Genomic DNA, 52,755 nt, shown 5'->3' with positions numbered 1-52,755 from the left:
GTTACGAGGGTATGCAAATAGCTCTGCCAGCAGAGCACTCATCCATTCCGATCCCCGCAGGAGGGCTGGCTCAGTACCTGCTTGCACTCGCTCGAAACATCCAGCCCAAAGCGGTCGTCAAGAGCAAGCGAGGTCCGAAGGTGCCCAAAACAAAGGAGTGGCTTGAAGGCAAAGCCGCGAATGCCCACGTGTCGACGGATCGGGTGCTCAAGGCCGCTAAAGTCAAAAGACCTTGAAAGGGCTGGCTGTAAAAGCGAAACCATAATCAGCCGTTACCGCAGAAACGGATATGTACACGACCAAAAACCCAGTCGGCCCTCAGGCCGCTGAACCAGCGCAAACAAAAACGGCCTCTATATAAATAGAGGCCGTTCCCGGTGCAACTCAAGACGTTATCGCAAGACAGGTCTTATTTGCGGTCTTCCAGCTTGGTAATGTCACGCGACTCGTAGCCGGTGTACAGCTGGCGCGGACGGCCAATCTTGTACGGGCTGGAGAGCATTTCTTTCCAGTGGGAGATCCAGCCGACAGTCCGCGCCAAAGCGAAGATCACGGTGAACATGCTGGTTGGAATGCCGATCGCCTTGAGGATGATCCCCGAGTAGAAGTCGACGTTCGGGTACAGCGAGCGTTCGATGAAGTACGGGTCGGTCAGGGCGATCTCTTCCAGACGCATGGCCAGTTCGAGTTGCGGATCGTTGGTGATGCCCAGTTCTTTCAGCACTTCGTCGCAGGTCTGCTTCATGACTGTTGCGCGTGGGTCGCGGTTTTTGTAAACCCGGTGACCGAAGCCCATCAGTTTGAACGGATCGTTCTTGTCCTTGGCCTTGGCGATGTACTTGTCGATGTTCGACACATCGCCAATTTCATCGAGCATGGTCAGAACAGCTTCGTTCGCGCCGCCGTGGGCAGGGCCCCACAGTGCAGCGATGCCGGCGGCGATACAGGCGAACGGGTTGGCGCCCGAAGAACCGGCCAGGCGTACGGTGGAAGTCGATGCGTTCTGCTCGTGGTCGGCATGGAGGATGAAGATCTTGTCCATGGCGCTGGCGAGTACCGGACTGATCGGTTTGATCTCGCACGGGGTGTTGAACATCATGTGCAGGAAGTTTTCCGCGTACGTCAGGTCATTGCGCGGGTACATCATGGGTTGCCCCATCGAGTACTTGTAAACCATTGCTGCCAGGGTCGGCATCTTGGCAACCAGACGGATCGCGGAAATTTCGCGATGCTGCGGGTTATTGATGTCCAGGGAGTCGTGGTAGAAGGCCGAGAGGGCGCCGACTACGCCGCACATGACGGCCATCGGGTGGGCGTCGCGACGGAAACCGTTGAAGAACGTCTTCAACTGCTCGTGAACCATGGTGTGGTTTTTCACGGTGCTGACGAACTGGGCCTTCTGTTCTGCGGTCGGCAATTCGCCGTTGAGCAGCAGATAGCAGGTTTCCAGGTAGTCCGACTTTTCAGCCAGCTGTTCGATCGGGTAGCCGCGGTGCAGCAGAATGCCGTTGTCGCCGTCGATATAGGTGATCTTCGACTCGCAGGAAGCTGTCGACATGAAACCAGGGTCAAAGGTGAAACGGCCCGTGGCCGTCAGGCCCCGAACATCGATAACATCGGGACCAACGGTGCCGGTTAAAATGGGCAGCTCGACGGGGGCTGCGCCCTCGATGATCAACTGCGCTTTTTTGTCAGCCATGTGGCCTCCTATTTATGCTTGAAATCATCAGACAGACCCCCCACGCAGGGCCCGCACCACTATAGTGAGATAAATTCGAATGTCAATTTGCCTAAAGTCTTGCTCCAGAAGGCTTTAACCGGACTTTTTCCTCGAAATTGACTGCCATTTACGCCTTTTATACGACTTGTGCAATGAGCTATTAGGGGAAGGTGAACGCGTTGTCATTAGTAGCCTAACTGTCTATACTCGGCCACCGACCGCCAGGGGCTTTTGGGCCTGAGTTATTGGGGGTCGCATCCCTGGGTGGTGGTTACCTGACCAGTGCACTCCCCAACAACTTTGCCCTGATTGTTAGGGGCTCTTCAGTGTGAAAAAAAAGCCGTGAAAAGCCAACGACCTGTAAACCTAGACCTAAGGACCATCAAACTCCCCATCACCGGCGTTACGTCGTTTCTTCACCGTGTTTCCGGCATCATCCTCTTCCTGGGCCTTGGCTTCATGCTTTATGCATTGGGCAAATCCCTGGGTTCCGAGGAAGGTTTTGCCGAGGTGAAGGCATGCTTGACCAGCCCGCTGGCCAAGTTCGTAGCATGGGGCCTCCTGTCCGCTCTTCTGTATCACCTGGTAGCCGGTGTGCGCCACTTGATCATGGATATGGGCATCGGCGAGACGCTTGAAGGCGGCCGCCTGGGCTCGAAAATTATCATCGCCGTTTCCGTGGTGTTGATCGTTCTGGCAGGAGTTTGGATATGGTAACCAGCGTTACGAACCTTTCGCGTTCGGGCCTCTATGACTGGATGGCGCAACGTGTGTCTGCGGTTGTTCTCGCGGCTTATTTCATCTTCCTGATCGGATACCTCGCGGCGAATCCGGGCATTGGCTACGACCAATGGCATGGCCTGTTCGCCCACAACGGAATGCGTATCTTCAGTCTGCTGGCCCTTGTGGCCCTTGGCGCTCACGCCTGGGTTGGCATGTGGACCATCGCGACCGACTACCTGACGCCGATGGCGCTGGGCAAGTCCGCGACTGCAGTACGTTTCCTCTTCCAGGCAGTATGCGGCGTTGCGATGTTCGCCTACTTCGTCTGGGGTGTGCAGATTCTTTGGGGTATCTGATTCATGTCTACTACAGTTAATACGCTTTCGTTCGACGCCATCATCATTGGCGGCGGCGGTGCTGGCATGCGCGCTGCTCTGCAGCTGGCACAGGGTGGTCACAAGACTGCCGTAGTTACCAAGGTTTTCCCGACTCGTTCGCACACTGTTTCCGCCCAGGGTGGTATCACCTGCGCCATCGCCTCGGCAGATCCGAACGATGACTGGCGCTGGCACATGTACGATACCGTCAAGGGTTCCGACTATATCGGTGACCAGGACGCTATCGAATACATGTGTTCCGTAGGCCCGGAAGCGGTCTTCGAACTCGAGCACATGGGCTTGCCGTTCTCCCGTACCGAACAAGGCCGCATCTATCAGCGTCCGTTCGGCGGTCAGTCGAAAGACTTCGGTAAAGGTGGCCAGGCTGCACGTACTTGCGCCGCTGCCGACCGTACCGGTCACGCACTGCTGCACACCCTGTACCAGGCCAACCTGAAGGCTGGCACCGTATTCCTCAACGAATACTACGGCGTCGACCTGGTGAAGAACGAAGACGGTGCCTTTGTCGGCATGATCGTCATCTGCATCGAAACCGGCGAAACTTCCTACGTCCGCGCTAACGCCACTGTACTGGCGACTGGCGGTGCAGGTCGTATCTACTCGTCCACCACCAATGCCCTGATCAACACCGGTGACGGCGTCGGCATGGCTCTGCGTGCTGGCGTGCCGGTACAAGACATTGAAATGTGGCAGTTCCACCCGACCGGCATCGCCGGTGCCGGTGTACTGGTTACTGAAGGTTGCCGCGGTGAAGGCGGTTACCTGATCAACAAGCACGGCGAGCGTTTCATGGAGCGTTATGCTCCGAACGCCAAAGACCTGGCTGGTCGTGACGTTGTTGCTCGCTCGATGGTTAAAGAAATCATCGCCGGCAACGGTTGCGGTCCGGATGGCGACCACGTAATGCTGAAACTCGATCACCTCGGTGAAGAAGTTCTGCACAGTCGTCTGCCAGGCATCATGGAACTGTCCAAGACTTTCGCCCACGTCGATCCAGCCGTGGCGCCGATTCCGGTCGTTCCAACCTGCCACTATATGATGGGCGGCGTGCCGACCAACATTCACGGTCAGGCAATCACTCAGGATGAAAACGGCGTTGACCAGATCATCCCGGGCCTGTTCGCAGTAGGCGAAGTGGCTTGCGTATCGGTTCACGGTGCCAACCGTCTGGGCGGCAACTCGCTGCTCGATCTGGTGGTATTCGGTCGTGCAGCCGGCCTGTTCCTGGAGCAGACCCTGAAAGAAGGCGTCGACTACACCCGCGCTCGCCAGTCCGACATCGACGCTGCCCTGGCACGTCTCGATGGCCTGAACTCGCGTACCGAAGGCGAAGACGTCGCCACCCTGCGTAAAGAACTGCAAAACTGCATGCAGAACTACTTCGGTGTATTCCGTACCGGCGAATACATGCAGAAGGGTATTGCTCAGCTGGCTGATCTGCGTGGCCGTATCGCCAACGTCAAGATCAACGACAAGAGCCAGGCGTTCAACACCGCTCGTATCGAAGCGCTGGAACTGCAGAACCTGCTGGAAGTGGCCGAAGCTACCGCCATCGCCGCAGAGATCCGCAAAGAGTCCCGCGGCGCTCACGCCCGTGAAGACTACGAAGACCGCGACGACGAAAACTGGCTGTGCCACACCCTGTACTTCCCGGGTGACAAGCGCGTAACCAAGCGTGCTGTGAACTTCTCGCCGAAGACTGTTCCGACTTTTGAACCTAAGATTCGGACTTATTAAGGGTGGCCGCCATGTTGCAAGTCAGTGTTTATCGCTACAACCCTGATCAGGACGCTGCGCCGTTCATGCAGGAATTTTCGGTCGATACCGGTGGTAAAGACCTGATGGTGCTGGATGTGCTGGCCCTGATCAAAGAGCAGGACGAAGGTTTCTCCTATCGTCGCTCTTGCCGTGAAGGTGTTTGCGGTTCCGACGGCATGAATATCAACGGCAAAAACGCTCTGGCGTGCGTCACGCCGCTGTCCGCTGTCGTGAAAGGTAACAAGCTGATCGTTCGTCCTCTGCCAGGTTTGCCGGTAATCCGTGACCTGGTCGTCGATATGAGCATCTTCTACAAGCAATACGAAAAGGTTAAGCCATACCTGCAGAACGACACGCCGGCTCCGGCCATCGAACGTCTGCAGACCCCTGAAGAGCGTGAAAAGCTCGACGGTCTGTACGAGTGCATCCTGTGCGCTTGCTGCTCGACCTCTTGCCCGTCCTTCTGGTGGAACCCGGACAAGTTCCTGGGTCCAGCTGCTCTGCTGCAAGCGTATCGCTTCCTGGCAGACAGCCGTGACACCAAGACTGCCGAGCGTCTGGCTTCGCTGGATGACCCGTTCAGCGTATTCCGCTGCCGCGGGATCATGAACTGCGTCAACGTCTGCCCGAAAGGCCTGAACCCGACTAAGGCCATCGGTCACGTACGTAACATGCTGCTGCAAAGCGGCGTGTGATTCAGCTGCTGTACCCGTAGGACCGCTGTACCCGTAGATGCTACGGCGCAGGCTTCAACCGGCGCCGTAGTTTTAACCTGAGCAGCAGCTTAAAAGGCTGCGGCTCTTATTTTGAAGAAATGAGACAAGCAGGGGCATCCGGGCTGGTACCCGGACTATCAGCGTGATCCTAAGTGGCTTGTTTTAGTCGCTGCATTCGGACTTCTGCAAGTGTGCTCGGTGTCGACGCCGGTGGTGTTCCCCTAACCGAGGGTGACCAAGCATGCAAGAAAGCGTGATGCAGCGCATGTGGAACAGCGCCTACCTATCCGGTAGTAACGCTGCCTATGTGGAAGAGCTCTACGAGCTCTACCTGCACGACCCTAACGCTGTGCCAGAAGAGTGGCGCACCTACTTCCAGAAGTTGCCTGCTGACGGCAACACTGCCACCGATGTTTCGCACTCCACAATTCGCGATCATTTCGTCTTGCTGGCAAAGAACCAGCGCCGCGCCCAACCGGTTTCCGCCGGCAGCGTGAGCAGTGAGCACGAGAAGAAGCAAGTTGAAGTGCTGCGATTGATCCAGGCCTACCGTATGCGTGGCCACCAGGCAGCCCAGCTTGACCCGCTGGGGCTGTGGCAGCGTCCTGCACCTGCAGACCTGTCGATCAATCATTACGGCTTGACCAATGCCGATCTTGATACGACCTTCCGTGCCGGCGACCTGTTCATCGGCAAAGAGGAGGCGAGCCTACGCGAAATTCACGAAGCGTTGCAGCAGACATATTGCCGCACCATCGGCGCTGAATTTACGCATATCACCGATTCCGAGCAGCGCCAGTGGTTCCAGCAGCGACTGGAAAGCGTGCGCGGTCGTCCAACGTACTCCGTCGACATCAAGAGCCACCTGCTCGAGCGTGTCACCGCCGGCGAAGGTCTGGAAAAATACCTGGGTACCAAATACCCGGGTACCAAGCGTTTCGGTCTGGAAGGCGGCGAGAGCCTGATTCCGATGCTCGACGAGCTGATCCAGCGTTCCGGTTCCTACGGCACCAAGGAAATCGTTATCGGCATGGCCCACCGTGGTCGTCTGAACGTGCTGGTCAACACCTTCGGCAAGAACCCGCGCGAGCTGTTCGACGAGTTTGAAGGCAAGAAGAAGGTCGAGTTGGGTTCCGGTGACGTTAAGTATCACCAGGGCTTCTCGTCCAACGTGATGACCACCGGCGGTGAAGTTCACCTGGCCATGGCGTTCAACCCGTCCCACCTGGAAATTGTTTCCCCGGTGGTCGAGGGTTCGGTTCGCGCCCGTCAGGATCGTCGTAACGACCCTACCGGTGAGAAGGTTCTGCCGATCTCCATCCACGGTGATGCGGCATTCGCCGGTCAAGGTGTGGTCATGGAAACCTTCCAGATGTCGCAGACCCGCGGTTTCAAGACCGGCGGCACCGTGCACATCGTGATCAACAACCAGGTCGGTTTCACCATCAGCAACCCGCTGGACTCGCGCTCCACCGAGTACGCGACCGACGTTGCGAAGATGATCCAGGCGCCGATCCTCCATGTGAATGGTGATGATCCGGAAGCTGTGTTGTTCGTGACCCAGCTGGCCATCGATTACCGCATGCAGTTCAAGCGTGACGTGGTGATCGACCTGGTCTGCTACCGTCGTCGTGGCCACAACGAGGCCGACGAGCCAAGCGGCACCCAGCCAATCATGTATCAGCAGATCACCAAACAGCGCACCACTCGTGAGCTGTATGCCGATCGTCTGACTCAAGGCGGTGTGCTGGATGCAGAGCGTGTTCAGGCGAAAGTCGACGAATACCGCAATGCGCTGGACAACGGTCTGCATGTTGTAAAAAGCCTGGTCAAAGAGCCGAACAAAGAGTTGTTCGTGGACTGGCGTCCGTATCTGGGCCACGCCTGGACCGCGCGTCACGACACTCGCTTCGATCTGAAAACCTTGCAGGAACTGTCCGCCAAGCTGCTGGAAATCCCGGAAGGCTTCGTGGTTCAGCGCCAGGTCTCGAAAATCTACGAAGACCGTCAAAAAATGCAAGCCGGCGGCCTGCCGATCAACTGGGGTTACGCCGAAACCATGGCGTACGCGACTCTGGCGTTCGAAGGTCACCCGATTCGCATGACGGGTCAGGACATCGGTCGCGGTACGTTCTCGCACCGTCACGCTGTCTTGCACAACCAGAAAGACGCGGGTACCTACGTCCCGCTGCAAAACCTGTACAAGGGCCAGCCACGTTTCGACCTGTACGATTCGTTCCTGTCCGAAGAAGCCGTGTTGGCGTTCGAATACGGTTACTCGACCACCACGCCTGAGGCGCTGGTGATCTGGGAAGCCCAGTTCGGCGACTTCGCCAACGGTGCCCAAGTGGTTATCGACCAGTTCATCACCAGTGGCGAGCACAAGTGGGGCCGTCTCTGCGGTCTGACCATGCTGCTGCCGCACGGTTATGAAGGTCAGGGTCCGGAGCACTCTTCGGCTCGTCTGGAGCGTTACCTGCAACTGTGCGCCGAGCACAACATTCAGGTCGCCGTCCCGACTACGCCGGCTCAGATCTACCACTTGCTGCGTCGTCAGGTGATTCGCCCGCTGCGCAAGCCGTTGATCGTTCTGACTCCGAAGTCGCTGTTGCGTCACAAACTGGCCATCTCGACCCTGGAAGATCTGGCCGAAGGTTCGTTCCAGACCGTTATCCCGGAAATCGATGCACTGGACCCGAAAAAGGTCGAGCGCATTGTTCTGTGTAGCGGCAAGGTCTACTACGACCTGTTGGAAAAACGCCGTGCCGAAGGTCGTGACGACATCGCCGTCGTGCGTATCGAGCAGCTGTACCCATTCCCTGAGGACGACTTGAACGAAGTCCTGGCTCCGTACACCAACCTCAAACATATCGTTTGGTGTCAGGAAGAGCCGATGAACCAGGGTGCCTGGTACTGCAGCCAACACCACATGCGCCGCATCGTTGGCAATCACAACAAGTCTCTCGTACTCGAGTACGCGGGCCGTGATGCTTCTGCTGCACCTGCTTGTGGTTATGCATCGATGCACGCTGAGCAGCAAGAAAAACTGCTGCAAGACGCCTTTACTGTTTAACGCCTTCGCGCACCTGAAACCGAATTTAAGGACCCACAGATAATGGCTATCGAAATCAAAGCCCCCACTTTCCCGGAATCGGTTGCCGATGGCACCGTTGCCACCTGGCACAAAAAGCCGGGCGACGCCGTCAAGCGCGATGACCTGATCGTCGACATCGAAACTGACAAAGTCGTATTGGAAGTGTTGGCCACCGCTGATGGCGTGCTGGGCGCTATCGTCAAGAACGAAGGCGACACCGTTCTGTCCGACGAAGTCCTGGGCTCCATCGAAGCGGGCGGCGCTGCTGCCGCTCCAGCTGCTGCCGCTGCTCCGGCCGCTGCACAAGCTGCTGCTCCAGCCGCTGAAGGCGAAGATGATCCTGTTGCTGCACCGGCTGCTCGCAAGCTGGCTGAAGAAAACGGTATCAACATCGCTTCCGTTGCCGGCACTGGCAAAGGCGGTCGTGTGACCAAGGAAGACGTTGTTGCCGCTGTAGCTGCCAAGAAAGCCGCTCCGGCTGCCGCGCCTGCCAAGGCTGCTGCTCCTGCCGCTGCTGCTCCAGTGTTCGCTGCTGGCGATCGCATCGAGAAGCGCGTACCGATGACCCGCGTGCGGGCCACCGTTGCCAAGCGTCTGGTTGAAGCTCAATCGAACATGGCGATGCTGACCACTTTCAACGAAGTCGACATGACCGAAGTCATGGCCCTGCGTTCGAAGTACAAGGACCTGTTCGAGAAGTCCCACAACGGCGTGCGCCTGGGCTTCATGTCGTTCTTCGTCAAGGCTGCCACCGAAGCGCTGAAACGCTTCCCGGCTGTCAACGCGTCGATCGACGGTGCTGACATCGTTTACCACGGCTACGCTGACGTCGGTGTTGCTGTTTCCAGCGACCGCGGCCTGGTTGTTCCGGTTCTGCGTAACGCCGAACTGATGAGCCTGGCTGAAATCGAAGGCGGCATCGCCACCTTCGGCAAGAAGGCTCGTGACGGCAAACTGTCGATGGACGAGATGACCGGCGGTACGTTCACCATCACCAACGGCGGTACTTTCGGTTCGATGATGTCGACCCCGATCGTCAACCCGCCGCAAGCGGCCATCCTGGGCATGCACAACATTCTGCAGCGTCCTATGGCGATCAACGGTCAGGTTGTTATCCGTCCGATGATGTACCTGGCTCTGTCCTACGATCACCGTCTGATCGATGGCAAAGAAGCTGTGACCTTCCTGGTTACCATCAAGAACCTGCTGGAAGACCCGGCTCGTTTGCTGCTGGATATCTGATTTCGTTGCACGGGCCGTTCAGTGATGGGCGGCCTACCTGTAATGACCAGCTTCGTCCCACGACAGTCCCCAAAAGGGACTGTCCGGTTTGATTCGAGAAGGAATGACACATGACTCAGAAATTCGACGTGGTAGTGATTGGCGCGGGCCCTGGCGGCTACGTGGCTGCCATTAAAGCAGCGCAACTGGGCCTCTCCACTGCCTGCATCGAGAAATACACCGACAAGGAAGGCAAACTGGCCCTCGGCGGTACTTGCCTGAACGTCGGCTGCATTCCATCCAAGGCGCTGCTGGACAGCTCCTGGAAGTACAAGGAAGCCAAAGAAGGCTTCGCGATCCACGGTATCAATCACGCTGGCGTGACCATGGACGTGGCGGCAATGGTTGGCCGTAAAGCCAACATCGTCAAAGGCCTGACCTCTGGCGTTGCCACCCTGTTCAAGGCGAACGGCGTCACTTCCCTGCAAGGCCACGGCAAACTGCTGGCCGGCAAGAAAGTCGAGCTGACCAAGCCAGACGGTACCGTCGAAATCATCGAAGCCGAGAACGTGATTCTGGCTTCGGGCTCGCGTCCGATCGACATTCCACCGGCTCCGGTTGACCAGAACGTGATCGTCGATTCGACTGGCGCACTGGAATTCCAAGCCGTACCTAAGCGTCTGGGCGTTATCGGCGCTGGCGTAATCGGTCTGGAACTGGGTTCGGTGTGGTCCCGTCTGGGTTCCGAAGTGGTTGTTCTGGAAGCGCTGGAGAAGTTCCTGCCAGCGGCTGACGACGCCGTTTCCAAAGAAGCCTACAAAACCCTGACCAAACAAGGTCTGGACATCAAGCTGGGCGCTCGCGTCACCGGTTCCAAAGTGAACGGCAACGAAGTTGTCGTGAACTACACCGATGCCAATGGCGAACAGAACATCACCTTCGACAAGCTGATCGTTGCCGTTGGTCGCCGTCCGGTGACCACCGAGCTGCTGGCAGCTGACAGCGGTGTGAACATCGACGAACGTGGCTTCGTTTTCGTTGACGACCAGTGCGCTACCAGCGTTCCGGGCGTTTACGCGATCGGCGACGTGGTTCGCGGCATGATGCTGGCGCACAAGGCGTCCGAAGAAGGCATCATGGTGGTTGAGCGCATCAAGGGCCACAAAGCCCAAATCAACTATGACCTGATCCCGTCTGTTATTTATACTCACCCGGAAATCGCGTGGGTCGGCAAAACCGAGCAGGTCTTGAAGGCTGAAGGCGTTGAAGTTAACGTTGGCACCTTCCCGTTCGCAGCCAGTGGCCGTGCCATGGCAGCCAACGATACCGGCGGTTTCGTGAAAGTCATCGCTGATGCCAAGACTGACCGCGTATTGGGCGTCCACGTGATTGGCCCGAGCGCTGCAGAACTGGTTCAGCAGGGCGCGATCGGTATGGAATTCGGCACCAGCGCTGAAGACCTGGGCATGATGGTTTTCTCCCATCCGACCCTGTCCGAAGCCTTGCACGAAGCAGCTCTGGCTGTGAATGGCGGCGCCATCCACATTGCCAACCGCAAGAAGCGTTAAGACAAGACAATAAGAAACCACGGCGGAAGGCCCGTCGTGAGCCTTGCGTGCAAGACTCACCGCGGAATGTCCGCCGGACGCAGCCTTGCGTAGTCTCACCGGTTATCCGGAACACCTACTCAAGCAGCAGTCACAGGTGGTGCGGCACTTGAACAAGTGCAGCACCGAATGCGCAGTACCTAACGAAGACGGTAATAAGCATGAATCTTCACGAGTATCAGGGTAAGCAGCTGTTCGCTGAATACGGCCTGCCAGTATCCCAGGGTTTCGCCGTAGACACCCCGGAAGCAGCAGCAGAAGCGTGCGACAAAATCGGCGGGACCGAATGGGTTGTCAAAGCCCAGGTTCACGCAGGTGGTCGCGGTAAAGCGGGCGGCGTTAAGCTGGTTCGCAGCAAAGAAGACGCCAAAGCATTCGCTCAACAGTGGTTGGGCAAGCGTCTGGTGACTTACCAGACTGATGCCAATGGTCAGCCAGTCACCAAGATCCTGGTTGAGTCGTGCACTGATATCGCTAAAGAGCTGTACCTGGGCGCTGTCGTTGACCGTTCGAGCCGTCGCATCGTGTTCATGGCTTCCACCGAAGGTGGCGTGGACATCGAGAAAATCGCTCACGACACCCCTGAGAAAATCCTCAAGGCCACTATCGATCCACTGGTTGGCGCTCAGCCATTCCAGGGTCGCGAGCTGGCATTCCAGCTGGGTCTGGAAGGCAAGCAAGTTGCTCAGTTCGCCAAGATCTTCGTAGGTCTGGCCAAGCTGTTCAAGGATCACGACCTGGCTCTGCTGGAAGTGAACCCGCTGGTGATCAAGGCTGACGGCGATCTGCATTGCCTCGACGCCAAGATCAACATCGACGCCAACGCCATGTACCGTCAGCCTAAGCTGAAGACTTTCCACGATCCGTCGCAAGACGATCCGCGCGAAGCGCACGCTGCCAAGTTCGAACTGAACTACGTAGCGCTGGAAGGCAACATCGGTTGCATGGTCAACGGTGCTGGCCTGGCCATGGGTACCATGGACATCGTCAACCTGCATGGCGGCAAACCAGCCAACTTCCTCGACGTGGGCGGCGGTGCTACCAAAGAACGCGTTACTGAAGCGTTCAAGATCATCCTGTCCGACACTAACGTCGCTGCAGTATTGGTCAACATCTTCGGCGGCATCGTTCGTTGCGACATGATTGCCGAAGGCATCATCGGCGCTGTGAAAGAAGTCGGCGTGAAAATCCCGGTTGTTGTTCGCCTTGAAGGCAACAACGCTGAGCTGGGCGCTAAAGTACTGGCAGAAAGCGGTTTGAACATCATCGCTGCTACCAGCCTGACCGACGCTGCTCAACAAGTTGTCAAAGCTGCGGAGGGCAAATAATGAGCGTCCTGATCAATAAAGACACCAAAGTTATCTGCCAGGGTATTACCGGTTCGCAAGGTAGTTTCCACACCCAGCAAGCCATCGAATACGGCACCAAGATGGTTGGTGGCGTAACTCCTGGTAAAGGCGGCACCGAGCACCTGGGTCTGCCAGTGTTCAACACCGTGAAAGATGCTGTAGCTGCCACTGGCGCCACCGCCAGCGTGATCTACGTTCCAGCTCCTTTCTGCAAGGACTCCATCCTGGAAGCAGCATTCGGCGGCATCAAGCTGATCGTTTGCATCACTGAAGGCATTCCTACCCTGGACATGCTGGATGCCAAGGTCAAGTGTGACGAGCTGGGCGTAGTCCTGATCGGTCCTAACTGCCCAGGCGTGATCACTCCAGGCGAATGCAAGATCGGCATCATGCCAGGTCACATTCACTTGCCAGGCAAGGTCGGTATCGTTTCCCGTTCCGGCACCCTGACCTACGAAGCTGTTAAGCAAACTACTGACGCCGGTTTCGGTCAGTCGACTTGCGTCGGCATCGGCGGTGACCCGATCCCGGGCTCGAACTTCATCGACATCCTGAAGCTGTTCCAGGAAGACCCGAAGACCGAAGCGATCGTGATGATCGGTGAGATCGGCGGTTCGGCTGAAGAAGAAGCGGCTGCCTACATCAAGGCACACGTGACCAAGCCGGTTGTTTCCTACATCGCTGGTGTGACTGCCCCTGCGGGCAAGCGCATGGGCCATGCTGGCGCAATCATCTCTGGCGGCAAAGGCACTGCAGACGAGAAGTTTGCTGCCCTGGAAGACGCAGGCGTTAAAACCGTGCGTTCGCTGGCAGACATCGGCAAGGCTTTGTCCGAGCTGACCGGTTGGGCGATCAAGTAAGCCTCGCGCTTAACTGACGCTTCACCAAACAAAGGCCACCTTCGGGTGGCCTTTGTCATTTGCGAAGATCAAAAGATCGCAGCCTCGTTGTATCCCCTGTAGGAGCTGTCGAGTGCAACGAGGCTGCGATCTTTTGACCTTTATATATGTAAACGCGACACGAAAATGTCGCGTATCGGATAGATCGCACCCTAACAGTGCGTTTGTCGGGCAAATTCGTTAGGCTAGCAGCCATTTTTGCGTCCGCGGCCCACAAGGTTGCTACGCGCTAAACGGGTCGGTCCTATACGGACCGACAGCATTTCCCTCACCCCTCAGGGAAATCCCTCTCTAAATTCCGATTCAGTAGTGTGGTATTTCCTTAATGAAAGTGTTGAAAGGCCAGGACATCCTGGCACTTGGTTTTATGACGTTTGCCCTGTTTGTCGGGGCTGGCAACATCATCTTCCCGCCTATCGTCGGTCTGCAGTCCGGTCCAAATGTCTGGATGGCGGCGCTGGGCTTTCTGATCACTGCGGTTGGTTTGCCGGTGATCACCGTCGTCGCCCTGGCCAAGGTCGGTGGCGCCATGGATGCCTTGAGCAGCCCGATCGGCAAAGTCGCCGGTGGCCTGCTGGCGGCCGCGTGCTACCTTGCTGTCGGCCCGCTGTTCGCGACACCGCGCACCGCCACCGTGTCGTTCGAAGTCGGCCTGGCGCCGCTGACCGGCGAGAGCCCGCTGGCGCTGTTCCTCTACAGCTCGGTGTACTTCCTGCTGGTGTTCTTCATCTCGCTCTATCCGGGCCGGCTGCTGGATACCGTCGGACGTTTCCTCGCACCGCTGAAGATCATCGCCCTGGCCGCACTTGGCATCGCCGCGTTTGCATTGCCGGCCGGGGATGTCGGCGTGGCCACCCCGGAATACGTGGTGGCACCGTTCTCCCAAGGCTTCATCAATGGTTACCTGACCATGGATACCCTGGGCGCGCTGGTATTTGGCATTGTCATTGTCAACGCAATCCGTTCCCGTGGCGTCGAGTCGCCGGTGTTGATTACCCGTTACGCGATCATCGCCGGGCTGATTGCCGGCGTGGGTCTGGCGCTGGTTTATGTCAGCCTGTTCCGTCTCGGTTCGGGCAGCCATGAAGTGGCCGCGGGTGCCACCAACGGTGCGGCGGTGTTGCACGCTTACGTGCAACACACCTTCGGCTCTCTGGGTAGCGGTTTTCTGGCGGTGCTGATTTCTCTGGCCTGTCTGGTGACGGCGGTGGGTCTGACCTGCGCCTGCGCCGAATACTTCAGCCGTGTGCTGCCGCTGTCCTACAAGACGTTGGTCATCATCCTGGCGGTGTTCTCGCTGTTTGTGTCTAACCTGGGCCTCACCAAGCTGATTGCGTTCTCGATCCCGGTGCTGACCGCGATCTACCCTCCGTGCATTGCCTTGGTCGCCCTGAGCTTCTGCAAGGACTTCTGGCATGAGCAGGGCCGCATCGTCGGTCCGGTGATGCTGGTGTCGTTCATCTTCGGTTTGATCGACGCCCTCAAGGGCGCGGGTCTGGCGGACTGGATGCCGACTCAGTTGTCCCACCTGCCGCTGAGCGAGCAAGGCCTGGCCTGGCTGGTGCCGTCGGTCATGACCCTGGTCGTCGCGGTGGTTTGCGATCGCATGCTGGGCAAGCGCGAAGAAGTACTGGCTTAAGCCGCTTCATGGCCCGCCACAAGCGGGTCGTGAACACACATGGAAATGCCCCGTATCAGTCGATACGGGGCATTTTTTATGGGCATGATGCAGTGTCTTTTTTTGTGAGCTAACGTCGAAGCACTGCGAAGATCTCATGTGGGAGCGGGCTTGCTCGCGAAGACGGCTTATCATTCAACATTGATGTCGACTGACCCACCGCTTTCGCGAGCAAGCCCGCTCCCACAGGGTTTTGGTATTCCGTTCACACATCACAAGGACCTGCATGTCGTTCATCCACGCCAACATGATCCACATCCTCGCCGCGCTCTGGTTCGCCATCTGCTGGGGCGGTTACACCCGTTATGCGACGTGGAAGGGCCGCGACACCGCGTGCCTGGCCAGCGTGCTGCACCTTTATCGCGAAGACTGGATGCGCCGCATGCTGTTGCGCGACAACCGTATCGCTGACGCCAGCGTGATCGGTAACCTGGAGCGCAACGCCTCGTTCTTCGCCTCCAGCACACTGATTATCCTGGCCGGTATTCTCACGGTGCTCGGAGCCTCCGAACGGGCGGTGTCGTTGTTGGCGGATATCCCGATGGTGCAACAGGCATCCCAGGGGATGTCGGAGATCAAGTTGCTGTGCCTGGCGCTGGTCTTTGTCTATGCGTTCTTTACGTTCAGCTGGTGCATGCGCCAATACAACTTTGCGGCCATTCTGGTGGGCTCGGCACCTATGGTCGGTGAGCGTCACGTTTCCGAACAAGAGCGCAAAGCCTTTGCTGCCCGGGCGGCCCGCGTCATTTCCATGGCCGCCAACCAGTTCAACTTCGGACTGCGCTCTTACTACTTCGGCATGACCATGCTGGCCTGGTTCGTCAGCCCGTGGTTGTTCATGTTGATGAGTACCGGCGTGGTGCTGGTGTTGTATCGCCGGGAGTTTCATTCCGACGTTCTCGACGTGATGGTCTATACACCTACAGAGGCGCCATTGCCCGAGGCGATTAAAGAGGCTGTTTGATGAGTATTCCGTTCTGGTGTGTATTTATCAGCGCACTGCTGATTTATGTGGCGAGGATTCCGGTCGCCAGGGCGATGAGCGAGCAGGGTGGTTACGACAACCACTTGCCGCGCCAGCAACAGACGCTACTGACAGGCTTTGGTGCCCGTGCGTTGGCGGCTCATCAAAACTGCTTCGAGGCGTTCATTCTGTTCGCGGTGGGGGTGTTGATGGCGCACACCACGCAAACGGCGGGGTGGCTGATCGACTTGCTGGCAATCATCTTCGTGATTACACGAATCATTTATTTGCTGTGCTATTGGGTTGATCTGGCGTGGCAGCGGAGCCTGGTATGGTTCGTCGGACTAGTGTGTTCGTTGCTGTTGATGATTAGTCCGACTTTTAAAACTATTTTGCTGTAACACCTGCTTTGCAAAAAACAGGCAAAAGAAAACCCGCACTTGGCGGGTTTTCTTTATCACGCTAAAAACTGTTTTAGTTTTTAGGTGCTTCTTTTGCTGCAGCTTCGTTCGATTCAGCCTGAGCTTTGGCAGCTTCGGCGTTTTCTTTCGCAGCGTCGTTCACTTTATCCTGAGCTTTGCTCATGTCTTGCTGAGCTTGCTCAGCATGTTTGGCTGCATCTTGAGCTTTGTCCTCGGATTTTTTATCGCAGGCTGCGAGACCGAGGGAAGCGGTCAACATCAAGGCAATAGCTAAAGTCTTACGCATGGGGTGTTTCTCCTTATGGAAAATATCTACTGGCCTTTCGAGCGCAGCCCATAGCGTTAAGTTCCTCAATTCATACAGATATATAAGTTTATTCCGACGGGAACTTTTACTAAAAACGCCTAGTGCGTTGCCTGAACACTAAGAAGAGTTTTATCAACATGGCCGAAAACCCCGTTTTTGAGCGAGCTACACGATTTCTATCGGCGCTGCGACATTGTCAGGTACTTGGGCTGCGGGTTCACAGCGCCAGCGGTGATGGACTAACGGTCATCCTGCCGTATAGTCCGCAAATTGTTGGCAACCCGCAAACCGGCGTGATTCATGGCGGGGCGCTGACTTCGCTGATGGACACGGCTTGCGGCATGTCCACCCTTTGCGTGCTGCCCGAGTTCGAAGTGTGTCCAACCCTCGACCTGCGCATCGACTACATGCACGCCGCCGAGCCGCATAAAGATGTCTACGGTTTTGCCCAGTGCTACCGGGTGACCACAGATGTGATCTTTGCTCGCGGTTTCGCCTACCAGGACGATCCCGAGCAGCCCATTGCCCATGTAGTGGGCACCTTCATGCGCATGGGCAAAGCCATCAAGGGCACCAAAGGCTTTGGCGGCGTCATCGCCGGAGGTGCGAAATGACCGATTCCTTCAAGGAACAACTTCAGCAGGCACATGAGCAGGGCGACTACGCCTCGCTGCTGCACCTGATCCCCTACGCCAAACTGATCGGCGTCGAATGTTCGCGGGTGGGGGATGATCTGCTGTTTCGTTTGCCGGCCAACAAGGACAACATTGGTAACCCTTTATTGCCGGCGATCCATGGCGGGGTGATTGCCGGGTTCATGGAGCTGTCCGCAGCGCTGCACCTGCTGATTTTCACCGGTTCGCCGGGTGTGCCGAAGATCATCGATTTCTCCCTCGATTATCTGCGCGCCGGGCAGTTTCGCGACACCTGGGCCAGATGCCAGGTTTGCCGGCAGGGGCGCCGGGTGGCCAACGTTGCGATTACGGCCTGGCAATGCACTGAAGCCGAACCGATTGCCACAGCCCGCGCTCATTTCAAAATTGAAGAGCCCTTGAAATCCTGAACTCAGCCCCCAACTTTGATGACAACCCGCCGCCGACCCTTCAGGTCGCGGCCACTGCCATCTGATTGGAGTTTGATGACCATGAGTGTGGAAACTCAAAAGGAAACCCTGGGCTTCCAGACCGAGGTGAAGCAGCTGCTGCACCTCATGATCCATTCGCTGTATTCCAACAAGGAAATTTTCCTTCGCGAATTGATCTCGAACGCCTCTGACGCTGTCGACAAATTACGTTTCGAAGCCCTGTCCAAGCCTGAGCTGCTGGAAGGTGGTGCCGAACTGAAAATCCGTGTGAGCTTCGACAAGGACGCTAAAACCGTCACCCTCGAAGACAACGGCATCGGCATGAGCCGTGAAGATGCGATCACCCACCTGGGTACCATCGCCAAATCCGGCACTGCCGATTTCATGAAACATCTCTCCGGCGATCAGAAAAAAGACTCGCACCTGATCGGTCAATTCGGTGTGGGTTTCTACTCTGCATTCATCGTCGCCGATAAAGTCGACGTGTTCAGCCGTCGTGCCGGTGCTGCTGCCAGCGAAGGCGTGCACTGGTCGTCCAAGGGCGAAGGCAATTTTGAAGTTGCCACCGTTGATAAAGCCGAGCGCGGCACCCGTATCGTCCTGCACCTGAAATCCGGTGAAGACGAGTTCGCCGATGGCTGGCGTCTGCGCAACATCATCAAGAAGTACTCCGACCACATCGCTCTGCCGATCGAGTTGCCGAAAGAAGTGGCAGCCGTTGAAGGCGAAGAGCAACCGGCCGTTGAATGGGAAACCGTCAACCGTGCCAGCGCGCTGTGGACTCGCCCTCGCACTGAAGTGAAAGACGAGGAATACCAGGAGTTCTACAAACACGTCGCTCACGACTTCGAGAACCCGCTGAGCTGGAGCCACAACAAGGTCGAAGGCAAGCTCGAATACAGCTCGCTGCTCTACGTGCCGGCCCGTGCTCCATTCGATTTGTACCAGCGTGAAGCGCCGAAAGGCCTGAAGCTGTACGTGCAGCGCGTGTTCGTGATGGATCAGGCAGAGTCGTTCCTGCCGCTGTACCTGCGCTTCATCAAAGGCGTAGTCGATTCCAACGACCTGTCGCTGAACGTGTCGCGGGAAATCCTGCAGAAAGACCCGATCATCGATTCCATGAAGTCGGCGCTGACCAAGCGCGTTCTCGACATGCTGGAAAAGCTGGCGAAGAACGAGCCTGAGCAATACAAGAGCTTCTGGAAAAACTTTGGCCAGGTCATGAAAGAAGGCCCGGCAGAAGACTTCGCCAACAAAGAGAAAATCGCTGGCCTGCTGCGTTTCGCATCGACCAACGGTAAAGAAGGCGAGCAAGTAGTGGGTCTGGCCGAATACCTGGCTCGCGCCAAGGAAGGTCAGGACAAGATTTATTACCTGACCGGCGAGAAGTTCGAAGCGGTTAAAGACAGCCCGCACCTGGAAGTCTTCCGCAAGAAAGGCATCGAAGTGCTGCTGCTGACCGACCGCATCGACGAGTGGCTGATGAGCTACCTCAGCGACTTCGACGGCAAGAGCTTTGTCGACGTGGCACGCGGTGATCTGGACCTGGGCAACCTGGATTCGGAAGAAGACAAGAAAGCTGCGGAAGAAGTCGCCAAGTCCAAAGAAGGTCTGGTTGAGCGTCTGAAAACTGCACTGGGCGATTCCGTCGCTGAAGTGCGGGTTTCACATCGCCTGACCGATTCCCCGGCGATTCTGGCCATCGGCGAGCAGGACTTGGGCATGCAGATGCGTCAGATCCTCGAAGCCAGCGGTCAGAAGGTTCCTGAATCGAAGCCGATCTTCGAATTCAACCCGGCTCACCCGCTGATCGAGAAGCTCGACAACGAGCAGAGCGACGAACGCTTCGGCGACCTGTCGCACATCCTCTTCGATCAGGCGGCCCTGGCTGCCGGCGACAGCTTGAAAGACCCGGCCGCCTACGTGCGCCGTCTCAACAAGCTGCTGGTTGAACTGTCGGTTTAACTGCGTTGTACAAAAACCCGCTTCGGCGGGTTTTTTTATTCTGGTGTCTTTTACTGGGAGTTAGTCATGAGCCAAATCACTGTTCGTTCCGTCGCTTATCAGATTGATGGCCAGTCGTATGAAAGCCGTCTGGCGTTCGATGCCGACCACAAGGGCCCACGCCCCGGTCTGTTGATGGCGCCGAACTGGATGGGCGTCAGCGCCGGTGCCGAGGAGATCGCCAAGTCTGTTGCGTCCAAGGGTTATGTGGTGCTGATCGCGGACCTCTACGGTCAGTCGGTCCGTCCGCAGAACGGTGACGAGGCGGGTGCAGCCATGATGCCGCTCAAGCATGATCGGCCGTTGTTGCGAAAACGCATGCAAGCAGCGTTCGATCAGCTGCAAATCCAGGACGAAGCGGCTGTCGATACCTCGAAGCTGGCGACCTTTGGTTTCTGCTTCGGTGGTTGCTGCGCGCTGGACCTGGCGCGCACCGGAGCGCCAGTGAAGGCTGCGGTGTCGTTCCACGGAACGCTGGATTCGCCGAATCCGGCGGATGCCAGGAACATCAAAGGCTCGGTGTTGGTGCTGCACGGCGCATCCGATCCATTGGTGCCGAAAGAGCAGCTGCCGGCGTTTGAAGCTGAAATGAATGCGGCGGGCGTGGATTGGCAACTGCTGAGCTACGGCGGCGCGGTGCATTCCTTCACCGATCCGCACGCCAATGTGCCGGGCATGATGATGTATGACGCGAAGACGGCGGGGCGTGCGTTTACCTCGATGCACAACTTGCTGGATGAAGTGTTTAAAGGCTAAAAGCAAAAAGCCCCTCACCCTAACCCTCCCGAAACGTCGGACCGCCCGGAGGGAGAGGGGACTGACGAGGGGGGCTGTAGATATTTTGCGACCGGGGAAATAGAGTCGAACTCAGGAACTAAAAGCTATGGAGATCGGCTCCCTTTCCCCCTCTCCCCCGTGGGGAGAGGGCTGGGGTGAGGGGTGATTTTTCAGCCAGCCATAACTCTTAACCCCGACGCTATCTACCGCGGCAATTCGATCCTTTCGCTTTCCCCCGGCACCGTCGGCCAATCCCCGGCCGCCCAGCGTCGCCGCGCTTCATCGATCAACGCCGGATCGCTCGCCACAAAATTCCAGTTGATCCGCCGCGGCCCATCCAGCGGCGCCCCGCCAAACAGCACGGCATGACAGTCGCTTTCAGCGAACAGTGTCATCTCTTCCCCGACCGGCAACACCACCAGCGAATGCGGCTCTATCAACTCGCCATCCAGTTGCACCTCGCCGTCCAGCACATACAACGCCCGTTCTTCATGCTCGGTGGGAATCAGCAATGTGGTCGCCGTTTGCAGGTTCAATTCGGCATACAGCGTAGGAGAAAGCACCGGGACCGGTGATTCCAGGCAAAAGCCTGACCCGGCAATCATCCGGATCTTCACTCCCAGGTTATCGCTGACCGGCAGCGTGGCCGCCGGATGGTGGCTGTAGTGTCCGGGACCGTGCTCTTTATCTTTCGGTGAGGCCAGCCAAATCTGCAAACCGTGCATCGTGAAGCCGCTGTCCTTCAATGCCTCAGGCGTGCGCTCGACATGGGCAATCGCGCTGCCCGCCGTCATCCAGCTGACATCACCGGCCTCCACCACCTGATCGGAGCCGAGGCTGTCCTTGTGCTGGATTTTTCCTTCGAACAAGTACGTGAGGGTCGACAGACCTATGTGCGGATGCTGACGGATGTTCATGCCTTTTCCCGCCTCATAGCGGGTTTCGAGCATGTGGTCGAAAAACACGAAAGGCCCGACGCTGCGGCATTTGGCTGACGGCAGCGGGCGAAGAATCGGCTGGCCTTCGACATCTTCGGCGCGGGGACGGATCACGAGCGGAGTGTTCATGCTGCATTCCAGGCTGAGCGGGTAATGCGTGGAGCATAACCCGCTTGCGCAGCCCTTGCCGCTATTGGCTGAAGGCACCTTCAGACAGGTGCGTTTCGATGCTGACGTCGGTGGTGGTCATCAACTTGTGGACCGGGCAACGGTCGGCCACGCGGTGCAGCTCATCGCGCTGGGCATCGGTGAGCACACCTTTGAGGGTCAGTTTGACGTGCAGGGCATATTTACCTTTCTGCTCTTCGCTGTTGTCACGTTTGACTTCGACTGTGACACCGGTCAGCGGGATGTCTTTCTTCTTTGCGTACATCTTCAGGGTCAGGGCCTTGCAGGCGCCGAGGGCCGCGTCGAAGTAATCGTGTGGCTCGGGCGCCGAGCCTTCGCCGCCGGCGAGTGTCGGTACGTCGGCAAAGAGTTGATGGTCATCGATCTGTACGCTGTGACGAAAACCTTCGGTGGAGACGGTGTTGACGGTGACAGTCATGGGAAACCTCGCAGGTAACAGGAAAAGTCATTCGATCAAAAAAGACCTTGAAGGTATAGAGCACTCCTCCTGTTACGCGTTCCACTTTCTTACAGCGCATTCCCATGCGGTCTGAACGCCGAGCGGATTTGTCGCACCCGTGACGCTACCGGCTGGCTGTGCAAGGTTGCGGGTGGCGCCATCCCGGCCTATGGTCCAAGCGATACTTTGCCGCGACTGGCGCGCAATGATTCGACGCCGGTCGCTGTCCATCCAGTGCTGATTTGCGTAGCGAGGTGACGACATGCCCACCGACTCCCGACCCGCCGTACTCGAACTGATCGGCAATACGCCACTGGTGCGCGTCAGCCGTTTCGATACCGGCCCGTGCACGCTGTTCCTCAAGCTTGAATCGCAGAACCCCGGCGGCTCGATCAAGGATCGCATCGGCCTGGCGATGATCGACGCCGCCGAGCGCGATGGCAGCCTGCGCCCCGGCGGCACCATCGTCGAAGCTACCGCCGGCAACACCGGCCTTGGCCTGGCCCTGGTCGGTCGTGCCAAGGGTTACCGAGTGGTGTTGGTGGTGCCGGACAAGATGTCCACCGAGAAGGTCTTGCACCTCAAGGCGATGGGCGCCGAGGTGCACATCACCCGCTCCGACGTCGGCAAGGGCCATCCCGATTACTACCAGGACGTTGCGGCGCGGCTGGCGCAGGAAATTCCCGACGCTTTCTTCGCCGATCAATTCAACAACCCGGCCAACCCGCTGGCCCACGAGTGCAGCACCGCGCCGGAGATCTGGGCGCAGACTCAGCATGATCTGGACGCCATCGTCGTCGGCGTTGGCTCAGCCGGTACGCTGACCGGGCTGACCCGTTTCTTTCGCCGCGTGCAACCGGACCTGGTCATGGTGCTGGCCGATCCGGTCGGCTCGGTGATGGCCGAATACAGCCGCAGCGGCATCATGAGCACGCCCGGCTCCTGGGCGGTGGAGGGCATCGGCGAGGACTTCATTCCGTCGATTGCCGACCTGTCCAGCGTGCGTCACGCCTACTCGATCAGCGACGAGGAAAGCTTCGATCATGCCCGCCAACTGCTGCGCGCCGAAGGCATACTCGGCGGCTCTTCGACCGGCACACTGCTGGCGGCGGCGCTGCGTTATTGCCGCGAGCAGACCGAGCCGAAGCGGGTCGTCAGCTTCGTCTGCGACACCGGCACGCGCTACCTGTCGAAGGTCTACAACGACCAGTGGATGAACGATCAGGGCCTGCTGCAGTACAAACATTACGGCGATCTGCGCGACCTGATCTCGCGGCGCTTCGAGGATGGCCGGGTGATCAGCGTGGGCCCGGACGATACGCTGCTCACCGCGTTCCAGCGCATGCGCCTGGCGGATGTGTCGCAACTGCCGGTGCTGGAGGGCGGGCAGCGGCTGGTCGGGGTGATCGACGAATCCGACATTCTGCTGGGCATGCAAGAAGATGCTTCGCACTTTCGCGCGAGCGTGGCCAGCGCGATGACCGATAAGCTGCAAACCCTGCCTCCAGGCGCCAGTCTGGCTGAACTACGGGCGGAGCTCGACCGTGGGCTGGTGGCGATCATCGCCGACGCTTCGGGCTTCTACGGCTTGATTACTCGAGTCGACATGCTCATTCACTTACGGAGATCCCTTACATGAGTCAACACGATGAAAACGCTGTGCCACGCGCCTTCGCCACCCGTGTGATCCATGCCGGGCAAACGCCCGACCCTTCCACCGGGGCGCTGATGCCGCCGATTTACGCCAACTCCACCTATTTGCAGCAGAGCCCCGGTGTGCACAAGGGCTTCGACTACGGGCGCTCGCACAACCCGACGCGCTTTGCGCTGGAGCGTTGCGTTGCGGACCTCGAAGGCGGCTCCCAGGCCTTCGCGTTCGCGTCCGGGCTGGCGACGATTTCCACCGTGCTCGAATTGCTCGATGCTGATTCGCACATCGTCTCCGGCAACGACCTGTACGGCGGTACTTTTCGCCTGTTCGACAAAGTGCGCCGGCGCAGCGCCGGGCATCGCTTCAGCTTCGTCGACCTGACTGATGTGTCGGCCTTCGAAGCGGCGCTGCAGGACGATACACGGATGGTGATGGTCGAGACGCCGAGCAATCCTTTGCTGCGCCTCACCGACCTCGTTGCGATCGCGCGCATCTGCCGCCAGCGCGGCATCATTTGTGTGGCTGACAACACCTTTGCCAGTCCATGGATACAGCGCCCGCTGGAGCTGGGCTTCGACATCGTGCTGCACTCGACCACCAAGTACCTGAACGGCCACTCCGACGTGATCGGTGGCATCGCGGTGGTCGGACAAAACGCAGACCTGGCAGAGCGCCTGGGCTTTCTGCAGAACGCGGTAGGCGCGATCGCCGGGCCGTTCGACGCTTTCCTCACCTTACGCGGCGTTAAGACCCTGGCGCTGCGCATGGAGCGCCACTGCAACAACGCGCTGGACCTGGCGCAATGGCTGGAGCGTCAGCCGCAGGTGGCGCGCGTCTATTATCCGGGCTTGCCGTCGCACCCGCAGCACAACCTGGCGCAGCGGCAGATGCGCGGTTTCGGCGGGATGATATCCCTCGACCTGAACAGCGACCTGGCCGGTGCCACGCGTTTCCTCGAGAGTGTGCGGATCTTTGCCTTGGCCGAGAGCCTGGGCGGGGTGGAAAGCCTGATCGAGCACCCGGCGATCATGACCCACGCCACCATCCCCGCGGATACTCGTGCGCAACTCGGCATCGGCGATGCGTTGGTGCGGTTGTCCGTGGGGGTCGAGGATGTCGAAGACCTGCGCGCCGACCTGGCACAGGCGCTGGCGCGGATCTGAGTTTCAGCAGGCAAAAAAAATCCGGAACCCTTAGCGGATTCCGGATTTTTGTGTCGAGCCGGATCAGCTGCCTTTGACAGCCTTGCCGTTGACCGTACCGTCGAGGAGCATGATGTTGTACTCCTTGCCGTCGGTTTCAACCTGTTGCAGACGAACCAGCAAGTAGTCCCAGTCCTTGGCGAACCAGAGGACGGTGATGCGCTTGCTTTGTGTCGGGTCGCGCACGCGCTCGACCTTGATTGCATCGATCTGGCCAGCTTTGGTGTCGACCTTTTCCGAACCCAGCACGCGGAAATCATAGGTATCGACTTCACCGTCGTCGACGACTTGATAGCTCATGCTTTTCTTGCCAGCGGCCACGTCGTGCTGCAGGGCCAGCTGATAAGTGGATTTGTCGACCATGCCGCGGTTGAGCGGGATCTTGACCGGGTCACCGCGATCGGTGCCGGTGACCATTTTGTTGGTCCAGTCGAAATCCAGGTCAGCCTTCTTGGCTTTACCCAGGCCGCCACGTTCGAAGTGGTAGGACTGCGGCAGCAAGGTGTCCTTGTCAAGCGTCAGGGTGCTTTCTTCGGTCAGGCTGGCGATCATCATCGAGGCCTTGAAGCTGAGCTTCCAGGCGCCGTTGGCTTGCTTGGTCAGGCTGCGTTCAGCGGTGCCGCTCATGGGCAACTGCTTCCAGTCAGCGGTATAGCTGGCGGAGAAAGGTTGAAGTTCTGCAGCCTGCGCAAATGGCAGTGCGAGCAGAGCGCAAGCGAAGAGCAGGGCACGACGCATAAAATCTCCTAGGTTCGAATCAAGTGGCCGCTGGCCGCGAGTAACTTTCCATCCAGTAAAGCACCTTGCTCGCCGAGTGATAAACGACCTTCGGCAAACCAGCGTACAGCCAACGGGTAGATCAGGTGTTCCTGGGTATGAACTCGCTGCGCCAGACTCTGCGGCGAATCGTGCAACTCTACCGGTATTACTGCCTGTACGACCAGTGGTCCGCCATCGAGTTCCTCGGTGACGAAGTGCACGGAGCAGCCGTGTTCGGTATCGCCGGCTTCCAGCGCGCGCTGATGCGTGTGTAACCCTTTGTATTTGGGTAGCAGCGAGGGATGGATGTTGAGCAGGCGACCCGCGTAGTGGCGCACGAAGTCAGCGCTGAGAATGCGCATGAAGCCGGCCAGTACCACGAGTTTGGGGTTGAACGCGTCGATCAGTTCGATCAGCGCGGCATCGAAGGCCTCGCGGCCTTCGAAAGCCTTGTGATCCAGGGTGCGGGTGTCGATACCCGCGTCCCTGGCGCGTTGCAGGCCGTAAGCGTCGGCGCGGTTGGAAATCACCGCAGCGATGCGGGCCGGGCTGTCGCCGGTCCGCGTGCTGTCGATCAAGGCCTGCAAGTTACTGCCGGTGCCGGACAACAGCACCACCACATCACAGGTCTGGGACATCAATGAGCCTTGAGGTTCTTCAGTTCAACCTGAGCCGCGCCTTCGGCGGCGGTGGAGATCTGACCGATGACCCAAGGCTGCTCGCCGGCTTCACGCAGCACGTTCAGCGCGGTTTCAACGTGCTCTTGAGCGACGCAGATGACCATGCCCACGCCGCAGTTCAGCACGCGGTGCATTTCGTTTTCGTCAACGTTGCCTTTCTCTTGCAGCCAGTCGAACACGGCAGGACGGGTCCAGCTCGCGACGTCAACCACCGCTTGTGCGCCTTTTGGCAGAACGCGCGGGATGTTGTCCAGCAGGCCACCACCGGTGATGTGGGCCATGGCTTTGACGGCGCCGGTTTCCTTGATCAGCTTGAGCAGCGGCTTCACATAGATACGGGTCGGGGCCATCAGCAGGTCGGTCAGCGGTTTGCCGTCGAGCTGGATGTTTTCGATGTCGGCACCGGACACTTCGATGATCTTGCGGATCAGCGAGTAGCCGTTGGAGTGCGGGCCGGAAGACGGCAGGGCGAGCAGGGCATCGCCGGCAGCGACTTTGGAACCGTCGATGATTTCGGATTTTTCCACGACGCCGACGCAGAAGCCGGCCAGGTCGTAGTCTTCGCCTTCGTACATACCTGGCATTTCAGCGGTTTCGCCGCCAACCAGGGAGCAGCCGGACAATTCACAGCCAGCGCCAATGCCGGTCACGACCTGGGTCGCGGTTTCGACGTTGAGTTTGCCGGTAGCGTAGTAGTCGAGGAAGAACAGCGGCTCGGCGCCGCAGACCACCAGGTCGTTCACGCACATGGCAACCAGGTCGATGCCGATGCTGTCGTGCTTGTTCAGGTTCAGTGCCAGGCGCAGCTTGGTGCCAACGCCGTCAGTACCGGAAACCAGCACTGGCTGTTTGTAGCCGGCCGGGATTTCGCAGAGGGCGCCAAAACCGCCCAGGCCGCCCATGACTTCCGGGCGCGCAGTGCGCTTGGCGACGCTCTTGATGCGTTCGACCAATGCTTCACCGGCGTCGATGTCTACACCGGCGTCCTTGTAGCTCAGGGAGGGTTGCTTGCTCATGATCCAGGCCTTTAGGGGGGATTCAGGGGTAACGACCGAGTCCAGTGGGACCACCGAAACTGACGAAGGCGATTGCCATCCGCGAATTTCAGGGTGCCCGGCTGTTGCCGGTCTGCGAAGGCGCGCGATTTTATCAGGCTTGAGGGGCAGCGGCCATCCTCAGGCCGACGGCAGGGGCATATCAGCTTAAAAAAACCTTCATTGCCCGTGTTGGTCGCCTCCTTCATGGCTGTATAAGGTATCGCTATTAACCGTCTATCGTTAGGACAGTGCAAAAACTTACCAGGGTCAGGTGAATGTTTTGCTTGGGGGCGTGGTCACAGCCTTGCTCAATCCGGTTCACGCGGCCTGTTCCAGCCGCTCTTGTCGTCAGGAATCTTCCATGCGCTTTTTTTCCAGATTTTTGTTTGCGGGCTGTTTGTCATTGGTCAGCCTGGCGAGTCATGCCGAGACCGTCAAAAACCTGTATCAGGTGCGTCAGCCTGTCAGTGGTCAAACCCCGGAAGAGCGCGATCAAGCGACCCAGCAAGCGCTGGATACGCTGGTGTTGCGTCTGACCGGCGATCCCAAGGCCGCGCAAAGTCCGGGGTTGGCGGCGCTGCGCAAGGACCCGCAGCAAATCATCAGTCAGTACGGCTTTGACGCTGGCCCGCCGGAAGTGCTGAAGGTCGATTTCGACCCGGCCACCACCGAGCAAGCGTTGCGCCGTGCCGGGCTCTCGTTGTGGGGGGCGAACCGGCCTTCGATCCTCGGCTGGTGGTTGAACGACTCCACCGAGGGTTCGAGTCTGGTCGGCGATGGCCAGGCCAGTGCTGCACCGCTGCGCCGAGCAGCGCAACACCGTGGTTTGCCGCTGCGCTTGCCGCTGGCTGATCTGAGTGAGCAGATTGTCGCCACGGCACCGAATCTGGAAGGTACGGACGCGACGCCACTGCGCGGGGTATCGGAGCGTTACAACGCTGACGCCTTGCTCGCGGTGCATGCTCGTGAAGAGGGCGGCCAATGGCAGGCCAAGTGGCATTTGTGGCTGGGCGACAAGAAGGAGGCGGGCAGCGTAGAGGGTGCGGATCAGGCAGCGGTGGCCGATGCGGTGATGCTGGCGGTCAGTCAGCGGCTGGCGCCTCGTTTTGTCGTCAAACCGGGTGCTTCGGGCGAACAGTTGCTCGAAGTACAGGGCATGAATCTGGAACACTACGCGGCGCTTGGGCGTTTGCTGGAGCCGTTTGGTGCGCGCCTGCAAAGTGTCGACGGCGACCGGATTCTCTATCGGGTCAATGGCAGCGCCGAACAGTTGAAGGCGCAACTGTCGCTGGCGAATTTGCAGGAGGTTCCGGCCGGTGAAGCGCCGGCGCCAGTCGCACCGGTTCAGCCGGCCGAGGGTTCGGCGCCGGTAGTAGCGCCGACTCCGGCACCTGTGCCGCAGTTGCGATTCCGTTGGTAACGGTTTTCTTTCTTTATATAGATGCATATGGAGTGGTACATGGCCGATACGCGGCGTTGGTTCTGGTTGGGTGGGGTGGTTCTGCTCTGCGTGTTTGTCTGGTTGTTGCATCCGATTCTGACGCCGTTCCTGGTCGCGTTGCTGCTGGCCTATCTGTTCGACCCGCTGGTGGATCGGCTGGAGAAGGCCGGCCTGTCTCGGACCTGGGGCGTGGTGGCGGTGTTTGCGCTGTTCACCCTGATCTTCACGACCTTGCTGCTGGTGTTGATACCGATGCTCGCCAAGCAGTTGTTTCGTTTGTACGAACTGACGCCGCAGATGCTCGATTGGTTGCAGCACACCGCACTGCCGTGGGCGCAATCGAAATTTGGACTGTCGGATAATTTCTGGAAGTTCGACAAGCTCAAGGCTGCGATCAGTGAGCACATGGGCCAAACCACTGACATTGTCGGTGTTGTGCTGAGTCAGGCAACAGCCTCCGGCCTCGTATTGATTGGCTTGCTGGCGAATCTGGTGCTGATCCCGGTGGTGGTCTTCTATTTGCTGCGGGACTGGGACCTGATGATGGCCAAGATCCGCGGCCTGCTGCCCCGTGATCGCGAAGAACGCGTTGTGATGCTGGCGGGTGAATGCCATGAAGTGCTGGGTGCGTTCGTACGCGGGCAGTTGCTGGTGATGGTGGCGTTGGGCGTGATCTACGCCGCCGGCCTGATGTTGGTAGGGCTGGAGCTGGGGCTGTTGATCGGTTTGATTGCCGGTCTGGCGGCGATCGTGCCGTACATGGGGTTCGTCATCGGGATCGGCGCGGCCTTGATTGCCGGACTGTTCCAGTTCGGCGGCGATCTGTATCCCATGTTCGGTATCGTCGCGGTATTCATGGTGGGGCAGGCGCTGGAAGGCATGGTGCTGACGCCATTGCTGGTGGGGGACAAGATCGGTCTACACCCGGTGGCGGTGATCTTCGCGATTCTGGCAGGGGGCGAGCTGTTCGGATTTACCGGTGTGCTACTGGCACTGCCGGTGGCGGCGGTGATCATGGTGCTGGTGCGCCATGTGCATGATTTGTATAAAGATTCTGGTATGTACAGCGGTGTTGATGAGCCCGAGATTTAAGAGGGCCTGATCAAGCATCGCGGGCAGCGTGGTTCCATGCCAGGCTGACCCGGATCCCTCGTGCGGCTGTCACATGCGCCGCCAAAGAAACTGGCATAAAACCAGTGTGTTAACGCAAACCTTTGATTTTGCTTGTGGTCTGTCGCATTGTGCGACCCGTCTCACGGGTATAAACTTCGCAAACTTTACACAGAGGCCACTAACGGTTCCTTTGGAACTGTTCAGTCAGCATGAAACCGATTCAGCTGCCCCTAGGTGTGCGTCTGCGTGATGACGCTACCTTTATCAATTACTATCCAGGCGCCAATGCCGCTGCACTCGGCTATGTCGAGCGGCTATGCGAAGCCGACGCCGGCTGGACCGAAAGCCTGATTTATCTCTGGGGCAAGGACGGGGTAGGGCGTACGCATTTGTTGCAGGCGGCCTGTCTGCGCTTCGAGCAACTGGGGGAGCCTGCGGTGTATTTGCCGTTGGCCGAACTGCTTGATCGCGGCATCGCCATCCTCGACAACCTCGAACAGTACGAACTGGTCTGCCTGGATGATTTGCAGGCGGTGGCTGGTCGGGCGGATTGGGAAGAGGCGCTGTTCCATCTGTTCAACCGTCTGCGTGACAGCGGTCGACGGCTGCTGATCGCCGCTTCGACATCCCCGCGTGAACTGCCGGTGAAGCTGGCGGACCTCAAATCCCGTCTGACGTTGGCGCTGATCTTTCAGATGCGCCCGCTCTCCGACGAAGACAAGTTGCGTGCCTTGCAACTGCGCGCCTCTCGTCGCGGTCTGCACCTGACCGATGAAGTCGGGCATTTTATTTTGACCCGCGGTACGCGCAGCATGAGTGCACTTTTCGAGCTGCTTGAGCGTCTCGATCAGGCCTCCCTTCAAGCTCAGCGCAAGCTGACGATTCCCTTCCTGAAAGAAACGCTAGGCTGGTAAAGCCAAGGCCTGTAGCGGGTTACGGCATATTTCAGGCGTCAAGAATTCCGCTTTCCTACAGGGTTGCAGGCTGCGCGAGCGTCTAAAACGGGCTTAAGCGCTTAGATGTAAACGCGAAACCAAGAAGTCACATAAAGTTCGATTGAATTTGCAAATGAGGATGATAGCGGGCATAGTCTCGGCTTCTTTAGAACTATCAGCCACGGTCGTGCCCATGCTAAATCGCTTTGCACCCCTCGTGCCCCTCGCACTCGTCACCCTGTTGTTCGGTTGCGCTGCTCACTCTCCAGTGTCCCAGCAAGAGCAACAACAGCAGGTTAAAAATTCTGCTACCGCCCAATCTTCCGCTCTTTATCAGCAAGCTCTTTTCCAGGAAGAGGCGGCCACCGAAAAAGAACTGGCAGACTTCGCCGGCGGCAAGTCGTACCAGCTTCCGGTTCTGGCTGACAGCATCCTCGAACGCGGCATGTCCCTGATCGGTACCCGTTACCGTTTCGGCGGCACCTCCGAAGCTGGCTTTGATTGCAGTGGCTTCATCGGTTACCTGTTTCGTGAAGAAGCCGGCCTGAACCTGCCACGCTCCACTCGCGAAATGATCAACGTCGACGCTCCGCTGGTTTCTCGCAGCAAACTGGAGCCGGGCGACTTGCTGTTTTTCGCCACCAATGGCCGTCGCGGCCGCGTCAGTCACGCCGGGATCTACCTGGGTGACAACCAGTTCATCCATTCGAGCAGCCGCCGCAGCGGTGGTGTCCGGATCGATAGCCTGGGCGACAGCTACTGGAGCAAAACTTTCATCGAAGCCAAGCGCGCACTGGCGTTGGCACCGACTGCGTCTCCGGCGATCGTCACGGCACGCAAGTAAGCGGACTTTTTGTAAGGTGAACTTAAAGTCTTACTTGAAGTTTGCCGCATAGCCGCTAGAATCCTGATCTATTATTGATGGCAAACCGCCTGCGTCCTGCGCAGGCGGTTTTCTTTTCTGCGCCTCCTGCAGAAAAAGCCGCAGCCAGATCAGGATGCTCTGCATATGTCGACCTCGGCCCGCCTCGCAATCATGTTCTTCGCAGCGCTGCTCAGCGCCTGCGCCAGCCGGACACCGCCCCCTGCGCCGGTGGTTCGCGCGCCCATTGTTTTCGGTTCCTCCCAAGCATTCTCCCCTGAAGCGGAAGACGTCTTGTTCCGCGCGCTCGGCCTGGTGGGCACGCCGTATCGCTGGGGTGGCAACACGCCGGATTCGGGTTTCGATTGCAGCGGGCTGATCGGTTATGTCTACCGTGACGTCGCCGGCATTTCTCTGCCGCGCACCACGCGCGAGATGATCAGCATGCAGGCGGCCAGTGTGGGCAAGGAAGGCCTGCAAACCGGTGACCTGATCTTCTTCGCCACCAATGGCGGTTCTCAGGTCAGTCACGCCGGGATCTACGTCGGCGAAGGTCGCTTCGTCCACGCGCCCGCCACCGGCGGCACGGTGAAGCTCGACAGCTTGTCCAAAGCTTACTGGCAGAAAGCCTATCTGAGCGCCAAGCGCGTCTTGCAACCTGAGCACTTGGCACATAACCCATAGTTCGCGAGGTTGTCATGACCGCCCGCACACTTAATCTCGACGATTCCCTGTATCAATACCTGCTCGACGTTTCCCTGCGCGAAACGCCGTTGCTCAAGCGTTTGCGTGACGAAACCCAGGCGCTGCCCATGGCCCGCTGGCAGGTGGCGCCCGAGCAAGGTCAGTTCCTCGCGCTATTGGTGAAGCTCATCGGCGCCAAGCGTTTGCTGGAAGTGGGCACCTTTACCGGTTACAGCGCGTTGTGCATGGCGGCTGCATTGCCGGATGACGGTTCGCTGATCTGCTGTGACATACCCGGCGACTACAACGCCACCGCGCGCCGTTACTGGCAGGAGGCGGGGCTTGCCGAGCGGATTGATCTGCGTCTGGCGCCCGCGCTGGAAACCCTGGCTCAGCTGGATCAGCAAGCGCCATTCGACCTGATCTTCATCGATGCCGACAAAGCCAACTACCCACGTTATCTGGAGCACGCATTGCGTTTGCTACGCGTTGGCGGTCTGGCGGTGTTTGATAACACGCTGTGGAGCGGACGGGTGCTTGAGAACAATCCCGAGAGCGAAGACACCCGAGCCATCCAGGCGCTCAATCGCGCCTTGAAGGATGACTCGCGTGTGGACCTGTCGTTGTTGCCATTGGGTGATGGGTTGACGTTGTGCCGTAAGCGCTAGACGTTTACTTGGCCGCCGAAACCCGCCACACCTTGTTGCCCACGTCATCCGCCACCAACAAATCACCCTGCTGATCAATCACCACACCCACCGGCCGGCCCATGGCTTTTTCTTCGTTGTTGAGGAATCCGGTGAGGACATCAACCGGCTGTCCGGCCGGTTTCCCTGCGCTGAACGGTACGAAAATCACTTTGTAGCCACTGTGCGGTTTACGGTTCCACGAGCCGTGCTGGCCAATGAATGCCCCTTCCTTGAACTGCGCCGGCAGTCTGTTGCCTTCAGCAAACGTCAGGCCCAACGAGGCGGTATGCGGGCCGACCGCGTAGTCCGGCGCAATGGCCTTGGCCACCAGGACGGGGTTTTGCGGCTCGACGCGGATGTCGACGTGCTGACCGTAATAACTGTAAGGCCAGCCGTAGAACCCGCCGTCCTTCACTGATGTGATGTAATCCGGCACCAGGTCGCTGCCGATCTCGTCGCGCTCGTTGACCGCCGTCCACAGTGCGCCGCTCCGAGGTTCCCAGGCCAGGCCGTTGGGATTACGAATCCCCGAGGCGAAGATTCGATGGTTGCCGGTGGCGCGATCCACTTCCCAGATCGCTGCGCGACCTTCTTCCATGTCCATGCCGTTTTCGGCCACGTTGCTGTTGGAGCCCACCGTGACGTACAGCTTGCTGCCGTCCTTGCTGGCGATGACGTTTTTGGTCCAGTGGTGATTCAGCGTACCGCCCGGCAGGTCGATCACCTTCATCGGCTGTGACTTGATCGCCGTCTCGCCGTTTTCATAGTGGAAGCGCAGCAAGCGGTCCGTGTCGGCGACGTACAGGTCATTGCCGACCAGGGTCATGCCGAAGGGGGAGTTGAGATTTTCCAGGAACACCGTGCGGGTTTCGGCGATGCCGTCGTGGTCCTTGTCCCGCAGCAGCGTGATGCGGTTCGGGCTCGGTACTTTGGCGCCGGCACGGCCCATGACTTTGCCCATGACCCAGCCACGAATGCCTTTGCCGTCATCGGGTTTGGGTGGTGCGTTGGTTTCGGCGACCAGCACGTCGCCGTTGGGCAGCACGTAGAGCCAGCGCGGGTGATCGAGACCTTCGGCAAAAGCCGCCACCTGAGTCCCTGTCGCGGCGATCGGTTTCGCACCGTCCGGCCAGCCGATCGCCGGGGCGATGTTCACCGTCGGGATCAGGGTTTTGTTCGGTTCTGGCAGCTTGGGCGACGGGCCGGTGCCGTCGGAGACTTGCAGCCTGGCGGTTTCACCACAGGCCGCAAGCCCTCCGGCGAGCACGATGACGAGAGCGAGCTGGGGCTTGCGCATGCTGATCTTCCCTATGAATGCATTGACCTATTCAATAGAGAAGCGCAGGTGCGCGATGGTTCAACGGGTCAGCCGCGGGCTTCCTTGAACAGCACGGCTATGCCCGGGTGATAATTGCCGGCTTCGTTGCGCAACTTGCGATAGGCATAGGGGAAGTACCAGGCCACCGCGCAGGTGTGTTCCTTTTGCAGGTCGTCGACCATGTCCTGGAGTTCTTCCGGGGTGGAGCTTTGTTGGGCTTTTTGTGGCGCGACAAACAGGCAGCCGAGTTTCAGGTCGCTGGCGTAGCTGATGCGCTTGGCGTCGCTGGTGATGTCCTGCAATGCTTGAGTCAGGTTCAGGCTGTTGACGCGTGGCCAGCGCTGGGTCGCCTGAAGGTAAGCGCGTTCTTCGGTGGTCGCGATAAACAGGTCGGCGCGGCCATTGCGTTCGCCTTCTTCGGTCTGTTTGCGGGTCGGTGTTTGTTGCAGCGTGACCATTTCCGCCATCCAGGCCGCGGCGGACAGCAGGCTCAGGTTGGCTTTTTCGTCGAACCAGTAAGGCGTGTCGTTATCGCCGCGCACGGCGTTGTAGCGGTCGATACAGTCAAACCAGCGTTCCAGCACCGGGCGCAGGAATTCCAGCTTCGGATTGCTGATGATCATGCCTTGCATGTGGCTCACCCTTGTTATTTGTGTTGTGAGGTTGTGGCTCTTTGATATCACTGCTGAGAGTGTGGCACAAGATTGGCGTCAGATAATTGATCGACGGCAGTTAATCGCTCGCAGGCCGCCCGTCTTCAATTGACGCTCCATCCCCAACCCTCTAACCTTCGCGGCTTGTTTCAGGTGCTCTGTGACCTTGGTCGACAGAGTGAAACAGGGAAGCCGGTGAGTGATTCTCTTCAATTGATGAAGGCTCACGATCCCGGCGCTGCCCCCGCAACGGTAAATGAGTGAAGACTGCGCCTTGAGCCACTGTGTCGTATGACATGGGAAGGCGCGCAGTCAGGCGAAACGCCGCTCATGAGCCCGGAGACCGGCCTGATCCATCCAGCGGCATCACGGTGGGCGATGCCAGGCTTTTTGCCGTCTATTCTTGTGCCTGCCCGCCGTTATCCAGCCTCAACGGAGAGCTCCCCCATGACTGATACCCCCGATCGTGACGAACGTCATCTGGCGCGCATGCTGCGCAAAAAAGCCGTGATCGACGAACGCATCGCCAATTCCCCGAATGAATGCGGCCTGCTGCTGGTGCTGACCGGCAACGGCAAAGGCAAAAGCAGTTCGGCCTTCGGCATGCTCGCCCGGTCCATGGGGCACGGCATGCAGTGTGGCGTGGTGCAGTTCATTAAAGGGCGCAGCAGCACCGGCGAAGAACTGTTCTTCCGTCGCTTTCCGGAACAGGTGCGTTTTCATGTGATGGGCGAGGGCTTTACCTGGGAAACCCAGGATCGCCAGCGTGACATCGCCGCCGCTGAAGCCGCGTGGGCGGTGTCCCGCGAATTGCTGCGTGATCCGTCGATCGGCCTGGTGGTGCTGGATGAATTGAACATTGCGCTCAAGCACGGTTATCTGGATCTCGATCAGGTGCTCAGCGACTTGCAGGCCCGTCCGCCGATGCAGCACGTGGTGGTGACCGGTCGCGGCGCCAAGCCGGAGATGATCGAACTGGCCGACACCGTCACCGAAATGGGCGTGATCAAGCACGCATTCCAGGCCGGGATCAAAGCGCAAAAAGGCGTCGAATTGTGAGTCAGCCACGTCATTGCCCGGCGGTGTTGATTGCCGCGCCGGCCTCCGGTCAGGGCAAGACCACCGTCACCGCCGCACTGGCCCGTTTGCATCGCAATCAGGGGCGCAAGGTGCGCGTATTCAAATGCGGCCCGGACTTCCTCGACCCGATGATTCTCGAGCGCGCCAGCGGTGCGCCGGTGTATCAACTGGACATGTGGATGGTCGGCGAGCAGGAAAGTCGTCGACTGTTGTGGGAAGCCGCCGGCGAAGCCGATCTGATTCTCATCGAAGGCGTCATGGGTCTGTTCGACGGTACGCCGTCCAGCGCTGATCTGGCGCGACATTTCGGTGTACCGGTGCTGGGTGTGATCGACGGCACTGCCATGGCGCAGACCTTTGGTGCACTGGCGTTGGGGCTGGCGCGCTATCAGCCGGACTTGCCGTTTGCCGGTGTGCTGGCCAACCGCGTCGGCACCCTGCGTCACGCGCAATTACTGGAAGGTAGTCTCACTGAAGGTTTGCGCTGGTACGGTGCCTTGTCCCGGGAAACCGGGATCGAATTGCCGAGTCGACACCTCGGGCTGGTTCAGGCCAGTGAGTTGAACGATCTCGATCTGCGCCTCGATGCAGCGGCCGATGCACTGGCCAGCAGCTGCGAGGTCGCGCTGCCACCGGCAGTGGAATTCGCCGCGCCTGATGTGATCGCAGCCGAGCCGTTGCTGGCCGGTGTGCGAATTGCCGTGGCCCGTGACGAAGCGTTTGCCTTCACCTACGGCGCCAGCCTGGATTTGCTGCGGGCCATGGGCGCCGAATTGTCGTTTTTCTCGCCGATCCGTGACGCGCAATTGCCGCCGGCAGACAGCCTCTATCTGCCGGGCGGTTATCCCGAATTGCACCATGTGGCGCTGTCGCAGAACACCACGATGCTGGACGCTATTCGCGCTCATCATGCGGCGGGCAAACCGTTGTTGGCCGAGTGCGGCGGCATGCTGTATCTGCTCGATTCGTTGACCGATGTCGAGGGCACTCGCGCTGAACTGGTCGGCTTGCTGGCCGGTGATGCGGTGATGCAAAAGCGTCTGGCCGCGTTGGCGTTGCAGGCGGTCGAGTTGCCGGAAGGTTCGTTGCGCGGACACACCTATCACCATTCGCTGACCAGTACCGAGCTTGAGCCGATTGCTCGTGGCTTGAGCCCGAACGGTGGGCGAGGGGCGGAGGCGGTCTATCGTGAAGGGCGGATGACGGCCTCTTATGTGCACTTTTATTTTCCGTCCAATCCATCGGCGATTGCCGCGCTGTTTGCGCCTGACCTTGAGGACGCCTTCGCGAGCAAGCCCGCTCCTACAGTTGACTGCGTTTCGTCAGGCAACACGCCATCCAATGTGGGAGCGGGCTTGCTCGCGAAGAGGCCATGACGGACAACGCATTTTCCGAAGCCGAACGCGCGGCGGTCTACCGAGCCATCAGCGAACGCCGCGACATGCGTCATTTCAGCGGTGGCACCGTCGAGCCCGAGTTACTGCGGCGCCTGCTCGAAGCTGCGCATCAGGCACCGAGTGTCGGCCTGATGCAGCCCTGGCGGTTCATCCGCATCAGCGATCGAGCCCTGCGCGGCAAGATCCAGTCACTGGTGGAAGAAGAACGCATCCGCACCGCCGAAGCCCTCGGCGAGCGCACCGACGAATTCATGAAGCTCAAAGTCGAAGGCATCAACGATTGCGCCGAGGTGCTGGTCGCTGCACTGATGGACGATCGCGAGCGTCACATTTTCGGCCGTCGCACGATGCCGGAAATGGACATGGCCTCGCTGTCCTGCGCGATCCAGAACCTCTGGCTGGCCTCCCGCGCTGAAGGATTGGGCATGGGCTGGGTGTCGCTGTTCGAGCCGCAAGCACTGGCGGACTTGCTGGGTTTACCCGCTGGAGCCAAGCCCTTGGCCGTTCTATGCCTGGGGCCGGTCAAGGAATTTTATCCGGCGCCGATGCTGGTACTCGAAGGCTGGGCGCAGGCGCGTCCGCTCAGTGAGTTGCTGTATGAAAATTATTGGGGAGTGAGTCAATGAGTGTGGCGTTGTTGAGTGTCGCCGCGGTTGCGCTGGATGCGCTGCTGGGTGAACCCAAACGCTGGCATCCGCTGGTGGCGTTCGGCCGCTTTGCCAACCGCATCGAGCAACGTTTCAATGGCGGCGGTGGCCGCGGCTGGCGCAGCCATGGCGTGACTGCCTGGGTGATCGCAGTATTGCCGCTGACCCTGCTGGCCACGGCGTTTTCCTGGGCGCCCTACGTCGGCTGGATCGTCGAGATACTCGTACTCTATTGCGCCCTCGGCATGCGCAGCCTCGGTGAACACGTTACGCCTGTGGCCAAGGCGCTGCGCAGTGATGATCTGGAAGAGGCGCGCAAACGTGTCAGTTATCTGGTCAGCCGCCAGACCAGCGAACTGGATAAAACCGAAGTCGCCCGCGCCGCCACAGAGTCTGTCCTGGAGAACGGCAGCGACGCGGTATTCGCTGCGCTGTTCTGGTTTGCCGTGGCCGGTGCGCCCGGTGTGGTGCTCTACCGTTTGAGCAACACGCTGGATGCGATGTGGGGTTACCGCAATGAACGCTTCGAGCGTTTCGGCTGGGCCGCGGCAAAGATCGACGACGTCCTCAACTACATTCCTGCACGCCTGGTGGCATTGACCTACGCGCTGTTGGGCAAAACCCGCCTGGCGCTGAAATGCTGGCGCACCCAGGGCCCGACCTGGGACAGCCCGAATGCCGGTCCGGTGATGGCGGCCGGTGCCGGTGCGCTCGGCGTCGAGTTGGGCGGGGCGGCGATTTATCACGGTGAACTGCATCAGCGTCCGCCACTGGGTGAAGGCGTGCCGGCGGACGCCGACTCCATCGACCGTGGCTGGCAATTGGTCCAGCGCGGGGTATGGTTATGGTTGCTGATCCTCTGCGTGGGGGCTGAATTTTATGCTTGAGCACGGTGGTCGGTTACGCAAGGCGGCGCTCGATTACGGCATCGCCGAAGCCGATTGGCTCGACCTGTCCAGCGGCCTCGCGCCCTGGCCGTTTCCGGTCCCGGAGATTCCGTTGCGGGCCTGGGCGCGGTTGCCGGAAACCGATGACGGTCTGGAGCAGGCGGCCTGTGATTATTACGGCGCCGCTCAGGTCCTGCCGGTAGCCGGCTCGCAAATGGCGATCCAGTTGCTGCCGCGTTTGCGCCGGGCCGGCAAGGTCGGCGTGCTCTCGCCGTGTTACGCCGAACACGCCGAAGCGTGGCGCCGTAATGGCTACATCGTGCGTGAAGTGCTGGAGCAGGAAGTCGACTTCTTTCTCGACAGCCTCGACGTGCTGGTGGTGGTCAACCCGAACAATCCTACCGGCCTGAGCCTGACACCGAGACGTCTGCTCGACTGGCACACGCGGCTGGCCCAGCGCGGAGGCTGGCTGGTGGTGGACGAGGCGTTCATGGACAACACACCGCAGCTGAGCCTGGCACCTTTTGCCAATCGGGTCGGGTTGATCGTGCTGCGCTCCTTCGGCAAGTTTTTTGGTCTGGCCGGTGTGCGGCTGGGTTTCGTGCTGGCCGAGCGCAAGTTACTCAAGTTGCTGGCCGAGCAAGTGGGGCCGTGGGCGGTCAGCGGGCCGACGCGGGTGCTGGGGCAGGCCTGTCTGCTGGATACCGAAGGGCATGCCCGGCAACGGGTTCGCGCTGAAGAAGCCAGCGAGCGTCTGGCGTTGCTGCTTGAACAGCACGGTTTCAAACCCCAGGGTGGCTGCGCCTTGTTTCAATGGCTGATCACCGACCGCGCCGAAGTCCTGCATGAGTTCATGGCCCGGCGCGGCATTCTGTTGCGGTTGTTCACGAACAACAGCAGCCTGCGTTTCGGCTTGCCCGCCGATGAAACCGACTGGACACGTCTCGCGCAAGCGTTCGAAGCCTACGCCAAGGAAACCCAATGACTACGTTGATGGTGCAAGGCACCACTTCCGACGCCGGTAAAAGTACGCTGGTGACGGCGTTGTGCCGCTGGGTCGTGCGTCAGGGCGTGAGCGTCGTACCGTTCAAACCACAGAACATGGCGCTTAACAGTGCCGTGACCGCCGACGGTGGCGAGATCGGTCGTGCGCAAGCGGTGCAGGCTCAGGCCGCCAACCTTGAGCCGCACACCGACATGAACCCGGTGCTGCTCAAACCCAACAGTGATACCGGCGCTCAAGTGATCATCCATGGCCGCGCGGTCACGACGATGAACGCGGTCGCGTATCACGACTACAAAGCCATCGCCATGAAAGCAGTGCTGGCCTCTCATGAACGGCTGAGCGCGGCGTATCCGGTGGTTATGGTCGAAGGCGCGGGTTCGCCGGCCGAGATCAATCTGCGCGCCGGCGACATCGCCAACATGGGCTTTGCCGAGGCGGTGGATTGCCCGGTGGTGCTGATTGCCGACATCAATCGCGGCGGGGTTTTTGCGCATCTGGTGGGCACGCTGGAACTGCTGTCGCCCAGCGAGCAGGCGCGAGTCAAAGGCTTCATCATCAACCGGTTTCGCGGCGATATCGCTTTGCTGCAACCGGGGCTGGATTGGCTGGAAGCGCGCACCGGCAAACCAGTGATTGGCGTTCTGCCTTATGTGATGGACCTGCATCTTGAGGCCGAGGACGGTATCGATCAGCGGCAGACTGACAAGGCCGACCAGGTGCTGAAAGTGGTAGTGCCGGTGCTGCCGCGCATCAGCAATCACACCGATTTCGATCCACTGCGCCTGCATCCGCAGGTGGATCTGCAATTCATCGGCCCCGGTCAGGCGATTCCACCGGCCGACCTGATTATTCTCCCTGGTTCGAAAAGTGTGCGTAGCGACCTCGCGTATTTGCGGGCCAATGGCTGGGACACCGCGATCAGTCGTCATCTGCGTTATGGCGGCAAAGTGCTGGGCATTTGCGGCGGTCTGCAAATGCTCGGCGAGCAGGTACACGATCCGCTGGGCCTTGAAGGCGCACCGGGTTCCAGCGCCGGTTTGGGCTTGTTGGCGTTCGAAACGCAGCTCGAAGAAGAGAAGCAATTGCGCAATGTGCGCGGGCGTCTGGCACTGGAAGACGCGCCGGTCAGCGGCTATGAAATTCATGCCGGGGTGACCACCGGGCCGGCGTTGGAAAACGCCGCCGTGCAACTGGACGATGGTCGCTGCGACGGTGCGCAAAGCGTGGACGGGCAGATTTTCGGCACCTATCTGCATGGCCTGTTTGAATCACCCGCGGCGTGCAGTGCCCTGTTGCGCTGGGCAGGTTTGCAGGCGGTGCAGGACGTGGATTATCACGCGTTGCGTGAGCGCGATATCGAGCGGCTGGCGGATCTGGTGGAGAAGCATCTGGATACCCGACTGTTGCGTGAACTTTGTGGGTTTTAGGGTGACCGTGCTGGCCTCTTCGCGAGCAAGCCCGCTCCCACATTGGAATGCGATCACCTGTGGGAGCGGGCTTGCTCGCGAAGAGGGCAGTGGCCTCACCGCCAATTTGAAGGAATGAACCATGCTGCAACTGATCCTCGGCGGCGCCCGCTCCGGCAAAAGTCGCCTGGCTGAAAAACTCGCCTCCGACAGCGGTCTGGTAGTGACGTACATCGCCACCAGCCAACCCCTCGACGGTGAAATGAACGAGCGGGTGGCCCATCACCGCGCCCGTCGTCCAGCCGAATGGGCGTTGATCGAAGAGCCGGTGGAACTCGCCCGCATCCTGCGCGAAACCGCCAGCGCCGATCGTTGCCTGCTGGTGGATTGCCTGACGTTGTGGATGACTAATCTGCTGATGCTCGACGACACCAAGCGTCTGTCAGCCGAGCGTGATGCATTGCTGGACTGCCTGGCGTCGTTGCCGGGTGAAATCATTTTTGTCAGCAACGAGACCGGAATGGGTGTCGTGCCGCTGGGCGAATTGACTCGCCGTTATGTCGATGAAGCCGGTTGGCTGCATCAAGCGTTGGCCGAGCGCTGTCAGCGCGTCGTCCTGACCGTCGCCGGTCTGCCCCTGACTTTGAAAGGAACCGTGTTATGACTCAATCCTGGTGGCTGAACCCGTGCAAGCCGATCGATGCTCAAGCGGTCGTGCAGGCGCAGGCCCGTCAACAGCAACTGACCAAACCGGCCGGCTCCCTCGGTCGGCTTGAGTCGGTGGCCGTGCAATTGGCCGGGCTGCAGGGGCAGGTCAAACCGAGTATCGATCAGCTGTGGATCGCGATTTTTGCCGGTGACCATGGCGTGGTCGCTGAAGGGGTATCGGCATTTCCTCAGGAAGTCACCGGACAGATGCTGCACAACTTCGTCAGCGGTGGGGCGGCGATCAGCGTGTTGGCGCGGCAACTCGGGGCATCCCTTGAAGTCGTCGACCTCGGCACGGTGACCCCGTCGTTGAATTTGCCGGGTGTGCGTCACTTGAACATCGGCCCAGGCACGGCGAATTTCGTCGAAGGTTCGGCGATGACGCCGGCTCAAGGCGAACTCGCTTTGCAGGCCGGCCGCGACAGCGTGCAGCGCGCCATCGCGGCGGGTGCGCAGTTGTTTATCGGTGGCGAGATGGGCATCGGTAATACCACTGCGGCCAGTGCGCTGGCCTGTGCCTTGCTCGATTGTGCGGTGGTGCATCTGACCGGGCCGGGCACGGGTTTGAACGCGGCGGGTGTCAGCCATAAAGCTCAGGTCATCGAGCGCGCTTTGGCGTTGCACAGTGCTCAACGTGGCGATGCGCTACAAACCCTGTTCAACCTCGGCGGTTTTGAAATCGCGGCACTGGTCGGCGCGTATCTGGCGTGTGCCCAGGAAGGCGTTGCGGTGCTGGTGGACGGTTTTATTTGCAGCGTTGCGGCGTTGGTGGCGGTGCGCTTGAACCCTGAATGCCGTCAGTGGCTGTTGTTCGGTCATCGCGGCGCCGAGCCGGGCCATCGTCATGTACTGGAATCCCTGAACGCCGAACCGCTGCTGGACCTCGGCCTGCGTCTGGGCGAGGGCAGTGGCGCGGCGTTGGCCGTGCCTTTATTGCGCCTGGCGTGTGACCTTCACGGGCAGATGGCGACCTTCGCCGAGGCCGCCGTGGCGGACCGTCCGGCATGACCTTGCGCCTGGACCTGTTGCGCCACGGCGAAACCGAACTCGGCGGCGGTTTGCGCGGCAGCCTTGACGATGCGCTGACCGAAAAGGGCTGGGCGCAGATGCGCGCGGCGGTGGTCGAGCAGGGGCCTTGGGATCGTTTGGTCAGCTCGCCACTGCAGCGGTGTGCGCGGTTCGCCGAAGAACTCGGCGCACAGCTGGGTTTGCCGGTGCAGTTGGATAAAGACCTGCAAGAGCTGCACTTCGGCGCTTGGGAAGGGCAGAGCGCTGCGGCGCTGATGGACACTGATGCCGAGGCGTTGGGATTGTTCTGGGCCGACCCTTACTCGTTTACGCCGCCTCAGGGTGAACCGGTGGTGGATTTTTCGACGCGAGTGTTGGCGGCCGTTGAGCGCTTGCAGGCTACCTGCGCAGGCGAGCGGGTGTTGCTGATCAGTCATGGCGGGGTCATGCGTTTGTTGCTGGCTCAGGCGCGAGGATTGCCTCGTGAGCAGTTGCTCAACGTCGAAGTCGGGCATGGCGCGTTGTTTTCGATGACGGTCGAATCCGGCGTGTTGTCAAAGGAAGCGCTCTGACCATGTTGCCGTTCTGGGTCGCCCTGCAATTTTTGAGCAGTCTGCCGATTCGTCTGCCGGGCATGCCGGCGCCACAGGCGTTGGGGCGGTCGCTGCTGTTTTATCCGCTGGTCGGCCTGCTGTTCGGCGGGATTTTGTGGGCGTTCAATTGGCTGTTACTCGGCACGCCGTTGTTGCTTCACGCAGCGCTGTTGCTGACGGTTTGGGTATTGCTCAGCGGCGCGTTGCACCTGGACGGCCTGGCCGATAGCGCCGATGCGTGGCTCGGCGGGTTCGGCGATCGCGAGCGCACGTTGACGATCATGAAGGACCCGCGCAGCGGGCCGATTGCGGTCGTGACGCTGGTGCTGGTGTTGCTGCTCAAATTCGCCGCGTTGCTGGCATTGATCGAGCAGCAACACGCCGTTGTCCTGATCATTGTCCCGTTGATCGGGCGCAGCGCGATGCTGGGCTTGTTCCTGACCACGCCTTATGTGCGTGCCGGTGGCTTGGGGCAAGCGCTGACCGATCATCTGCCGCGTTTGGCGGGCAAACAGGTGTTGGCGGTGAGTGCGTTGGCGTGTGTTTTGATTGCCGGTCTCAGCGGCGTGTTGGCCGTTGTGCTGGCGGCGCTGGTGTTTGTCTGGCTGCGGCAAGTGATGCTGCGCCGATTGGGCGGCACGACGGGCGATACGGCGGGGGCGTTGTTGGAAATCCTTGAGGTCGCGGTGCTGGTGGGATTGGCTATCTGCTGAACTTCCCACATCATGTAACTTGATTTAACACAACCGCGGGTATATACACGCACCATGCTCGACTCCCAATGTTTATGCATCAACCTGCGTCGCGCCGCCCGTGGCGTCAGCAGGCATTACGACGGCGCTCTCGACGGCTTCGGGATCAACGTCGCCCAGTATTCTCTGCTGTGTAATCTGCAGCGTCTGGATAAACCGAGTATTTCCACGTTGGCCGAGGCCATGGGCCTGGATCGCAGCACCTTGGGGCGCAATCTGCGGGTGCTGGAAGGCGAAGGCCTGCTGATGCTGGTTGAGGGCGAAGACATGCGTAACCGCATCGTCATGCTCACCGAGGCCGGTGTTGAACGCCTGAAAGCGGCCTTGCCCGCTTGGGAAGCGGCGCAACAGCGGTTGATTGACCGCTTGGGTGCCGAGAAACGCGAAACCTTGCTGCGACTGCTGGACGAACTGGCGTGATGCCGGTTTTTTCGATCTTAAGCGGGTATATACCCGCTACCGGAGAATAAGAATGACATCGATGTGGCGTACGTGTGGTTGGGTTTTGTTGGGGAGTGCGCTGATTCTCGCGTTGTCCTTGGGCGTCAGACACGGCTTCGGGCTGTTTCTGGCACCGATGAGTGCCGAGTTCGGCTGGGGGCGTGAGACGTTTGCTTTCGCCATTGCCTTGCAGAACCTGATCTGGGGCCTGGCACAGCCATTCACCGGCGCGCTGGCCGACCGCTTTGGCGCCGCGAAAGTGGTGCTGGTCGGCGGTGTCTTGTATGCATTGGGTCTGGTGTTCATGGGCCTGTCGGATTCCGCCGTGACCTTGTCCCTGAGTGCCGGCCTGTTGATCGGCATCGGTCTGTCGGGCACCTCGTTCTCGGTGATCCTTGGCGTGGTCGGTCGCGCAGTACCGCCGGAGAAACGCAGCATGGGCATGGGCATTGCCAGCGCTGCCGGCTCTTTCGGCCAGTTCGCCATGTTGCCCGGCACGCTGGGGTTGATCGGCTGGCTCGGCTGGTCAGCGGCATTGCTGGTGTTGGGCCTGTTGGTGGCGCTGATCGTGCCGCTGGTGAGCATGCTCAAGGACAAGCCGCTACCGGTGTTCGGTCATGAACAAACACTGTCCGAAGCCCTGCACGAGGCCTGTTCCCATTCAGGATTCTGGCTGCTGGCGTTCGGCTTTTTTGTCTGCGGCTTCCAGGTGGTATTCATCGGCGTGCACTTGCCGGCTTATCTGGTGGATCAGCACCTCCCGGCGAGCGTCGGTACGACGGTGCTGGCGTTGATCGGGCTGTTCAATATTTTTGGTACCTACACGGCAGGCTGGCTCGGCGGGCGGATGTCCAAGCCGCGTTTGCTCACCGGCCTGTATCTGCTGCGGGCAGTCGTGATCGGGTTGTTCCTGTGGGCACCCGTCACGACGACCACCGCGTACCTGTTTGGCATGGCAATGGGCTTCCTGTGGCTGTCGACCGTGCCCTTGACCAACGGCACCGTCGCGACCTTGTTCGGCGTGCGAAATCTGTCGATGCTCGGTGGGATTGTTTTCCTGTTTCACCAGCTCGGATCGTTCCTCGGCGGCTGGTTGGGCGGGGTGGTGTACGACCGAACCGGGAGCTATGACTTGATCTGGCAAGTGGCGATTCTCTTGAGCCTGTTGGCCGCAGCCCTGAACTGGCCGGTGCGTGAGCAGCCGGTGGCGCGCCTGCAAACACAGATGAGTGCGATATGAACAGTCTCTGGCCGCGGATCGCTGTTGTCGCTGTCTGCGCCTTGCTGCTGGCCCTGTCGTGGTGGGGCTGGCATCAGGGCGGGCTGGCGTTGATGCAACTGGGCATGGGTGCTTGCTAGCAGGATGTGAGGGCGAGTAACTTCGTTTTTGACGATTACTCAAGGATGCACCGACATGCTGATGCGCTGGCTTGCAGTTCCCGCGTTACTGGTAGCGTTTAGTGGATTGGCTCAAGCGGCCGAATGCCCGGAGCTTTTGCAAGGCTCGTTGCCCAAGTTGCGCGCCAAGGAGTCCATCGACCTGTGCCAGCGCTTCGCCGGCAAACCGCTGGTGGTGGTCAATACCGCGAGCTTCTGTGGTTTCGCCCCGCAGTTCAAAAGCCTTGAGGCGCTGAATTGGCGTTACAAGGATCAGGGGCTGGAGGTGATCGGTGTTCCGTCCAACGACTTCAAACAAGAGTCCAAGGATGGCGAAGAGACTGCCAAGGTCTGCTACGTGAACTACGGCGTGACGTTCACCATGACTGAGCCGCAGAAAGTCCGCGGTAATGACGCGACGCACTTGTTCAAGATCATCGCCAAGCAGAGCACCGCGCCGAAGTGGAACTTCTACAAATACGTGGTCGATCGCAAGGGCAAAGTGATCGCCAGTTTTTCCAGCCTGACCAAGCCTGATGATCCCGAGTTCATCGAAGCGGTGGAGAAGGCACTGGCCTCGCAGCCCTGATCGACGTCCATTAAAAAGCCCCGCCTCTGTACAAGAGAGCGGGGCTTTTTCAATTCAGGCGGCGAGCGGTTCAGGTTCGCCGTGAATCATCAGAAGCGGTAGGTCGCGCCAACACCGAAACCGTTCGCATAGTTTTCATACTCGGCGCTGTAGTTCTGGCGGCCGTTGCTGTTGTTGACCTTGACCGACTCTTCGCGCAGGTACGAATACGCTATGTCGATGGTCAGGTCGTCGGTCGGGCTCCAGCCAGCGCCCAGGCTGAAAATCTTGCGATCGCCAGTCGGAATACGTGGGGAGCGGTTTACGTTATTGGTTGGCGACTGGTCAACCGACAGGCCGGTACGCAGCACCCATTGCTTGTTCAGCTGGTACGAAGCACCGATGGCGTGAGCCCAGGTGTCGTGCCAGTTCTGTTCTTCAGTGATGGTGCCAAAGCCGCGTGCGGCCAGGGCGGCAGGAACGCCTTCGTTCTCGACGGAGATTTCTTTCAGGCGGCTCCAGCGAGTCCAGGTGCTGCCTGCGTAAAGGGTCCACTGATCGTTCAGCTGATGAGTGACCGAGAAGTCCACCGACTCAGGCGTGGTGATGTCCAGCGAAGCGTCGAACTTCTGGTTCGGGTTCTGGCCCAGCGCCGAGAGCAGGCCGTAGTTGACCTTGGTGTCACCTTCGAGCTTGTACTTCACTTTCGAGTGATAGGTCAGGCCGAGGCGAGTGCTTTCGAGGGCTTGAACCATGATGCCGATGTTGTAACCCAGCGCGGTGTCGTCACCTTTGATCTTGACGGTACCGTCTGCTGCGCGAGGGTTCAGCGACAGGTTCGATTCCAGGGTGCCGTCAATGCGGTTGATGGTCGGACCGAAACCGATCGACACCTTGTCGTTGAAGGCGTAGCTGACGGTTGGCTGGAGAGTCACGATTGTGACTTCGCTCTTGCTGCCGAAGTAACGGCCGGCAAAGCCGTTCTCATAGTCGGTCACCAGGCCGAATGGAGCGTAGACGCCGAAACCGACTGCCCACTGGTCATCGATTGGCTTTACGTAGTAGCCCATGGGCACGCCCATGAAAGGGACCATGTCACCTTTGTTGGTACCACTATTCGGGCGGGAACTGGCATCACTGATATCAGCATGCGCGTCGATAAATGCAACACCACCGGTCACTTGTTCGCGCTTGAGGCGAGACATGCCGGCAGGGTTGCCAAAAACGGTGGATGCGTCGTCGGCAGAAGAAGATCGCCCGGCAAAACCTGTCCCCATCCCGCTGATGCTTTGTTCGTTGAGGGCAAAGCCACTTGCGAAGATCTGGGTGGATGCCATGGCAACGGCGAGGCTAAGGGTGGTTTTGAGCATTACTTTTTTCATTATTAGAACTCCTGGTGATCACCGGGGCGAAAATTACCAACATTTTCGTCCCAGCGCCATAGGCTGTAATGCTTGATTTAGAGCGGTTTTGTAGGACAATCCGACCAAAATCGCAGCAGTTGCGCGATCTTGTGGAAATGGCAGGTCAGCAGGCGACCTGATTCAGCGGTGCAACACAGGTTTGCCAGGCGCAGGTGAAGTCTCTCAGGCGTCCTTGAGGCTGGAAGGTCTGGCGCCAGATTCGGGCCATTCCCAGTAGGTCGTCTGCTTCGGGGAGGGGGGTGTTCTGTTCTTCTACCAGCAGCCAGGCGATGGCGGTGGCGTAACGCAGGTTGACGGTCAATTCGAGGTGCGGACCACTCAGGAAAGCATGTTGGCTGGCCAGACCGCGAACCAGGCTTGCGCGGTCCGGGTCAAGTGCCAGGTAGTGGTCCCAAAGTGCTTGATGGCGGGGTTCGGCGATTCGGTACAGGCCGTGTCCACGGCGGTCATGCAGGGCAGTTCCAAGGGCGGACTGGCTGGCGGCGACGCCCAGCAGCAGGGATTCGGCAGTTGCGCTATGGCACCCGAGGTAAATCAATGTCGGGCGGATCACATAACGGCACAGTTCGCTGGCAGCGATACCCATAAAGCCCTCGAAACATGAAATGGTCGGCGATACCTGAAGGGCATTGGCAGCAGTGAATCGAATCAGGCTCGCCGGAAGCGGACCACGCCGCTTGAGTTGAAGTGTAGTGTCATATTCGCGCCGTAAAGGCCTGTTTTTAAAATATTTCCGGCTGCGAGTTATAACCCTTATATCGCTTAGTGCTTAGGCGGTGGCAGCGAAAAGAGAAATATCAGGCAATAAAAAGCCCCGCTTTTTGGGCGAGGCTTTTGAGGTTTTCAGTCTTTCTGGCGTATCAGGCAACCAGTGCCTGACGGGTACGCTCGATCACGGCCTGCAGCGGCTCGGCGCTGGAGTATTGATCGGGGTACAGGCGTTCGCTGTGACGAGCGATGCCGTGTTCGTTGACCAGAGTGAAGCTGAAGCAGCCTTTGCGAGCAGCCATGATCAGGCAGTTCATTGGTGCAAAAGCGTTGGTTAGGGTGCGAATGGCATCCTGAGTGTGGATTTGAGTAGACATAGTCATTGGGTGTTCCTACAAGCGACACGGATAAGAACCGTGCAAAGTTAAAACGTTCCAGTGACGACAACCACCATTGGTCGAACGAAGAACCCGACTGGAACAAAGCAGCCAGTTTGAAGCGCTGATAATTGGCGCGCTTGGGCTGGCAGGTAGGTACTTAGGAGGGCAGGCAACACATCAAGGGCAAAGGTTCTGGGCCCGGGGTGAAGATCCTGATCAATTTGCAGGTTGGTTCGGTCAGAGTAAGTGAGCTTCGCAACACCCTTCGCTTTGTTCGAAGGCAGTGTTGACGCAAGGTTTACCTGGAAACCATCGAGGTGGTCGATCCCGCTTTGTCGGTGGAGGCTTCCTTTGGGAAGGCTGACCGGGGGGATTTGTTCGACCAGAATTGACTTTCAGCTTGGTACTAACGCCGCGGATACTAACGGATTGAATTGCTGAAGGGAAGTGTGTTAGCAAAAAAGTTCTCTGGGTGCCCCTCATTCAACGTCCGGATTGGCGCTCGGAAAAAGCCATGACCCGCAGACTTGCCCTGTAATAGCACAAATTCCGACCATTGGCAGTCACGGCTCATCGGGCCAGGACCAGCCTGGATCATGGGTTTGCCAAGGTTTATCCCCAAGTGCGGGCGAAAAATGCGCCGAAAAAGCGCATCGATATAACTGCCTCGAAGGTACTTGTGCACATAAGTCGCGGAGGGTGTCACGCCGCTGTCATCATCGCTTCAAACGCAGTGGGTGCCTGTAACCAAAATTTAAGTCAATGAAAAACATCGCTTTTTTTTACTGGTGAAAAAATCGTCAGTTTGACTGCGAGCCCCATTCCATACGGCTTTGCGAGAGTTCAAGGGCGGTTGTCCACTGAGTTATCCACAGCTTCTGTGGATTGTCCCGAGCGCTTGCTCTAGGACGGGCGTGCCGGGTTTTTTTAGGCTTTACCTGTAAGAAAAAAAGAGTAGAGTGGCGCGCCTTCCGATCTGCCCCACAGTGCTTTATGAAGTTTCGCTCAGTATCAGTCTCTGCAACCTCCACACCTCCCAGCGTTACCCCGCCCAAGCGCTTTTCGATGCGTGTGGCCGAGTGGCTGCTGGACAGCCCGCGTCTGGGCGAAAACCCCAACGTCAAACACTTCGCCGGACGTTTGCTCAAGCAGCCAGCCCGTGAAGGGGTCGTGGCCGCGCAAAGCCGTCTCGGTCAGCTGATGTGCCGTGAATGCGGGAATGCCCGGGATCGCCGTATCGGTCAGGACCTTCTGCGTTCGGCCGCGCGGTCAGGGGATCGGCGCGCCCAGCAGGAACTGGGTCTGATCGAAGACTGAGCTGTCCAAGACCTGACGCCTTGGTTAACCTTCAAGCTTTATTTCATTGGCAGGAGTGGCTATGGCTATGGACTTGACCAGCGCATTGCTCGGTCTGGCGGGCGCTGCGCTGCCGTTACTGGTACTGGCCTGGCAACTTCAGCGCCGAGCGAGCGCCACGCAGTCAGAGGTTGCACTGCTGGAAGAGCGCCTGGCCACGGCCCATCTGGCTCAGGATGGATTGAACGCCCAACTCGAAGCCTGTCGCGATGAGATCGGTGATCTGGGCCAGGCCAACGCCGCCAAACAAGCAGACCTGGCCGCCGTTCGCCGTGAAGTCGAATTGCTGCAAATCGAACGCGACGATGCACGCGACGCCGCTCACGCCTGGAATCTGGAACGCGCCGGCAAAGAGGCTGAGTTGCGCCGTCTGGACGCCCAGGCCGCTTCGCTCAACGCCGAGCTGCGTGAGCAGCAGGAAAGCCATCAGCAGCGCCTCAACGACCTGCAGGGCTCGCGAGACGAACTGCGAGCGCAGTTCGCCGAGCTGGCCGGCAAAATCTTCGACGAGCGCGAGCAGCGCTTTGCCGAAACCAGTCAACAGCGCCTCGGTCAGTTGCTCGATCCGTTGAAAGAACGCATCCAGTCCTTCGAAAAACGCGTCGAAGAAAGCTATCAGGCAGAAGCCCGCGAACGTTTTTCCCTGGCCAAGGAACTGGAGCGGCTGCAACAGCTGAACCTGCGCCTGAGCGACGAAGCCACCAACCTGACCCGCGCCTTGAAAGGCCAGAAAACCCAAGGCAACTGGGGTGAGCTGATTCTTGAGCGGGTGCTTGAACACGCGGGCCTGGAGAAGGGGCGCGAGTACCAGACCCAGGTCAACCTCAAGGGCCCGGACGGTGAACGTTTCCAGCCGGACGTGATCATTTATCTGCCGGGCGACAAGCAGGTGGTGGTCGATTCCAAGGTCAGCCTCACGGCCTATCAGCAATACGTCGCGGCCGAAGACGATGCCATCGGCCAGATCGCCATCAAGCAGCACGTGCTGTCCCTGCGCACTCACGTCAAAGGGCTCGCCGGCAAGGATTACAAGCGTCTCGACGGTTTGCACAGCCTGGATTTCGTCCTGCTCTTCGTACCGATCGAAGCGGCATTTTCCGCCGCATTGCAGGCTGAGCCGACGCTGTTTCAGGAGGCCTTCGACCGCAACATTGTGATCGTCAGCCCGACCACGTTACTGGCGACCCTGCGCGTCATCGACAGCCTGTGGAAGCAGGAGCGCCAGAGCCAGAACGCCCGGGAAATCGCCGAGCGGGCCGGGTGGCTGTACGACAAGTTCGTGTTGTTCATCCAGGATCTGGATGAAGTCGGCAGTCGATTACAGCAACTGGATAAAGCCTACAGTTCTGCGCGCAACAAGCTGACAGAAGGCCGCGGCAATCTGGTCAGCCGCAGCGAGCAACTCAAGTTGCTTGGCGCGCGGGCGAGCAAGAGCCTGCCGGCAGACTTGCTGGAGCGGGCGATGACGGATGTGGATGGGTTGGCTGAGTTGCCCGAATAGACTTCTGTTGCTGTTGACATTTGTGGCGAGGGGGCTTGCCCCCGTTGGGCTGCGAAGCGGCCCCAAAACCATTCACCCGATTTCTTCAGGTAAAAGCGCGTTGCATGATTTACGACTGCTGCGCAGCCGAGCGGGGGCAAGCCCCCTCGCCACAGTGGTGTGTATAGAAACCTGCCACGCTACAACGGCAAATGCCGACTCAGCA

Annotated in this window: 53 protein-coding genes, 1 pseudogene and 1 riboswitch (1 of these 55 cut by a window edge); of the genes and pseudogenes, 41 read left to right on the top strand and 13 right to left on the bottom strand. The window is 59.2% G+C overall.

Annotated features, from left to right (window positions below; genetic code table 11):
* Nucleotides 1-236 (top strand): annotated as a pseudogene (locus KGB23_RS09415) (IS4 family transposase); the annotation flags it as partial.
* Nucleotides 237-409: 173 nt separating this feature from the next.
* Here KGB23_RS09415 and gltA read toward each other — a convergent pair.
* Complete coding sequence (gene gltA / locus KGB23_RS09410) at nucleotides 410-1,699, bottom strand: citrate synthase (protein WP_095130070.1); 1,290 nt, start codon at nucleotides 1,697-1,699, stop codon at nucleotides 410-412.
* 363 nt (nucleotides 1,700-2,062) lie between these two features.
* Between gltA and sdhC the strand changes: the two genes are divergently transcribed.
* The 12 genes from sdhC to KGB23_RS09350 all read left to right on the top strand — a co-directional run bounded on the left by sdhC (nucleotide 2,063) and on the right by KGB23_RS09350 (nucleotide 16,528).
* Complete coding sequence (sdhC, locus tag KGB23_RS09405) at nucleotides 2,063-2,437, top strand: succinate dehydrogenase, cytochrome b556 subunit (RefSeq protein WP_015096190.1); 375 nt, start codon at nucleotides 2,063-2,065, stop codon at nucleotides 2,435-2,437.
* On the top strand, nucleotides 2,431-2,799 hold the full coding sequence (gene sdhD / locus KGB23_RS09400) for a succinate dehydrogenase, hydrophobic membrane anchor protein (RefSeq protein WP_007977503.1): 369 nt from the start codon (nucleotides 2,431-2,433) through the stop codon (nucleotides 2,797-2,799). The genes sdhC and sdhD overlap by 7 nt, the downstream gene beginning before the upstream one ends.
* 3 nt (nucleotides 2,800-2,802) lie before the next feature.
* On the top strand, nucleotides 2,803-4,578 hold the full coding sequence (gene sdhA, locus KGB23_RS09395; protein WP_223430807.1) for a succinate dehydrogenase flavoprotein subunit: 1,776 nt from the start codon (nucleotides 2,803-2,805) through the stop codon (nucleotides 4,576-4,578).
* Between the two features lie 11 nt (nucleotides 4,579-4,589).
* The gene (locus KGB23_RS09390) at nucleotides 4,590-5,294 is read left to right on the top strand and encodes a succinate dehydrogenase iron-sulfur subunit (RefSeq protein WP_046048041.1); all 705 of its coding nucleotides are present in this window, start codon (nucleotides 4,590-4,592) and stop codon (nucleotides 5,292-5,294) included.
* Nucleotides 5,295-5,556: 262 nt separating this feature from the next.
* Nucleotides 5,557-8,388, top strand: a complete 2,832-nt coding sequence (locus KGB23_RS09385; protein WP_223430805.1) for a 2-oxoglutarate dehydrogenase E1 component — start codon at nucleotides 5,557-5,559, stop codon at nucleotides 8,386-8,388.
* A 42-nt stretch (nucleotides 8,389-8,430) separates the two neighbouring features.
* Nucleotides 8,431-9,651, top strand: a complete 1,221-nt coding sequence (odhB, locus tag KGB23_RS09380; RefSeq protein ID WP_010456848.1) for a 2-oxoglutarate dehydrogenase complex dihydrolipoyllysine-residue succinyltransferase — start codon at nucleotides 8,431-8,433, stop codon at nucleotides 9,649-9,651.
* Nucleotides 9,652-9,761: 110 nt separating this feature from the next.
* Nucleotides 9,762-11,198 (top strand): dihydrolipoyl dehydrogenase, encoded by a 1,437-nt coding sequence (gene lpdA / locus KGB23_RS09375; protein ID WP_223430803.1) that lies wholly within the window; start codon nucleotides 9,762-9,764, stop codon nucleotides 11,196-11,198.
* Between the two features lie 200 nt (nucleotides 11,199-11,398).
* Nucleotides 11,399-12,565 (top strand): ADP-forming succinate--CoA ligase subunit beta, encoded by a 1,167-nt coding sequence (sucC, locus tag KGB23_RS09370; RefSeq protein WP_008148602.1) that lies wholly within the window; start codon nucleotides 11,399-11,401, stop codon nucleotides 12,563-12,565.
* A complete protein-coding gene (sucD, locus tag KGB23_RS09365; protein WP_008148605.1) occupies nucleotides 12,565-13,446 on the top strand; it encodes a succinate--CoA ligase subunit alpha in 882 nt (293 codons plus the stop codon). Before sucC ends, sucD begins: the two co-directional genes overlap by 1 nt.
* A 364-nt stretch (nucleotides 13,447-13,810) precedes the next feature.
* Nucleotides 13,811-15,124 (top strand): branched-chain amino acid transport system II carrier protein, encoded by a 1,314-nt coding sequence (gene brnQ, locus KGB23_RS09360; RefSeq protein WP_223430802.1) that lies wholly within the window; start codon nucleotides 13,811-13,813, stop codon nucleotides 15,122-15,124.
* 265 nt (nucleotides 15,125-15,389) lie between these two features.
* The gene (locus KGB23_RS09355; RefSeq protein ID WP_074874668.1) at nucleotides 15,390-16,127 is read left to right on the top strand and encodes a DUF599 domain-containing protein; all 738 of its coding nucleotides are present in this window, start codon (nucleotides 15,390-15,392) and stop codon (nucleotides 16,125-16,127) included.
* Nucleotides 16,127-16,528 (top strand): MAPEG family protein, encoded by a 402-nt coding sequence (locus KGB23_RS09350; protein WP_223430801.1) that lies wholly within the window; start codon nucleotides 16,127-16,129, stop codon nucleotides 16,526-16,528. The genes KGB23_RS09355 and KGB23_RS09350 overlap by 1 nt, the downstream gene beginning before the upstream one ends.
* Nucleotides 16,529-16,601: 73 nt before the next feature.
* Here KGB23_RS09350 and KGB23_RS09345 read toward each other — a convergent pair whose 3' ends face one another.
* On the bottom strand, nucleotides 16,602-16,835 hold the full coding sequence (locus tag KGB23_RS09345; protein WP_150655145.1) for a hypothetical protein: 234 nt from the start codon (nucleotides 16,833-16,835) through the stop codon (nucleotides 16,602-16,604).
* A 158-nt stretch (nucleotides 16,836-16,993) separates the two neighbouring features.
* On the opposite strand from KGB23_RS09345, the gene KGB23_RS09340 reads away from it, so the two are divergent.
* The 4 genes from KGB23_RS09340 (at nucleotide 16,994) to KGB23_RS09325 (ending at nucleotide 20,700) form a co-directional block, all read left to right on the top strand.
* On the top strand, nucleotides 16,994-17,470 hold the full coding sequence (locus KGB23_RS09340; RefSeq protein ID WP_223430800.1) for a PaaI family thioesterase: 477 nt from the start codon (nucleotides 16,994-16,996) through the stop codon (nucleotides 17,468-17,470).
* Entirely contained in the window at nucleotides 17,467-17,919 is a 453-nt protein-coding gene (locus tag KGB23_RS09335) for a PaaI family thioesterase (RefSeq protein WP_223430799.1), read from the top strand. The genes KGB23_RS09340 and KGB23_RS09335 overlap by 4 nt, the downstream gene beginning before the upstream one ends.
* An 81-nt stretch (nucleotides 17,920-18,000) precedes the next feature.
* The gene (gene htpG / locus KGB23_RS09330; protein WP_223430798.1) at nucleotides 18,001-19,905 is read left to right on the top strand and encodes a molecular chaperone HtpG; all 1,905 of its coding nucleotides are present in this window, start codon (nucleotides 18,001-18,003) and stop codon (nucleotides 19,903-19,905) included.
* Between the two features lie 66 nt (nucleotides 19,906-19,971).
* Complete coding sequence (locus KGB23_RS09325) at nucleotides 19,972-20,700, top strand: dienelactone hydrolase family protein (protein WP_223430797.1); 729 nt, start codon at nucleotides 19,972-19,974, stop codon at nucleotides 20,698-20,700.
* A 224-nt stretch (nucleotides 20,701-20,924) separates the two neighbouring features.
* Here KGB23_RS09325 and KGB23_RS09320 read toward each other — a convergent pair whose 3' ends face one another.
* Together KGB23_RS09320 and KGB23_RS09315 are read right to left on the bottom strand one after the other, a co-directional pair.
* Nucleotides 20,925-21,788 carry a pirin family protein gene (locus KGB23_RS09320; protein ID WP_223430796.1) on the bottom strand — a complete coding sequence of 288 codons (864 nt, stop codon included), beginning with the start codon at nucleotides 21,786-21,788 and terminating at the stop codon, nucleotides 20,925-20,927.
* Between the two features lie 61 nt (nucleotides 21,789-21,849).
* Nucleotides 21,850-22,266: an OsmC family protein gene (locus KGB23_RS09315; protein ID WP_223430794.1), complete on the bottom strand. Its 417-nt coding sequence runs from the start codon at nucleotides 22,264-22,266 to the stop codon at nucleotides 21,850-21,852.
* A 283-nt stretch (nucleotides 22,267-22,549) separates the two neighbouring features.
* Here KGB23_RS09315 and KGB23_RS09310 point away from each other — a divergent pair, with 283 nt between their 5' ends.
* Together KGB23_RS09310 and KGB23_RS09305 are read left to right on the top strand one after the other, a co-directional pair.
* The gene (locus KGB23_RS09310) at nucleotides 22,550-23,926 is read left to right on the top strand and encodes a pyridoxal-phosphate dependent enzyme (RefSeq protein ID WP_223430793.1); all 1,377 of its coding nucleotides are present in this window, start codon (nucleotides 22,550-22,552) and stop codon (nucleotides 23,924-23,926) included.
* Nucleotides 23,923-25,101: a trans-sulfuration enzyme family protein gene (locus KGB23_RS09305; RefSeq protein WP_223430791.1), complete on the top strand. Its 1,179-nt coding sequence runs from the start codon at nucleotides 23,923-23,925 to the stop codon at nucleotides 25,099-25,101. Before KGB23_RS09310 ends, KGB23_RS09305 begins: the two co-directional genes overlap by 4 nt.
* A gap of 63 nt (nucleotides 25,102-25,164) precedes the next feature.
* Here KGB23_RS09305 and KGB23_RS09300 read toward each other — a convergent pair whose 3' ends face one another.
* From KGB23_RS09300 to purM, 3 genes are read right to left on the bottom strand one after another with little or no spacing between them, the layout of a single operon-like run.
* Nucleotides 25,165-25,878, bottom strand: coding sequence for a DUF3108 domain-containing protein (locus KGB23_RS09300; protein WP_056744016.1), 714 nt, complete (start codon nucleotides 25,876-25,878; stop codon nucleotides 25,165-25,167).
* An 8-nt stretch (nucleotides 25,879-25,886) separates the two neighbouring features.
* Nucleotides 25,887-26,537: a phosphoribosylglycinamide formyltransferase gene (purN, locus tag KGB23_RS09295; protein WP_074880550.1), complete on the bottom strand. Its 651-nt coding sequence runs from the start codon at nucleotides 26,535-26,537 to the stop codon at nucleotides 25,887-25,889.
* Nucleotides 26,537-27,595, bottom strand: coding sequence for a phosphoribosylformylglycinamidine cyclo-ligase (purM, locus tag KGB23_RS09290; protein ID WP_008148639.1), 1,059 nt, complete (start codon nucleotides 27,593-27,595; stop codon nucleotides 26,537-26,539). Before purM ends, purN begins: the two co-directional genes overlap by 1 nt.
* A 382-nt stretch (nucleotides 27,596-27,977) precedes the next feature.
* On the opposite strand from purM, the gene KGB23_RS09285 reads away from it, so the two are divergent.
* The 6 genes from KGB23_RS09285 (at nucleotide 27,978) to KGB23_RS09260 (ending at nucleotide 33,319) form a co-directional block, all read left to right on the top strand.
* On the top strand, nucleotides 27,978-29,036 hold the full coding sequence (locus KGB23_RS09285) for a DUF2066 domain-containing protein (protein ID WP_223430789.1): 1,059 nt from the start codon (nucleotides 27,978-27,980) through the stop codon (nucleotides 29,034-29,036).
* Nucleotides 29,037-29,075: 39 nt separating this feature from the next.
* The gene (locus tag KGB23_RS09280; protein WP_223430787.1) at nucleotides 29,076-30,149 is read left to right on the top strand and encodes an AI-2E family transporter; all 1,074 of its coding nucleotides are present in this window, start codon (nucleotides 29,076-29,078) and stop codon (nucleotides 30,147-30,149) included.
* Between the two features lie 230 nt (nucleotides 30,150-30,379).
* Nucleotides 30,380-31,084, top strand: coding sequence for a DnaA regulatory inactivator Hda (gene hda / locus KGB23_RS09275; protein ID WP_008148645.1), 705 nt, complete (start codon nucleotides 30,380-30,382; stop codon nucleotides 31,082-31,084).
* 214 nt (nucleotides 31,085-31,298) lie between these two features.
* Nucleotides 31,299-31,949 (top strand): C40 family peptidase, encoded by a 651-nt coding sequence (locus KGB23_RS09270; RefSeq protein ID WP_223430786.1) that lies wholly within the window; start codon nucleotides 31,299-31,301, stop codon nucleotides 31,947-31,949.
* A 165-nt stretch (nucleotides 31,950-32,114) separates the two neighbouring features.
* Nucleotides 32,115-32,651 (top strand): C40 family peptidase, encoded by a 537-nt coding sequence (locus KGB23_RS09265; protein WP_046048021.1) that lies wholly within the window; start codon nucleotides 32,115-32,117, stop codon nucleotides 32,649-32,651.
* 14 nt (nucleotides 32,652-32,665) lie between these two features.
* Nucleotides 32,666-33,319: an O-methyltransferase gene (locus tag KGB23_RS09260; protein ID WP_223430785.1), complete on the top strand. Its 654-nt coding sequence runs from the start codon at nucleotides 32,666-32,668 to the stop codon at nucleotides 33,317-33,319.
* Nucleotides 33,320-33,323: 4 nt separating this feature from the next.
* Here KGB23_RS09260 and KGB23_RS09255 read toward each other — a convergent pair whose 3' ends face one another.
* Nucleotides 33,324-34,637 (bottom strand): PQQ-dependent sugar dehydrogenase, encoded by a 1,314-nt coding sequence (locus tag KGB23_RS09255; RefSeq protein ID WP_223430784.1) that lies wholly within the window; start codon nucleotides 34,635-34,637, stop codon nucleotides 33,324-33,326.
* 68 nt (nucleotides 34,638-34,705) lie between these two features.
* Complete coding sequence (locus tag KGB23_RS09250) at nucleotides 34,706-35,290, bottom strand: hypothetical protein (RefSeq protein ID WP_223430783.1); 585 nt, start codon at nucleotides 35,288-35,290, stop codon at nucleotides 34,706-34,708.
* Between the two features lie 155 nt (nucleotides 35,291-35,445).
* Nucleotides 35,446-35,678: riboswitch (cobalamin riboswitch) on the top strand.
* Nucleotides 35,679-35,758: 80 nt separating this feature from the next.
* On the opposite strand from KGB23_RS09250, the gene cobO reads away from it, so the two are divergent.
* The 14 genes from cobO (at nucleotide 35,759) to KGB23_RS09185 (ending at nucleotide 47,202) form a co-directional block, all read left to right on the top strand.
* Entirely contained in the window at nucleotides 35,759-36,370 is a 612-nt protein-coding gene (gene cobO, locus KGB23_RS09245; RefSeq protein ID WP_046048017.1) for a cob(I)yrinic acid a,c-diamide adenosyltransferase, read from the top strand.
* Nucleotides 36,367-37,767: a cobyrinate a,c-diamide synthase gene (locus KGB23_RS09240; RefSeq protein WP_223430782.1), complete on the top strand. Its 1,401-nt coding sequence runs from the start codon at nucleotides 36,367-36,369 to the stop codon at nucleotides 37,765-37,767. The genes cobO and KGB23_RS09240 overlap by 4 nt, the downstream gene beginning before the upstream one ends.
* Nucleotides 37,764-38,414, top strand: coding sequence for a 5,6-dimethylbenzimidazole synthase (bluB, locus tag KGB23_RS09235; RefSeq protein WP_223430781.1), 651 nt, complete (start codon nucleotides 37,764-37,766; stop codon nucleotides 38,412-38,414). The genes KGB23_RS09240 and bluB overlap by 4 nt, the downstream gene beginning before the upstream one ends.
* Nucleotides 38,411-39,322, top strand: a complete 912-nt coding sequence (cbiB, locus tag KGB23_RS09230; protein WP_223430780.1) for an adenosylcobinamide-phosphate synthase CbiB — start codon at nucleotides 38,411-38,413, stop codon at nucleotides 39,320-39,322. The genes bluB and cbiB overlap by 4 nt, the downstream gene beginning before the upstream one ends.
* Nucleotides 39,315-40,307, top strand: a complete 993-nt coding sequence (gene cobD / locus KGB23_RS09225; protein ID WP_223430778.1) for a threonine-phosphate decarboxylase CobD — start codon at nucleotides 39,315-39,317, stop codon at nucleotides 40,305-40,307. The genes cbiB and cobD overlap by 8 nt, the downstream gene beginning before the upstream one ends.
* Entirely contained in the window at nucleotides 40,304-41,755 is a 1,452-nt protein-coding gene (locus tag KGB23_RS09220; protein ID WP_223430777.1) for a cobyric acid synthase, read from the top strand. The genes cobD and KGB23_RS09220 overlap by 4 nt, the downstream gene beginning before the upstream one ends.
* A 121-nt stretch (nucleotides 41,756-41,876) precedes the next feature.
* The gene (cobU, locus tag KGB23_RS09215; protein ID WP_223430776.1) at nucleotides 41,877-42,398 is read left to right on the top strand and encodes a bifunctional adenosylcobinamide kinase/adenosylcobinamide-phosphate guanylyltransferase; all 522 of its coding nucleotides are present in this window, start codon (nucleotides 41,877-41,879) and stop codon (nucleotides 42,396-42,398) included.
* The gene (cobT, locus tag KGB23_RS09210; protein WP_223430774.1) at nucleotides 42,395-43,450 is read left to right on the top strand and encodes a nicotinate-nucleotide--dimethylbenzimidazole phosphoribosyltransferase; all 1,056 of its coding nucleotides are present in this window, start codon (nucleotides 42,395-42,397) and stop codon (nucleotides 43,448-43,450) included. Before cobU ends, cobT begins: the two co-directional genes overlap by 4 nt.
* Complete coding sequence (gene cobC, locus KGB23_RS09205; protein ID WP_223430773.1) at nucleotides 43,447-44,022, top strand: alpha-ribazole phosphatase family protein; 576 nt, start codon at nucleotides 43,447-43,449, stop codon at nucleotides 44,020-44,022. Before cobT ends, cobC begins: the two co-directional genes overlap by 4 nt.
* 2 nt (nucleotides 44,023-44,024) lie before the next feature.
* Nucleotides 44,025-44,756, top strand: a complete 732-nt coding sequence (locus KGB23_RS09200) for an adenosylcobinamide-GDP ribazoletransferase (RefSeq protein WP_223430772.1) — start codon at nucleotides 44,025-44,027, stop codon at nucleotides 44,754-44,756.
* 54 nt (nucleotides 44,757-44,810) lie between these two features.
* On the top strand, nucleotides 44,811-45,215 hold the full coding sequence (locus tag KGB23_RS09195; RefSeq protein ID WP_033055842.1) for a MarR family winged helix-turn-helix transcriptional regulator: 405 nt from the start codon (nucleotides 44,811-44,813) through the stop codon (nucleotides 45,213-45,215).
* A 52-nt stretch (nucleotides 45,216-45,267) separates the two neighbouring features.
* Nucleotides 45,268-46,476, top strand: a complete 1,209-nt coding sequence (locus KGB23_RS09190) for an MFS transporter (RefSeq protein WP_076030232.1) — start codon at nucleotides 45,268-45,270, stop codon at nucleotides 46,474-46,476.
* Nucleotides 46,473-46,595 carry a hypothetical protein gene (locus KGB23_RS30135; RefSeq protein ID WP_008148682.1) on the top strand — a complete coding sequence of 41 codons (123 nt, stop codon included), beginning with the start codon at nucleotides 46,473-46,475 and terminating at the stop codon, nucleotides 46,593-46,595. The genes KGB23_RS09190 and KGB23_RS30135 overlap by 4 nt, the downstream gene beginning before the upstream one ends.
* A gap of 55 nt (nucleotides 46,596-46,650) precedes the next feature.
* A complete protein-coding gene (locus KGB23_RS09185; RefSeq protein ID WP_223430771.1) occupies nucleotides 46,651-47,202 on the top strand; it encodes a glutathione peroxidase in 552 nt (183 codons plus the stop codon).
* Between the two features lie 89 nt (nucleotides 47,203-47,291).
* Here the strand turns inward: KGB23_RS09185 and KGB23_RS09180 are convergent, their stop codons facing one another.
* From KGB23_RS09180 to KGB23_RS09170, 3 genes are all read right to left on the bottom strand, one after another.
* Entirely contained in the window at nucleotides 47,292-48,563 is a 1,272-nt protein-coding gene (locus KGB23_RS09180) for an OmpP1/FadL family transporter (protein ID WP_223430770.1), read from the bottom strand.
* A 145-nt stretch (nucleotides 48,564-48,708) separates the two neighbouring features.
* Nucleotides 48,709-49,191, bottom strand: coding sequence for a hypothetical protein (locus KGB23_RS09175; protein ID WP_223430769.1), 483 nt, complete (start codon nucleotides 49,189-49,191; stop codon nucleotides 48,709-48,711).
* A gap of 274 nt (nucleotides 49,192-49,465) precedes the next feature.
* Nucleotides 49,466-49,690 (bottom strand): hypothetical protein, encoded by a 225-nt coding sequence (locus tag KGB23_RS09170; RefSeq protein ID WP_007898912.1) that lies wholly within the window; start codon nucleotides 49,688-49,690, stop codon nucleotides 49,466-49,468.
* 996 nt (nucleotides 49,691-50,686) lie between these two features.
* Here KGB23_RS09170 and KGB23_RS09165 point away from each other — a divergent pair.
* Together KGB23_RS09165 and rmuC are read left to right on the top strand one after the other, a co-directional pair.
* Entirely contained in the window at nucleotides 50,687-51,010 is a 324-nt protein-coding gene (locus tag KGB23_RS09165) for a sel1 repeat family protein (RefSeq protein WP_150655174.1), read from the top strand.
* Nucleotides 51,011-51,185: 175 nt separating this feature from the next.
* Nucleotides 51,186-52,550 carry a DNA recombination protein RmuC gene (rmuC, locus tag KGB23_RS09160; RefSeq protein ID WP_191623476.1) on the top strand — a complete coding sequence of 455 codons (1,365 nt, stop codon included), beginning with the start codon at nucleotides 51,186-51,188 and terminating at the stop codon, nucleotides 52,548-52,550.
* Nucleotides 52,551-52,729: 179 nt separating this feature from the next.
* Here rmuC and KGB23_RS09155 read toward each other — a convergent pair whose 3' ends face one another.
* Nucleotides 52,730-52,755: the end of a PAS domain-containing hybrid sensor histidine kinase/response regulator gene (locus KGB23_RS09155; RefSeq protein ID WP_223430767.1), read on the bottom strand. 3,445 nt of this gene lie beyond the right edge of the window; 26 of the gene's 3,471 nt are visible here — the last part of the coding sequence; the start codon falls outside the window, past its right edge; its stop codon occupies nucleotides 52,730-52,732.

This window comes from Pseudomonas sp. GL-B-26, assembly GCF_019947405.1.
In the GTDB taxonomy this organism is placed as follows: Bacteria; Pseudomonadota; Gammaproteobacteria; order Pseudomonadales; family Pseudomonadaceae; genus Aquipseudomonas.
This window is presented reverse-complemented; position numbering and strand designations above follow the sequence as displayed.

Excerpts from the sequence above, each read along its gene's own strand:
- gltA (WP_095130070.1), bottom strand. The coding sequence starts at position 1,699 with ATGGCTGACAAAAAAGCGCAGTTGATCATCGAGGGCGCAGCCCCCGTC.
- sdhD (WP_007977503.1), top strand. The coding sequence starts at position 2,431 with ATGGTAACCAGCGTTACGAACCTTTCGCGTTCGGGCCTCTATGACTGG.
- sdhA (WP_223430807.1), top strand. The coding sequence starts at position 2,803 with ATGTCTACTACAGTTAATACGCTTTCGTTCGACGCCATCATCATTGGC.
- KGB23_RS09390 (WP_046048041.1), top strand. The coding sequence starts at position 4,590 with ATGTTGCAAGTCAGTGTTTATCGCTACAACCCTGATCAGGACGCTGCG.
- KGB23_RS09385 (WP_223430805.1), top strand. The coding sequence starts at position 5,557 with ATGCAAGAAAGCGTGATGCAGCGCATGTGGAACAGCGCCTACCTATCC.
- odhB (WP_010456848.1), top strand. The coding sequence starts at position 8,431 with ATGGCTATCGAAATCAAAGCCCCCACTTTCCCGGAATCGGTTGCCGAT.
- lpdA (WP_223430803.1), top strand. The coding sequence starts at position 9,762 with ATGACTCAGAAATTCGACGTGGTAGTGATTGGCGCGGGCCCTGGCGGC.
- sucC (WP_008148602.1), top strand. The coding sequence starts at position 11,399 with ATGAATCTTCACGAGTATCAGGGTAAGCAGCTGTTCGCTGAATACGGC.
- sucD (WP_008148605.1), top strand. The coding sequence starts at position 12,565 with ATGAGCGTCCTGATCAATAAAGACACCAAAGTTATCTGCCAGGGTATT.
- brnQ (WP_223430802.1), top strand. The coding sequence starts at position 13,811 with ATGAAAGTGTTGAAAGGCCAGGACATCCTGGCACTTGGTTTTATGACG.
- KGB23_RS09355 (WP_074874668.1), top strand. The coding sequence starts at position 15,390 with ATGTCGTTCATCCACGCCAACATGATCCACATCCTCGCCGCGCTCTGG.
- KGB23_RS09350 (WP_223430801.1), top strand. The coding sequence starts at position 16,127 with ATGAGTATTCCGTTCTGGTGTGTATTTATCAGCGCACTGCTGATTTAT.
- KGB23_RS09345 (WP_150655145.1), bottom strand. The coding sequence starts at position 16,835 with ATGCGTAAGACTTTAGCTATTGCCTTGATGTTGACCGCTTCCCTCGGT.
- KGB23_RS09340 (WP_223430800.1), top strand. The coding sequence starts at position 16,994 with ATGGCCGAAAACCCCGTTTTTGAGCGAGCTACACGATTTCTATCGGCG.
- KGB23_RS09335 (WP_223430799.1), top strand. The coding sequence starts at position 17,467 with ATGACCGATTCCTTCAAGGAACAACTTCAGCAGGCACATGAGCAGGGC.
- htpG (WP_223430798.1), top strand. The coding sequence starts at position 18,001 with ATGAGTGTGGAAACTCAAAAGGAAACCCTGGGCTTCCAGACCGAGGTG.
- KGB23_RS09325 (WP_223430797.1), top strand. The coding sequence starts at position 19,972 with ATGAGCCAAATCACTGTTCGTTCCGTCGCTTATCAGATTGATGGCCAG.
- KGB23_RS09320 (WP_223430796.1), bottom strand. The coding sequence starts at position 21,788 with ATGAACACTCCGCTCGTGATCCGTCCCCGCGCCGAAGATGTCGAAGGC.
- KGB23_RS09315 (WP_223430794.1), bottom strand. The coding sequence starts at position 22,266 with ATGACTGTCACCGTCAACACCGTCTCCACCGAAGGTTTTCGTCACAGC.
- KGB23_RS09310 (WP_223430793.1), top strand. The coding sequence starts at position 22,550 with ATGCCCACCGACTCCCGACCCGCCGTACTCGAACTGATCGGCAATACG.
- KGB23_RS09305 (WP_223430791.1), top strand. The coding sequence starts at position 23,923 with ATGAGTCAACACGATGAAAACGCTGTGCCACGCGCCTTCGCCACCCGT.
- KGB23_RS09300 (WP_056744016.1), bottom strand. The coding sequence starts at position 25,878 with ATGCGTCGTGCCCTGCTCTTCGCTTGCGCTCTGCTCGCACTGCCATTT.
- purN (WP_074880550.1), bottom strand. The coding sequence starts at position 26,537 with ATGTCCCAGACCTGTGATGTGGTGGTGCTGTTGTCCGGCACCGGCAGT.
- purM (WP_008148639.1), bottom strand. The coding sequence starts at position 27,595 with ATGAGCAAGCAACCCTCCCTGAGCTACAAGGACGCCGGTGTAGACATC.
- KGB23_RS09285 (WP_223430789.1), top strand. The coding sequence starts at position 27,978 with ATGCGCTTTTTTTCCAGATTTTTGTTTGCGGGCTGTTTGTCATTGGTC.
- KGB23_RS09280 (WP_223430787.1), top strand. The coding sequence starts at position 29,076 with ATGGCCGATACGCGGCGTTGGTTCTGGTTGGGTGGGGTGGTTCTGCTC.
- hda (WP_008148645.1), top strand. The coding sequence starts at position 30,380 with ATGAAACCGATTCAGCTGCCCCTAGGTGTGCGTCTGCGTGATGACGCT.
- KGB23_RS09270 (WP_223430786.1), top strand. The coding sequence starts at position 31,299 with ATGCTAAATCGCTTTGCACCCCTCGTGCCCCTCGCACTCGTCACCCTG.
- KGB23_RS09265 (WP_046048021.1), top strand. The coding sequence starts at position 32,115 with ATGTCGACCTCGGCCCGCCTCGCAATCATGTTCTTCGCAGCGCTGCTC.
- KGB23_RS09260 (WP_223430785.1), top strand. The coding sequence starts at position 32,666 with ATGACCGCCCGCACACTTAATCTCGACGATTCCCTGTATCAATACCTG.
- KGB23_RS09255 (WP_223430784.1), bottom strand. The coding sequence starts at position 34,637 with ATGCGCAAGCCCCAGCTCGCTCTCGTCATCGTGCTCGCCGGAGGGCTT.
- KGB23_RS09250 (WP_223430783.1), bottom strand. The coding sequence starts at position 35,290 with ATGCAAGGCATGATCATCAGCAATCCGAAGCTGGAATTCCTGCGCCCG.
- cobO (WP_046048017.1), top strand. The coding sequence starts at position 35,759 with ATGACTGATACCCCCGATCGTGACGAACGTCATCTGGCGCGCATGCTG.
- bluB (WP_223430781.1), top strand. The coding sequence starts at position 37,764 with ATGACGGACAACGCATTTTCCGAAGCCGAACGCGCGGCGGTCTACCGA.
- cbiB (WP_223430780.1), top strand. The coding sequence starts at position 38,411 with ATGAGTGTGGCGTTGTTGAGTGTCGCCGCGGTTGCGCTGGATGCGCTG.
- cobD (WP_223430778.1), top strand. The coding sequence starts at position 39,315 with ATGCTTGAGCACGGTGGTCGGTTACGCAAGGCGGCGCTCGATTACGGC.
- KGB23_RS09220 (WP_223430777.1), top strand. The coding sequence starts at position 40,304 with ATGACTACGTTGATGGTGCAAGGCACCACTTCCGACGCCGGTAAAAGT.
- cobU (WP_223430776.1), top strand. The coding sequence starts at position 41,877 with ATGCTGCAACTGATCCTCGGCGGCGCCCGCTCCGGCAAAAGTCGCCTG.
- cobT (WP_223430774.1), top strand. The coding sequence starts at position 42,395 with ATGACTCAATCCTGGTGGCTGAACCCGTGCAAGCCGATCGATGCTCAA.
- cobC (WP_223430773.1), top strand. The coding sequence starts at position 43,447 with ATGACCTTGCGCCTGGACCTGTTGCGCCACGGCGAAACCGAACTCGGC.
- KGB23_RS09200 (WP_223430772.1), top strand. The coding sequence starts at position 44,025 with ATGTTGCCGTTCTGGGTCGCCCTGCAATTTTTGAGCAGTCTGCCGATT.
- KGB23_RS09195 (WP_033055842.1), top strand. The coding sequence starts at position 44,811 with ATGCTCGACTCCCAATGTTTATGCATCAACCTGCGTCGCGCCGCCCGT.
- KGB23_RS09190 (WP_076030232.1), top strand. The coding sequence starts at position 45,268 with ATGACATCGATGTGGCGTACGTGTGGTTGGGTTTTGTTGGGGAGTGCG.
- KGB23_RS30135 (WP_008148682.1), top strand. The coding sequence starts at position 46,473 with ATGAACAGTCTCTGGCCGCGGATCGCTGTTGTCGCTGTCTGCGCCTTG.
- KGB23_RS09185 (WP_223430771.1), top strand. The coding sequence starts at position 46,651 with ATGCTGATGCGCTGGCTTGCAGTTCCCGCGTTACTGGTAGCGTTTAGT.
- KGB23_RS09180 (WP_223430770.1), bottom strand. The coding sequence starts at position 48,563 with ATGAAAAAAGTAATGCTCAAAACCACCCTTAGCCTCGCCGTTGCCATG.
- KGB23_RS09175 (WP_223430769.1), bottom strand. The coding sequence starts at position 49,191 with ATGGGTATCGCTGCCAGCGAACTGTGCCGTTATGTGATCCGCCCGACA.
- KGB23_RS09170 (WP_007898912.1), bottom strand. The coding sequence starts at position 49,690 with ATGTCTACTCAAATCCACACTCAGGATGCCATTCGCACCCTAACCAAC.
- KGB23_RS09165 (WP_150655174.1), top strand. The coding sequence starts at position 50,687 with ATGAAGTTTCGCTCAGTATCAGTCTCTGCAACCTCCACACCTCCCAGC.